This is a genomic window from Pseudomonas sp. R1-7, from assembly GCF_051132105.1.
Classification (GTDB): Bacteria; Pseudomonadota; Gammaproteobacteria; order Pseudomonadales; family Pseudomonadaceae; genus Aquipseudomonas.
Map to the genome: position 1 here is coordinate 401,010 of NZ_CP071661.1, position 56,039 is coordinate 457,048.

General features: G+C 60.9%; 53 protein-coding genes, 1 tRNA gene and 1 pseudogene (2 of these 55 cut by a window edge). 29 read left to right on the top strand and 26 right to left on the bottom strand.

From position 1 onward, the window contains the following. The 10 genes and pseudogenes from J3P79_RS01830 to panM all read right to left on the bottom strand — a co-directional run. Positions 1–1,216, bottom strand: partial view of an ATP-binding protein gene (locus J3P79_RS01830; protein ID WP_434607692.1) — the 5' portion only. 1,019 nt of this gene lie to the left of the window's left edge; only the first 1,216 of its 2,235 coding nucleotides appear in the window; it begins with the start codon at positions 1,214–1,216; its stop codon lies off the left edge, out of view. Then, the gene (locus tag J3P79_RS01835) at positions 1,213–1,821 is read right to left on the bottom strand and encodes a biliverdin-producing heme oxygenase (RefSeq protein ID WP_434607695.1); all 609 of its coding nucleotides are present in this window, start codon (positions 1,819–1,821) and stop codon (positions 1,213–1,215) included. Before J3P79_RS01835 ends, J3P79_RS01830 begins: the two co-directional genes overlap by 4 nt. A 51-nt stretch (positions 1,822–1,872) precedes the next feature. Further along, positions 1,873–2,833: pseudogene (locus J3P79_RS01840) on the bottom strand (PDDEXK nuclease domain-containing protein). Positions 2,834–3,034: 201 nt separating this feature from the next. After that, a complete protein-coding gene (locus J3P79_RS01845; protein WP_434607697.1) occupies positions 3,035–3,442 on the bottom strand; it encodes a hypothetical protein in 408 nt (135 codons plus the stop codon). 61 nt (positions 3,443–3,503) lie between these two features. Next, a complete protein-coding gene (locus J3P79_RS01850) occupies positions 3,504–3,833 on the bottom strand; it encodes a DHCW motif cupin fold protein (protein WP_434607699.1) in 330 nt (109 codons plus the stop codon). A 115-nt stretch (positions 3,834–3,948) separates the two neighbouring features. Next, positions 3,949–4,024, bottom strand: a tRNA-Phe gene (locus tag J3P79_RS01855). 102 nt (positions 4,025–4,126) lie between these two features. After that, a complete protein-coding gene (locus J3P79_RS01860; RefSeq protein ID WP_434607701.1) occupies positions 4,127–4,399 on the bottom strand; it encodes an oxidative damage protection protein in 273 nt (90 codons plus the stop codon). Continuing rightward, positions 4,396–5,463: an A/G-specific adenine glycosylase gene (gene mutY, locus J3P79_RS01865; protein WP_434607703.1), complete on the bottom strand. Its 1,068-nt coding sequence runs from the start codon at positions 5,461–5,463 to the stop codon at positions 4,396–4,398. Before mutY ends, J3P79_RS01860 begins: the two co-directional genes overlap by 4 nt. Further along, positions 5,460–7,685 (bottom strand): AsmA family protein, encoded by a 2,226-nt coding sequence (locus J3P79_RS01870; RefSeq protein ID WP_434607706.1) that lies wholly within the window; start codon positions 7,683–7,685, stop codon positions 5,460–5,462. The genes mutY and J3P79_RS01870 overlap by 4 nt, the downstream gene beginning before the upstream one ends. Positions 7,686–7,777: 92 nt before the next feature. Next, positions 7,778–8,176, bottom strand: a complete 399-nt coding sequence (gene panM / locus J3P79_RS01875) for an aspartate 1-decarboxylase autocleavage activator PanM (protein ID WP_434607707.1) — start codon at positions 8,174–8,176, stop codon at positions 7,778–7,780. Between the two features lie 260 nt (positions 8,177–8,436). Here panM and J3P79_RS01880 point away from each other — a divergent pair, with 260 nt between their 5' ends. The 7 genes from J3P79_RS01880 to J3P79_RS01910 all read left to right on the top strand — a co-directional run bounded on the left by J3P79_RS01880 (position 8,437) and on the right by J3P79_RS01910 (position 14,174). Then, positions 8,437–10,098 (top strand): OFA family MFS transporter, encoded by a 1,662-nt coding sequence (locus tag J3P79_RS01880; protein ID WP_434607709.1) that lies wholly within the window; start codon positions 8,437–8,439, stop codon positions 10,096–10,098. 220 nt (positions 10,099–10,318) lie between these two features. Beyond that, positions 10,319–10,912, top strand: coding sequence for an imidazoleglycerol-phosphate dehydratase HisB (gene hisB / locus J3P79_RS01885; protein WP_003186751.1), 594 nt, complete (start codon positions 10,319–10,321; stop codon positions 10,910–10,912). Next, complete coding sequence (gene hisH / locus J3P79_RS01890; protein ID WP_018606318.1) at positions 10,912–11,550, top strand: imidazole glycerol phosphate synthase subunit HisH; 639 nt, start codon at positions 10,912–10,914, stop codon at positions 11,548–11,550. The genes hisB and hisH overlap by 1 nt, the downstream gene beginning before the upstream one ends. After that, entirely contained in the window at positions 11,550–11,804 is a 255-nt protein-coding gene (locus tag J3P79_RS01895) for a DUF2164 domain-containing protein (RefSeq protein ID WP_003186749.1), read from the top strand. The genes hisH and J3P79_RS01895 overlap by 1 nt, the downstream gene beginning before the upstream one ends. Before the next feature lie 42 nt (positions 11,805–11,846). Next, positions 11,847–12,584 carry a 1-(5-phosphoribosyl)-5-[(5-phosphoribosylamino)methylideneamino]imidazole-4-carboxamide isomerase gene (hisA, locus tag J3P79_RS01900; protein ID WP_434607711.1) on the top strand — a complete coding sequence of 246 codons (738 nt, stop codon included), beginning with the start codon at positions 11,847–11,849 and terminating at the stop codon, positions 12,582–12,584. 9 nt (positions 12,585–12,593) lie between these two features. Next, a complete protein-coding gene (gene hisF, locus J3P79_RS01905; protein WP_003196830.1) occupies positions 12,594–13,364 on the top strand; it encodes an imidazole glycerol phosphate synthase subunit HisF in 771 nt (256 codons plus the stop codon). 63 nt (positions 13,365–13,427) lie between these two features. Then, positions 13,428–14,174, top strand: a complete 747-nt coding sequence (locus J3P79_RS01910; protein WP_434607714.1) for a substrate-binding periplasmic protein — start codon at positions 13,428–13,430, stop codon at positions 14,172–14,174. Between the two features lie 36 nt (positions 14,175–14,210). Here the strand turns inward: J3P79_RS01910 and J3P79_RS01915 are convergent, their stop codons facing one another. The 4 genes from J3P79_RS01915 to gpmI all read right to left on the bottom strand — a co-directional run bounded on the left by J3P79_RS01915 (position 14,211) and on the right by gpmI (position 19,378). Then, positions 14,211–14,990 (bottom strand): divergent polysaccharide deacetylase family protein, encoded by a 780-nt coding sequence (locus tag J3P79_RS01915; protein ID WP_434607716.1) that lies wholly within the window; start codon positions 14,988–14,990, stop codon positions 14,211–14,213. A 1-nt stretch (position 14,991) separates the two neighbouring features. After that, complete coding sequence (locus tag J3P79_RS01920) at positions 14,992–16,308, bottom strand: S41 family peptidase (RefSeq protein WP_434607718.1); 1,317 nt, start codon at positions 16,306–16,308, stop codon at positions 14,992–14,994. 32 nt (positions 16,309–16,340) lie between these two features. Beyond that, positions 16,341–17,633, bottom strand: coding sequence for a murein hydrolase activator EnvC family protein (locus tag J3P79_RS01925; protein WP_434607720.1), 1,293 nt, complete (start codon positions 17,631–17,633; stop codon positions 16,341–16,343). A gap of 215 nt (positions 17,634–17,848) precedes the next feature. After that, complete coding sequence (gpmI, locus tag J3P79_RS01930; protein WP_434607722.1) at positions 17,849–19,378, bottom strand: 2,3-bisphosphoglycerate-independent phosphoglycerate mutase; 1,530 nt, start codon at positions 19,376–19,378, stop codon at positions 17,849–17,851. Between the two features lie 152 nt (positions 19,379–19,530). Between gpmI and J3P79_RS01935 the strand changes: the two genes are divergently transcribed. From J3P79_RS01935 to secB, 3 genes are read left to right on the top strand one after another with little or no spacing between them, the layout of a single operon-like run. After that, positions 19,531–19,944, top strand: a complete 414-nt coding sequence (locus J3P79_RS01935) for a rhodanese-like domain-containing protein (RefSeq protein ID WP_039592706.1) — start codon at positions 19,531–19,533, stop codon at positions 19,942–19,944. A 1-nt stretch (position 19,945) separates the two neighbouring features. After that, the gene (gene grxC / locus J3P79_RS01940) at positions 19,946–20,200 is read left to right on the top strand and encodes a glutaredoxin 3 (RefSeq protein WP_030141472.1); all 255 of its coding nucleotides are present in this window, start codon (positions 19,946–19,948) and stop codon (positions 20,198–20,200) included. A gap of 35 nt (positions 20,201–20,235) precedes the next feature. Next, positions 20,236–20,718 (top strand): protein-export chaperone SecB, encoded by a 483-nt coding sequence (secB, locus tag J3P79_RS01945; RefSeq protein ID WP_030141471.1) that lies wholly within the window; start codon positions 20,236–20,238, stop codon positions 20,716–20,718. Positions 20,719–20,860: 142 nt separating this feature from the next. Here secB and trmL read toward each other — a convergent pair whose 3' ends face one another. Continuing rightward, positions 20,861–21,316 carry a tRNA (uridine(34)/cytosine(34)/5-carboxymethylaminomethyluridine(34)-2'-O)-methyltransferase TrmL gene (trmL, locus tag J3P79_RS01950; protein WP_045154877.1) on the bottom strand — a complete coding sequence of 152 codons (456 nt, stop codon included), beginning with the start codon at positions 21,314–21,316 and terminating at the stop codon, positions 20,861–20,863. Here trmL and J3P79_RS01955 point away from each other — a divergent pair. Continuing rightward, positions 21,315–21,755: a hypothetical protein gene (locus J3P79_RS01955; RefSeq protein ID WP_434607724.1), complete on the top strand. Its 441-nt coding sequence runs from the start codon at positions 21,315–21,317 to the stop codon at positions 21,753–21,755. The two genes, trmL and J3P79_RS01955, sit on opposite strands and share 2 nt — an antisense overlap. Positions 21,756–22,161: 406 nt before the next feature. On the opposite strand, the gene ntrC is transcribed toward J3P79_RS01955, so the two are convergent. The 6 genes from ntrC to glnA form a co-directional block, all read right to left on the bottom strand. Then, the gene (ntrC, locus tag J3P79_RS01960; protein ID WP_039592711.1) at positions 22,162–23,598 is read right to left on the bottom strand and encodes a nitrogen regulation protein NR(I); all 1,437 of its coding nucleotides are present in this window, start codon (positions 23,596–23,598) and stop codon (positions 22,162–22,164) included. After that, entirely contained in the window at positions 23,595–24,680 is a 1,086-nt protein-coding gene (glnL, locus tag J3P79_RS01965) for a nitrogen regulation protein NR(II) (RefSeq protein ID WP_434607726.1), read from the bottom strand. Before glnL ends, ntrC begins: the two co-directional genes overlap by 4 nt. 253 nt (positions 24,681–24,933) lie before the next feature. Then, positions 24,934–25,560 carry a DUF4124 domain-containing protein gene (locus tag J3P79_RS01970; RefSeq protein ID WP_434607728.1) on the bottom strand — a complete coding sequence of 209 codons (627 nt, stop codon included), beginning with the start codon at positions 25,558–25,560 and terminating at the stop codon, positions 24,934–24,936. Continuing rightward, complete coding sequence (locus J3P79_RS01975) at positions 25,557–26,069, bottom strand: DUF4124 domain-containing protein (RefSeq protein WP_434607730.1); 513 nt, start codon at positions 26,067–26,069, stop codon at positions 25,557–25,559. Before J3P79_RS01975 ends, J3P79_RS01970 begins: the two co-directional genes overlap by 4 nt. 65 nt (positions 26,070–26,134) lie before the next feature. After that, positions 26,135–26,692, bottom strand: a complete 558-nt coding sequence (locus J3P79_RS01980; protein ID WP_434607731.1) for a chorismate mutase — start codon at positions 26,690–26,692, stop codon at positions 26,135–26,137. A 121-nt stretch (positions 26,693–26,813) separates the two neighbouring features. Then, positions 26,814–28,220: a type I glutamate--ammonia ligase gene (gene glnA, locus J3P79_RS01985; protein WP_030141463.1), complete on the bottom strand. Its 1,407-nt coding sequence runs from the start codon at positions 28,218–28,220 to the stop codon at positions 26,814–26,816. 328 nt (positions 28,221–28,548) lie between these two features. Here glnA and thiI point away from each other — a divergent pair, with 328 nt between their 5' ends. Both thiI and typA read left to right on the top strand, forming a co-directional pair. After that, on the top strand, positions 28,549–30,003 hold the full coding sequence (gene thiI / locus J3P79_RS01990) for a tRNA uracil 4-sulfurtransferase ThiI (protein ID WP_434607733.1): 1,455 nt from the start codon (positions 28,549–28,551) through the stop codon (positions 30,001–30,003). A 134-nt stretch (positions 30,004–30,137) separates the two neighbouring features. Then, a complete protein-coding gene (gene typA / locus J3P79_RS01995) occupies positions 30,138–31,958 on the top strand; it encodes a translational GTPase TypA (RefSeq protein ID WP_039592718.1) in 1,821 nt (606 codons plus the stop codon). Positions 31,959–32,170: 212 nt separating this feature from the next. On the opposite strand, the gene J3P79_RS02000 is transcribed toward typA, so the two are convergent. Beyond that, entirely contained in the window at positions 32,171–32,608 is a 438-nt protein-coding gene (locus J3P79_RS02000) for a YkgJ family cysteine cluster protein (protein WP_024778075.1), read from the bottom strand. A gap of 254 nt (positions 32,609–32,862) precedes the next feature. Between J3P79_RS02000 and J3P79_RS02005 the strand changes: the two genes are divergently transcribed. The 5 genes from J3P79_RS02005 to J3P79_RS02025 all read left to right on the top strand — a co-directional run bounded on the left by J3P79_RS02005 (position 32,863) and on the right by J3P79_RS02025 (position 42,388). After that, entirely contained in the window at positions 32,863–35,313 is a 2,451-nt protein-coding gene (locus tag J3P79_RS02005) for a glycogen/starch/alpha-glucan phosphorylase (RefSeq protein WP_434607735.1), read from the top strand. A gap of 231 nt (positions 35,314–35,544) precedes the next feature. After that, on the top strand, positions 35,545–39,162 hold the full coding sequence (locus tag J3P79_RS02010; RefSeq protein WP_434607737.1) for a DUF2339 domain-containing protein: 3,618 nt from the start codon (positions 35,545–35,547) through the stop codon (positions 39,160–39,162). Beyond that, positions 39,159–40,529, top strand: coding sequence for a DUF3999 domain-containing protein (locus J3P79_RS02015; RefSeq protein WP_434607739.1), 1,371 nt, complete (start codon positions 39,159–39,161; stop codon positions 40,527–40,529). The genes J3P79_RS02010 and J3P79_RS02015 overlap by 4 nt, the downstream gene beginning before the upstream one ends. A 248-nt stretch (positions 40,530–40,777) precedes the next feature. Then, a complete protein-coding gene (locus tag J3P79_RS02020) occupies positions 40,778–41,788 on the top strand; it encodes a class 1 fructose-bisphosphatase (protein WP_030141457.1) in 1,011 nt (336 codons plus the stop codon). A 3-nt stretch (positions 41,789–41,791) separates the two neighbouring features. Continuing rightward, positions 41,792–42,388, top strand: coding sequence for a DUF924 family protein (locus J3P79_RS02025; RefSeq protein ID WP_434607741.1), 597 nt, complete (start codon positions 41,792–41,794; stop codon positions 42,386–42,388). Between the two features lie 8 nt (positions 42,389–42,396). Here the strand turns inward: J3P79_RS02025 and J3P79_RS02030 are convergent, their stop codons facing one another. From J3P79_RS02030 to J3P79_RS02040, 3 genes are all read right to left on the bottom strand, one after another. Further along, positions 42,397–42,729, bottom strand: coding sequence for a type II toxin-antitoxin system RelE/ParE family toxin (locus J3P79_RS02030; protein ID WP_434607743.1), 333 nt, complete (start codon positions 42,727–42,729; stop codon positions 42,397–42,399). Further along, positions 42,726–42,998, bottom strand: a complete 273-nt coding sequence (locus J3P79_RS02035) for a type II toxin-antitoxin system Phd/YefM family antitoxin (protein ID WP_434607744.1) — start codon at positions 42,996–42,998, stop codon at positions 42,726–42,728. Before J3P79_RS02035 ends, J3P79_RS02030 begins: the two co-directional genes overlap by 4 nt. 160 nt (positions 42,999–43,158) lie before the next feature. Beyond that, positions 43,159–45,051: a methyl-accepting chemotaxis protein gene (locus J3P79_RS02040; RefSeq protein ID WP_434607746.1), complete on the bottom strand. Its 1,893-nt coding sequence runs from the start codon at positions 45,049–45,051 to the stop codon at positions 43,159–43,161. Between J3P79_RS02040 and J3P79_RS02045 the strand changes: the two genes are divergently transcribed. The 3 genes from J3P79_RS02045 to J3P79_RS02055 all read left to right on the top strand — a co-directional run bounded on the left by J3P79_RS02045 (position 45,038) and on the right by J3P79_RS02055 (position 46,203). Next, positions 45,038–45,220, top strand: coding sequence for a hypothetical protein (locus tag J3P79_RS02045; protein WP_434611640.1), 183 nt, complete (start codon positions 45,038–45,040; stop codon positions 45,218–45,220). The genes J3P79_RS02040 and J3P79_RS02045 overlap by 14 nt on opposite strands. Before the next feature lie 115 nt (positions 45,221–45,335). Beyond that, positions 45,336–45,590: a hypothetical protein gene (locus J3P79_RS02050; protein WP_003186715.1), complete on the top strand. Its 255-nt coding sequence runs from the start codon at positions 45,336–45,338 to the stop codon at positions 45,588–45,590. A gap of 43 nt (positions 45,591–45,633) precedes the next feature. Beyond that, positions 45,634–46,203, top strand: coding sequence for a lipocalin family protein (locus J3P79_RS02055; protein WP_434607747.1), 570 nt, complete (start codon positions 45,634–45,636; stop codon positions 46,201–46,203). Positions 46,204–46,340: 137 nt separating this feature from the next. Here J3P79_RS02055 and J3P79_RS02060 read toward each other — a convergent pair whose 3' ends face one another. After that, positions 46,341–47,705, bottom strand: a complete 1,365-nt coding sequence (locus J3P79_RS02060) for a formimidoylglutamate deiminase (RefSeq protein WP_434607749.1) — start codon at positions 47,703–47,705, stop codon at positions 46,341–46,343. 144 nt (positions 47,706–47,849) lie between these two features. On the opposite strand from J3P79_RS02060, the gene hutC reads away from it, so the two are divergent. From hutC to hutH, 8 genes are all read left to right on the top strand, one after another. Beyond that, positions 47,850–48,560, top strand: coding sequence for a histidine utilization repressor (gene hutC, locus J3P79_RS02065; protein WP_339481153.1), 711 nt, complete (start codon positions 47,850–47,852; stop codon positions 48,558–48,560). Further along, the gene (locus tag J3P79_RS02070) at positions 48,557–49,126 is read left to right on the top strand and encodes a HutD/Ves family protein (RefSeq protein ID WP_434607751.1); all 570 of its coding nucleotides are present in this window, start codon (positions 48,557–48,559) and stop codon (positions 49,124–49,126) included. The genes hutC and J3P79_RS02070 overlap by 4 nt, the downstream gene beginning before the upstream one ends. A 380-nt stretch (positions 49,127–49,506) precedes the next feature. Then, a complete protein-coding gene (gene hutU, locus J3P79_RS02075) occupies positions 49,507–51,195 on the top strand; it encodes a urocanate hydratase (RefSeq protein WP_434607753.1) in 1,689 nt (562 codons plus the stop codon). Positions 51,196–51,331: 136 nt separating this feature from the next. Beyond that, the gene (locus J3P79_RS02080; RefSeq protein WP_434607754.1) at positions 51,332–52,798 is read left to right on the top strand and encodes a purine-cytosine permease family protein; all 1,467 of its coding nucleotides are present in this window, start codon (positions 51,332–51,334) and stop codon (positions 52,796–52,798) included. A 70-nt stretch (positions 52,799–52,868) separates the two neighbouring features. Next, positions 52,869–53,837: an ABC transporter substrate-binding protein gene (locus J3P79_RS02085; protein WP_434607755.1), complete on the top strand. Its 969-nt coding sequence runs from the start codon at positions 52,869–52,871 to the stop codon at positions 53,835–53,837. Positions 53,838–53,908: 71 nt separating this feature from the next. Beyond that, positions 53,909–54,760 carry an ABC transporter permease gene (locus tag J3P79_RS02090; RefSeq protein ID WP_181290757.1) on the top strand — a complete coding sequence of 284 codons (852 nt, stop codon included), beginning with the start codon at positions 53,909–53,911 and terminating at the stop codon, positions 54,758–54,760. Beyond that, positions 54,757–55,587, top strand: coding sequence for a quaternary amine ABC transporter ATP-binding protein (locus tag J3P79_RS02095; RefSeq protein ID WP_434607756.1), 831 nt, complete (start codon positions 54,757–54,759; stop codon positions 55,585–55,587). The genes J3P79_RS02090 and J3P79_RS02095 overlap by 4 nt, the downstream gene beginning before the upstream one ends. Positions 55,588–55,770: 183 nt before the next feature. After that, positions 55,771–56,039: the 5' end (the start) of a histidine ammonia-lyase gene (gene hutH, locus J3P79_RS02100; RefSeq protein ID WP_434607759.1), read on the top strand. It continues 1,255 nt past the right edge of the window; only the first 269 of its 1,524 coding nucleotides appear in the window; it begins with the start codon at positions 55,771–55,773; its stop codon lies off the right edge, out of view.

A 56,039-nucleotide genomic window follows, 5' to 3' on the forward strand; every position in this document is an offset into this window, starting at 1 on the left:
CGCCCAGGTTATGGTGGGAGAAGACCGGTTGGCCGGTTTCCATTATCCATTTGTGCAGTTCTCGGATCTGCTCCGGTTCAGGGCATTGCCCATGGCGATGCAGCTTGTTGTCCTCGATGATCGCAACGCCATTGGCCCCGGTGAGGTCCATCAGGCACTGGGGCGCGTGGGATAGGCCGTCGAAAACGTTTTCGCTGGATTCGGCCATGACGCAGGCAAGCGCCTGCAGGCCTTCGAGCTTGGCGTCCCGTTGTCCCGCCAGCTCAATGGCTTCCATCGCGCTGATCTGCAGCGACAGGATCTGGCCGATGGTCTGGCAGGCCATGCGCATTTCGTGTGGCACATGCAGCGGCTGGCGATTGCCGCAGCTGATCAGTCCCCATAATTGCTCGCCCTTCATTAGCGAGATGCTCATGGATGACAGCACGCCCATGTTCTTCATGTATTGGCGGTGAATCGGCGAGACGCTGCGCAGCGTGGAGAAGCTCAGGTCCAGCGGCGCCTGCGTGTCGGGGCGCAGCTCGGGTACCAGTGGGACCGGGGTGTAATCGGCGTTGGGGATGATGCGCAACCAATTGGTGCGGTACAGCTCGCGGGCCTGTTCCGGGATGTCCGACGCTGGGAAAAACAAACCCTTGTAGAGCTCCATCGAAGGTGCGCTGGCCTCGGCGATGACTTGTCCGTGGCCACCTTCCTCGAAACGATAGATCAACACACGGTCGTAGCCGGTCATGGCCTGGATTTCGCGCACGCTGATTTCGTACAGGGCCTGAAGGGACTTGGCGCTTTGCAGGCGCTGCAACATGCGGCCCAGGTTGGCCTCGCCGTTGACTCCCTCGGGGCGGAAGTCGGTCAGGTGCAGTTCCAGTTCGACAATCAAGGCGCCCTGATGGCGGTGGATCAGGGCGTCGAAGCGCTGCTGGTTCACTGCGATGTCGAGGGGAACGTTGTCTCTTTCGGCGTCGGTGCGGAAAGCCTCCAAGAGGTTCGCTGCCTGTTCCTGCCCGAACAGGGCATCCAGGGGCAGGCCAAGGAGTCCTTGGGGATCCTGCCCGATCAATTCTTGCGCATTCGCGCTGACCTGGCGGATCAAGAAATCGGGCTCGGACAGCATCAACAGTACGCCGTGAGGCTGGATGGCCCCGGGGAAGCGAATCGGTTCGTCTGCGCAATTGGCCAGCAGTTGTTCGAAGGCTTCTTGGTCTTCCGGTTTCATAACAGGACCTCCTGACTGTCCAGCCAGCGTTCAAAACAGATAAATGTCGCCTTGGAGGCGCGTGTGGCTTCGAGCTTCTGGTCGTCACCAAGGTTCCGATCGCCTAGATACTGAAGAAAATCCTTCCAGCGCCGGCCGGTGAGTTCTCCATAGACGTCGAGGAAGGCGGCGCCGCTGGATGCATCGAGGCCCAACTGTTCGGCCACCCTGCGTCGCAGGATCTGTCCACCCAGTGTTGCCCCTTCGAGCACATAGGAAACACCGAGGGCGGCGGCCGGTGAATCAATCTGCGGCAAACGCTGGCAGGCGGGCAGCGCGTCAATCGCCGTTTCGTCCAGGCCCAGCGCCATGAGATCCATGCGTAGTACCGGCAGCTTGATGCGCAAGGACTGGTCCAGTCCGGTCGGTGCGAGCGCGAGAACTTGGAGCCGACGTTCCAGTGGCTGATAAAAACCGTGGTAGGCCGCTATCAAGCGCCGGTACAGGTCAAGATCCAGTTGATCGGAGAAAAACGGCAGGCGTTTCTCCAGGGCAACGTGCAGTTCAGCGGTTTCAGTCCGCAATGCCTGGATCAAGGAGGATGGAGGGGCGGACGGTGCAGACATGCAGAATGAAGCTCTTCAAGTGGAGCGTTGCAGAAAAAAAGCGCATCAATCTTACACAGGTTTATTGGGCGGGCGATCGTCAATTGCTGGCTTTATTGTTCCGGTAGCACGGTCGGGTTGTCGCTCCTCAAGTCGCGCCCGTTCGCAATCCAGCGCCCTGCGCAGTTCTTCTTCGGAGGGCAGCACCCGTTGGTACTGGCTGGCGAATAGCTGTTCATTGCCCTGTAGCACCGAGTAACGCACAACCGACTCGTCCTTTTGGGCACAAAGGATGATGCCAACGGTGGGTTTGTCGTCCGGGCCGCGCTTGAGGTCATCATAGAGGCGCACGTACATATCCATCTGCCCGATATCCTGAGGGCTCAGTTCGCCACGCTTGAGGTCGACGATGACAAAGCACTTGAGCACGTAGTTGTAGAAGACCAGGTCGAGATAGAAGTCCTTGCTCTCGGTACTGATGCGCTGTTGACGCGCAATGAAGGCGAAGCCTTTGCCGAGTTCCAACAGAAAGCCCTGTAGCTGATCGATCAAGGCCTGTTCCAGATCGCTCTCCTGCAGCATGCCGGCATTGGGCAATCCGAGGAACTCCAGGACCACGGGTCGACCAGTTTTGAGCGGCGGTTTCGTTCATGTACCACTGGCGGGTACCGTCGCGCTCTATCCGCAGGAGCGTCCGGTAATGAGTCCAACTCAATTCGGTACGCACTGCGTTCCAAATTGGAAACTTTTGATAAAAGTCCCGCATGTGGCGCAGGTTACGTTCATCAAACCCTTTCCCAAACCGCGCCGTCAGCACCTTCGCCAAAGACGGCAACAGTCTTGCCCCGTAGACCGCTCGTTCGGCTCCTCCTTGTTCAAATTCGATGATGTGCCGGCCGATCTGCCAGCAGGTTTGCACCTGAAGCGTATCGACCGCGCGCAGGACTTTCTGGCGAGCCTGGCGGATCAGCTCGCCAAGTTCGTCGATCAGGGGAGCGAGCTGTGGATCATCCAGGGGAGGTGTCGGTGTCATTGGAGTGTCCAGCCGTTGAGAGGGGGCGGACGAGAAGGATGCTCTAAAAGGAGTTGGGTGGATGCCGGACGCAGCTGATTGTGCGGGAGGAAAAATAGCGGGTTCACGCAGGACGGGTATGACGCCGTCCCATGTAGTTGGAACCTGGCCTGTAGGAGGTATCCTCGCCGGGCGTAATCTACCTCGGGCCCTGTCGTGAAATCAGACTTGGCCTTCGGCCAGTGCCTGGGAGGCGGCCACATAATCGGCTTGGAACTGCTTGCTTTCCACCCAGTCCAGTGCGGTCTGCTCATCGACGCCAGTGGTCAGGCGACGGTACTCGATCAAGGCGGTAATGATGAAGTCGGTGGCTTCTTCCTCACCTTCCTGTTCTAGCACCAACTCCAGCAATGGATGCGCCAGGAAGGCCGTGCACATGGCCCGCTGGCTGATTTTTTCGGCAGCGCTCATGAGTTGGAACAACTCCGACAAGTCTACGGTTTCCAAGTCGATGCGCTCGTCATTCGGGTCCAGGAAATCATTTGGCGCAGCAGCACGTTGAATGCGGTTCTTCTTGGCTTTCGCCTTGGCGCGCTGGTTGCGTTTCTGCTGTTTGTTCGCCGATGACATGGTCGGATTCCTGATGAATAAGGCGATCTATCCTACAGCTTCAACGCGAACGCTTCGAATCTCAATCGACTATGAAAAGCGTGGCCCCCGATGAAGTGAAAGAGCGATGGGGCTCGGCCTGGTCCGCCACCTGGTAGCTCATGCCTGGCTTGAGCAAAAATTGCCGGCCATCCTCGAGTTCAGTGTTGAGCTCGCCCTTGAGGCAAAAGAGGATGTGGCCCTTGGTGCACCAATGGTCGGCCAGATAACCCGCCGTGTACTCCACCATCCGTACCCGGATGTTCCCGAACTGTTGTGTACGCCAATAGGCGGTGCCAGTAACGCCTTTGTGTTCGGTAGGCTCGACGGTTGACCAATCGGTTGTGCCGAAGGGGATGCCGGTGATGTCCATGTCGACTCGCTTGCTGGAGGGGAGCGGACGAATGTAGCTGAGTCGACAAGGCGGCGGAGGAAAATCCAGGCAATAAAAAACCCCGATCAATTTCTTGATCGGGGTTTTCGGTATTTGGTGCCCAGAGACGGAATCGAACCGCCGACACGGGGATTTTCAATCCCCTGCTCTACCGACTGAGCTATCTGGGCAACGGGGCGCATTAAACGGGTTTTTCAGGGGGGCGTCAAGCACGTTATCAAAAAATATTTAATTATTACCGTCGCTTACGATTCGCCCCCGCCCCCAACAGTTTATTCGGACGGTGGTACGTAGCCTTCGGCCTTGGCGTAATCTTCGCCGGAAAAGAACTTTTCCATCTCGCCTTGGAGGTATTTACGATCCTCGGCGTTCATCATGTTCAGGCGTTTTTCGTTGATCAGCAGGGTCTGGTGTTTCTGCCAGTCGCCCCAGGCCTTGGCCGAGACGTTGTCGTAGATGTCCTGGCCCTTTGCGCCCGGGAACGGAGCTCGCTCCAGGCCTTCGAGTTCTTCTTTGTACTTGCGGCACATGATGGTGCGGGTCATTGCAACTCTCCTGCGTTCATTACGGCGGCCGCGCGTTCGAGCAAGGTTTTGACCGGGGCGGCAAGGCCCAGGCGCGGCGGGGTGGCGAGGTTATACCAGAGCCAGTCGGCCTCGGCCACGTGATGGCCGGTTTCCCGGACCCGGACCAGCCAGGGTTCGATCGCCAACTGGAAGTGGCTGAAGGTGTGCACCAGGCCAGGCATTGCCTGCTGGCTGCCCAGTTCCAGCGAGTGTTGCAGGGCCAAATGTTGCAGGTCGTCGAGGTCGTCGAGTTCCGGCAGGCTCCACAGCCCGCCCCACAGCCCGGTGGAAGGGCGACGGTAAAGCAGGATCGCGCCCTCGCGGTTGGCCAGCATTGGCATCAACGTGCGCTTTTTCGGCACTTCCTTGCGCGGCTTGGGAATCGGGTAGCGGGTTTCCAGGCCCAGCATGTGCGCCTCGCAGCCTTGCTTCAGCGGACAGAGCAGACAACTGGGTTTGCTGCGGGTGCAGAGCGTGGCGCCCAGGTCCATCATCGCCTGGGTGTAGGCGTTGACGCGATCTCGTGGCGTGAAGCGCTCAGCGGCGGCCCATAGTTGTTTTGCAACCTTGGGTTCGCCTGGGTAGCCCTCCTGGGCGGTGAAACGCGCCAGTACTCGCTTGACGTTGCCATCAAGGATCGGCGCCCGCAGGCCCATGCTGATGCTGGCGATTGCGCCAGCGGTCGACAGGCCAATCCCAGGCAGTTCGGTGAGTTTTTCCACGTCCCGGGGAAACTCGCCGCCGTACTGCTCGACGACGATTTTCGCGGTTTTTTGCAGATTGCGCGCACGGGTGTAGTAGCCCAAACCCGTCCACAGGTGCAGCACTTCATCCTCCGGCGCGGCGGCCAGGGCTTGGACGGTGGGGAGCGAGGCCATGAACCGGTCGAAGTAATTGAGCACGGTGCTGACCTGGGTCTGCTGCAGCATGATTTCCGAGACCCACACCCGATACGGCGTGATGCCTTGTTGCCAAGGCAAATCATGGCGCCCGTGGCGGTCGAACCAGTCCAGTACGGCGGTGGAAAACTGCTCGGATGTCATCGCTTGAACAACCCCTTGAGCGCATCTTTGAGCTCGGGGCTGACCTTGTCACCCAGCTTCTCGTCGATCTTGTCGCCGAGACGGTCGCCGGCCAGTTTCGCCGCGACCTTGCCGAGGCCATCGTTGTCCAGGCGGCAGGCTTTAGCGCCTAATTCCAGTGGACCGCGGCAGCGCAATGGCCACTCGACGTCGACGTAGCGTTCGTTGACCTGGCAGGCGGGGTCGGGCATGTCGCTCTTGTCGCCCTCGACGATGACGCCGATGCGGTAGTCCATGCCCAGCACGCGAAGGTCGATATCGCCGTTGCCGTTGACGGTCATGCCGGGAATGCGCACCTTCAGGTCCGGGTTGTGGGCAACGCCATTGTTGAAGGTGAGGTTTCCGTTGAGCTGCTGGAAAGGCGTGTCCTTGCCGCGTGGCTCGCCAGTGAGTGTCTTGCGGTTCAGCGTGGCGATGCCTTTGCACAACTGCTGTTCAAGGTTGGCATTGAGCAGTACGCCGTCATTGATGACGAACCCGGCGGTGCCGTTGAGGCTATCGATCAGGGCTTTCTGGCTGTTGCCGTTGGCGGTGATCGCGCTGTTGAGCGTGACCAGGCCTTTGACGGGTGGATTCTTGCCCTGGCTTTCGATGATTTTCTCTGCCGGGACCCGGTTGATGCGGGTCTGCAGGCTCAACTGCGGCGTAGGCTGGCGCACGTCCAGGGTGCCCTTGGTTTCGAAGTTCCCGCTGTACAGGTCGCCCCGCAGGTTCTCCAGGGTCAGCAGGCCGCCCAGGCCGGTGGCCTTGAGCGCGGCGTTCTGGATCGGCAGTTTTTCGAGGATCAGTTGCCCGAAGGTCAGGTCCGCATCGAGGTCCAGCTTGCTCAGGCGCTCCACCGGAAATAGCCGGTCATTGCTCCAGGCGCCCTGGGTTGGAGCGCTCGGTAGCGGTGTGCTGCCGGCACCGGCCATGGCACTGGCTTCGGTGTTGCTGACTTCGGCCTCGCGGGCCGCCTTGGAACTGTCGGCTTCGGCGGACTTTGGCGGAAGGTAGCGGTCGACATTGAACGTGTCGGCCTTGAGCTGCACGCGCAGCGCTTGTTTGGCAAAGTCTTGCACGGCGATACGACCGCTGAAGTGGCTGTCATCGACCTTCAGGTTGATGTCGTTGAATTCGACGCTGCTCGGCGTGCCGGCAATGCGGCTGGCCAGTTCTACCTTGCTCAGGCTGCCTTCACCCATGGCCGGCAATTGCTGGCCGACACTGTCGACAAATTTCGCCAGGTCGAATTGGGCGATCGAAATGCCGCCGTTCAATTGCGGTGTCTTGTCGAGGTCGTTGACCTTCAACTCGCCCAACGCACGCAGCTGGTTCAAGGAAAGCTTGATCCCGGTCCATTCGGCGACGTTCGCTGCCTTGTCCAGGAAGAGTTGCCCTTGGGCCGCGAAACTCACGGTCTTGCCTTGCAAAGGGTCGCCGGTGGCTTCGCCGGAGAGCTTCAAGTCTTCGAACCGATAGCGCTGCAAAGCGCGTTCGAAGCGCAGTTCGCCAGTGACCTCTGTGCGCACGCGGACGGCCGGCTGGTTGCTGGACAGGAACGCCGTGAGAGTGACCGGAATGTTGGTCGCGTCATGGATCGGGCCGGTGCTCAACTGGATGCTTTCGGCGCTGAACTGCCTGCCGGTCTGCTCGTCGGTGTATTCCACCCGGGCGTTGTTCACGGTCAGGCTGTCGATGTCCAGCCGGGTTGGCTGGGCCGGCTTCTCTGCGGGTGCGTTGGCAGGCGGGGTGGTCTGTTCGACGGGCGCCGGTGCTTCCCGGGTGGACGCTGAGGCGGGCGCCTTGCCGATGTCTTCCCAGTTGCCGTGGCCGTTCTTGTCACGGTTGAGGCGCAGGTTCAAACCTTCGACCCGGACATCGCTCATCTGCACTTCGCGGCGCAGCAGTGGCATCACCCGGACGGACAGCCCGAGCATCTGCAGGTCGGCGAAAGGTTGGGTAGGGTTGGCCAGGGTGGCGACACTGGCTTCGTGCAATTCCAGACCCAGCCATGGGAACAGGCTCCAGCCGATGTCCCCATTGAGTGTCAGCTCAATGTGGGCTTTGTCGCGGGCTATCTGGCGGATCTCTTCTTTATAGTCGTTGGGATCGAAGAGGTGGGTCAGGGCAAAGCCCAGGGCCACAATGATCAGCAACAGCCCGAGAAGTACCAGACCCAGGATTTTGCCGAACGCTTTCATGGGCGAATCCTTGTAGGTTGAGTTCAAAATTTAGCCGGGAGTATAACGCTGTGGATGGGGCGATGCGTTGGGTGCCGCAAATCCATGGGCTTCTAATCCTTGACGAGCGCCAGCCCTAGCTTGAACGCCAACGCCTGGGCTTCCAGGCAAGCGGCCGGGGCGGACAGCTGCAGCTCGACGCCATGTTCCCCGGCCATCCTCCGGGCTTCGCTCACCAGTCGTTCCGCCACGCCCCGGCGACGAGTGACGTTTCGTACGCATAGGTGGGACAAGCGCCAGCCGTTCTGGTGCCGTTGCAGCCGTGCTGCGCCGAGCAGGCGATCATTGAAGCGCGCCGCGATCAACGAGCCTTCTTCGAGACATTTCCCAATGAGTTGCGTGGCATCGCTGAACGGCTCGAACAGCCAAGCCGGGGCGTCCCGGTAGATTTTCTGCAGATCCTGATCGTCCTGACGAATGGCTTCATTCAGTTGCTCGACAACGATGGGCATGGAAATTCCTGAAAAATAAACGAATTGCCCCCTACAGAAAGTGAGCAGAGGCGCGATAAGACGAATGACAGAAAAAAGGTGATAGCACTTTGGTTTTTCTGTCATGAGCAAATGGTAACCTTTGTCAGTTCGCCCGTCCTTCTGCGGCGTGATGTCGCACTAAAATGGAGCTTCACCACAGAATACAGCCATGCCTGCGTGCAAGAAGGCTGAGGGTGAGGCGTGGCTGGCGAACCATTCCAATAACTGGGGGATACACAATGAGCACGAGCATTACGGCGGACGGCATTGCCGACCAGCCTGCGTTCCTCTCCAAGGAACGCATTATTGCCAAGCCAGGCTTCAACCGCTGGCTGGTTCCACCGGCCGCGCTGGCCATTCACCTCTGCATCGGCATGGCCTATGGCTTCTCGGTGTTCTGGTTGCCACTGTCCAAGGCCTTGGGTATCACCAAGCCTGTGGCCTGTGCGCCGGATATGAGCTTCATCTCGCAAGTCTTTTCGTCCCAATGTGACTGGCCGATCTCGATGCTCGGCTGGATCTACACGCTGTTCTTCATCTTCCTGGGTTGCTCGGCAGCCATCTGGGGTGGCTGGCTGGAACACGCCGGGCCACGCAAGGCCGGCGTTGTATCGGCCTTGTGCTGGTGCGGTGGCCTGCTGATTTCCGCGCTGGGTATTTATACCCACCAGATCTGGTTGATGTGGGTCGGCTCTGGGGTGATCGGTGGTATCGGCCTGGGCCTGGGCTACATCTCGCCAGTCTCGACGTTGATCAAATGGTTCCCGGACAAGCGCGGCATGGCGACCGGCATGGCGATCATGGGCTTCGGTGGCGGTGCGATGGTTGGTGCTCCACTGGCTGCAGCGCTGATGAGCCATTTCGCTACGCCAACCAGCGTGGGCGTCTGGCAGAGCTTCCTGGTGATGGCCGCGATCTACTTCGTGTTCATGATCGGTGGCGCCTTGTCCTACCGCGTCCCGCCAACCGGCTGGAAGCCTGAGGGCTGGACCCCGGCACCGAAAAAAGCCGCGAACGCGATGATCACCCATCGCCACGTTCACGTGAACGTGGCCTGGAAAACCCCGCAGTTCCGCCTGGTATGGCTGGTGCTGTGCCTGAACGTGTCCGCCGGTATCGGCATCATCGGCATGGCATCGCCACTGTTGCAGGAAGTGTTCGGCGGCAAGTTGCTCGGCAATGACTTGTCTTTCGGTCAGTTGGATGCTGCGCAACTGGGTCAGATCGCGGCCATTGCGGCCGGTTTCACGGGTCTGCTGAGCCTGTTCAACATCGGTGGGCGCTTCTTCTGGGCATCCTGCTCGGATTACCTGGGTCGCAAGAACACCTATTTCGTATTCTTCGCCCTGGGCTTTGCCTTGTACGCGCTGATCCCGAACCTCGGTCACCTGGGCAGCGTCGCGCTGTTCGTGGCGGCGTTCTGCATCATCCTGTCGATGTACGGCGGCGGTTTCGCTACCGTGCCGGCCTACCTGGCGGACCTGTTCGGTACGCAAATGGTTGGCGCAATCCACGGCCGTCTCCTGACTGCCTGGGCTGCGGCAGGCGTGCTGGGTCCGGTACTGGTGAACTACCTGCGTGAATATCAACTGAGCATCGGCGTTGAACGTGCCGCGGCCTATGACATCACCTTGTACATCCTCGCCGGCCTGCTGGTGCTGGGCTTCCTCTGCAACCTGATGGTCCGTCCGGTCGCCGACAAGTACTTCATGACCGACGCCGAACTGGCCGCCGAACAGGCGCTGGGCCATGACAAAGGTGCCGACAGCACCACCTCGCTCGAATGGAAAGCCGCGCCGGGCACCAAGCCCCTGGCGATCGCCGCCTGGCTGGTGGTGGGCATTCCGTTGGCGTGGGGTGTGTGGGTAACCCTGCAGAAGACGGCGGTGTTGTTCCGCTAAGAGCGTTGCCCTGGCCATCAGGTCGGGGCATATCTCATGTGGGAGCGAGCCTGCTCGCTCCCACAGTCGTTTTGGGTGATGACACAGGCTTGTATGCACATGTCTATCCCCGACCACACGGGCTTCAGCCCGTCAGTGATGTCACCTCTTTTGTTTCTGTTTGCCGCTCGCGCCCCTATAATGGCTGCCTTTTTCGCCCAATGATTTTGCGGAGCTGGTGATGGCCGAACGTAAGGCATCTGTCGAGCGCGACACTCTGGAAACCCAGATCAAAGCCTCGATCAACCTGGATGGCACCGGAAAGGCCCGGTTTGATATCGGCGTGCCTTTTCTTGAGCACATGCTGGACCAGATCGCCCGTCACGGGCTGATCGACCTGGACATCGTCAGCAAGGGCGACCTGCATATCGACGACCACCACACGGTGGAAGACGTCGGTATCACCTTGGGACAAGCCTTCACCAAAGCCATCGGCGACAAGAAGGGTATCCGTCGCTACGGCCATGCCTACGTGCCGCTCGATGAAGCGCTGTCGCGCGTGGTCATCGACTTCTCCGGCCGCCCAGGCCTGCAGATGCATGTGCCTTACACCCGCGCCACCGTCGGCGGATTCGACGTTGACCTGTTCCAGGAATTTTTCCAGGGCTTCGTCAACCACGCCAACGTGACCCTGCACATCGACAACCTGCGCGGGCACAACACCCACCACCAGATCGAAACCGTGTTCAAGGCTTTCGGCCGCGCGCTGCGCATGGCCGTCGAGCTCGATGACCGCATGGCCGGCCAGATGCCTTCCACCAAGGGCGTGCTGTAATGCAGACGGTCGCGGTTATCGACTACGGCATGGGCAACCTGCACTCGGTGGCCAAGGCCCTCGAGCACGTGGGCGCCGGCAAGGTGCTGATCACCAGCGATGCCGACGTGATTCGCGAAGCCGACCGGGTGGTATTCCCCGGCGTAGGGGCGATTCGCGACTGCATGGCCGAGATTCGTCGCCTGGGCTTCGACAAGCTGGTGCACGAAGTCAGCCAGGACCGGCCGTTCCTCGGCATCTGCGTGGGCATGCAGGCATTGCTCGAGCGCAGCGAGGAGAACGACGGAGTCGATTGCATTTCCATGTTCCCCGGCCAGGTGAAATTCTTTGGCAAGGGTCTGCATGAGGACGGCGAGCACTTGAAGGTGCCGCACATGGGCTGGAACGAAGTGAAGCAGACGGTCGATCATCCGCTGTGGCATAACATTCCCGACCTGGCGCGCTTCTACTTCGTGCACAGCTACTACATCGCCGCCGGCAATGCGCGGCAGGTGGTGGGCAGCGGTCACTATGGCGTCGATTTTGCCGCGGCCCTGGCCGACGGTTCGCGCTTCGCCGTACAGTTTCACCCGGAGAAGAGCCATACCCATGGCCTGCAACTGTTGCAGAACTTCGCGGCGTGGGACGGTCGCTGGTAATGGCCCGCAAGAAACCGCCGATCCTCACCCTCACGCCCGAGCAGGAGAGTGAAGCGAACCGCAAGATCCAGCGGTTCATGGAGGAACGTTTCGAGCTGGACCTGGGCTCGTTCGAAGCGGCGGAAATTCTTGACCTGTTTACCCGCGAAATTGCTCCGCATTATTACAACAGGGCGATTTTCGATGTGCAGACGCACCTTAAAGAAAGGTTCGAAAGCATTGAAAGCGACTTGTGGGCGCTCGAGAAGAATTGATTTTCGAGCCAAGCTGATTATTCGTATTTGAAGGTTTGCCAGATGCTGATTATCCCCGCTATCGATCTCAAGGACGGCGCTTGCGTACGTCTGCGCCAGGGCCGCATGGAAGACTCCACGGTGTTTTCCGATGACCCGGTGAGCATGGCCGCCAAGTGGGTGGAGGGCGGCTGCCGTCGCCTGCATCTGGTCGACCTGAACGGCGCCTTCGAAGGGCAGCCGGTCAATGGCGAAGTGGTCACCGCCATCGCCAAGCGCTACCCGAACCTGCCGATCCAGATCGGCGGCGGCATTCGCTCGCTGGAAACCATCGAGCACTACGTCAAGGCCGGCGTGAGCTATGTGATCATCGGCACCAAGGCCGTGAAAGAGCCCGAGTTCGTCGCCGAAGCGTGCCGCGCTTTCCCGGGCAAGGTCATCGTTGGCCTCGACGCCAAGGACGGTTTTGTCGCCACCGACGGCTGGGCTGAAGTCAGCACCGTGCAGGTGATCGACCTGGCCAAGCGTTTCGAAGCCGACGGCGTGTCCGCCATCGTCTACACCGACATTGCCAAGGACGGCATGATGCAGGGCTGCAACGTGCCGTTCACCGCTGCCCTGGCTGCCGCCACCAAGATCCCGGTGATCGCCTCCGGCGGCATCCATAACCTGGGCGACATCAAGTCGCTGCTCGACGCCAAGGCGCCGGGCATCATCGGCGCAATCACAGGCCGTGCGATCTATGAAGGCACCCTCGATGTCGCTGAAGCGCAAGCTTTCTGCGATTCGTACAAAGGCTGAGGAATCACCATGGCGCTGGCCAAACGCATCATCCCTTGCCTGGACGTGGATAACGGCCGGGTGGTCAAGGGCGTCAAGTTCGAGAACATCCGTGACGCCGGCGACCCGGTGGAAATCGCTCGTCGCTACGACGAGCAGGGTGCCGACGAGATCACCTTCCTCGACATCACGGCCAGTGTCGATGGCCGCGACACCACGCTGCATACCGTCGAGCGCATGGCCAGCCAGGTGTTCATCCCGCTGACCGTGGGCGGTGGCGTGCGCACCGTGCAGGACATCCGCAACCTGCTCAACGCCGGGGCGGACAAGGTTTCGATCAACACCGCGGCGGTGTTCAACCCGGAATTCGTCGGCGAGGCGGCCCAGCACTTCGGCTCGCAGTGCATCGTCGTGGCCATCGATGCGAAGAAGGTCTCCGGCCCGGGCGAAACCCCGCGCTGGGAAATCTTCACCCACGGTGGGCGCAAACCCACGGGTCTGGATGCCGTCGAATGGGCGAAGAAGATGGAAGGCCTGGGTGCCGGTGAAATCCTGCTGACCAGCATGGACCAGGACGGTATGAAAAACGGCTTCGATCTCGGTGTCACCCGCGCCATCAGCGACGCCCTGGGCATCCCGGTGATTGCCTCCGGTGGCGTCGGCAACCTGCAGCATCTGGCCGACGGAATCCTCGAAGGCCATGCCAGTGCGGTGCTGGCGGCGAGCATCTTCCACTTCGGTGAATACACCGTGCCGGAAGCCAAGGCCTACATGGCGCATCGCGGTATTTGCATTCGCTGATCGCTGGACACCATGGCGGGCCCAAGGCACTCTTGGGCACACCATGGATTGCGGTAGTCCGACATGCTCAAACGCCTCGTTCTTGCCTTTGCCGGTGCCACGTTGCTGCTCGCAGGCACTGTTCGCGCCGCTGATACATCGCTTGTGTTGCTAACGGAAAACTTCCCCCCGTACAACATGGCCAAGAACGGCAAGAACTTCGCCCAGGACGAAAACATCCATGGCATTGCCGTGGACATCGTCCGCGAAATATTCAAGCGCGCCGATATTTCCTACAGCCTGACATTGCGTTTCCCTTGGGAGCGGATCTACAAACTCGCCCTGGAGAATCCGGGCTACGGCGTGTTCGTCACGGCGCGGCTGCCGGAGCGTGAAAAGCGCTTCAAATGGGTCGGCCCCATCGGTCCGGACGACTGGATCATGCTCGCCAAGACTGACAGCAAGATAACTCTCGACTCGCTGGAGCAGGCGCGCCAATACCGGATTGGTGCGTACAAGGGCGATGCGATTGCCGAGACGTTGGCCAGGCAGGGATTGACGCCGATGCTCGTGTTGCGCGATCAGGACAACGCCAGGAAGCTGGTCAACGGCCAGATCGATCTCTGGGCCACTGGCGACCCCGCCGGACGTTACCTGGCGCGTCAGGAAGGGGTGGACGATCTCAAGACCGTGCTGCGCTTCCACAGTGCCGAGCTGTACCTGGCCTTGAACAAGGACGTGCCGGACGACGTGGTCGCCCGGCTTCAAGCGGCGCTGGATGCACTGCGCAAGGAAGGTGCGGTGGACGCGATCATGGCGCGGTATCTGTAGGAATTTCACCGGACGATGGCGGCGACGCGGTCGCCGCTACCGATAAACTCCATCCTTCCCATGTCCGATCATCGCCCGATTGCTGCGCAGGCTGATCATCGACTTGATGTCGATCCATTCGATGCCCTGGGCCTTGAGCTTGGGTAGTTCGCGTTCGAGCACGGCCAGGGTCTGCGGGTAAGGATGGCCGATCATCACGGCTGAGCCTTGCCGGCGAGCCAGGTCGATGGCGGTCTGGAGTTGCTGGGCGATGGCGGTTTCGGTGCGTTCGTCGTCCAGGAATACATCCCGCGAGACACTGGCGAGGCCGATCTTCTGCGCCTCGGCGGCGGCAACCGTCTTGGCGCTGGTGCGGCTGTCGACAAAAAACTTGTGCCGCTGTTGCAGGTTCGCCATCAACCACGCCATGGCCTGGGGTTGGGCGGTCATGCGGCTGCCCATGTGGTTGTTGATCCCGCTGGTGTAGGGCACGGCGGCAAACGCGGCGTCCAGGCGTTTGCCCAATTCTTCGATGGGCAATTCCGGATGCCAGGCGAACGGCCCGGTGGCTGGGTCCATGGGCATGTGGAGCATGACCAGTTTTCCGGCGCGATGTGCTTCGCGAGCGAATTCGGCGGCATGGGGCGTGTCGGGCATGATCGCGGCGGTGACGGGGCCAGGAAGGGCCAGCACCCGGCGATCCCGAGGCAGGTTTTGCCCCAGGTCGTCGATGATCAGGCTCAGGTACGCTTTGTGTGGCGAGGAGGCGGTGGCGGAGGCCGCGTTAACGGCCCCCGCCAACAGGCACAGCAGGATGAAAATTGAACGCAGGCCCATCTCAGCGGCCGGAGGTGATGTTCAATCCCTTGAGCAGGCTCAAGGCCTGGGCCAACTGATAGTCGTCATCCTGCGGCATTGGCTTGGCCTTGGCGCCGGAACCGGTCGGTTTGTCGGCGCCGCCGTTGCCATTGCCCAGGTGACCTTGCAGGTCGGCTTCCTTGAAGTATTCGCTGTCCGCCTCGCTGGTGATCTTGGCCTTGCGCACTTCGATGTCCGGAACGATGCCCTGGGCCTGGATGGAGCGGCCGTTAGGCGTGAAGTACAACGCAGTGGTGATTTTCAGGGCGCGCTCATTGTTCAGCGGCAACACGGTCTGCACCGAGCCTTTGCCGAAACTGGTGGTGCCCATGACCACGCCACGCTTCTGGTCTTGCAGGGCGCCGGCGACGATTTCCGAAGCCGAGGCGCTGCCGCCGTTGATCAGCACGACCAATGGCACGGCTTCGCTCAGGTCGTTGCCGGTGGCCGAGAAGCGCAGTTCGGAATTGGCGATGCGGCCCTTGGTGTAGACGATAAGGCCCTTGGTGATGAAGTGGTCCACCACTTCGACGGCCGATTGCAACACGCCGCCGGGGTTGTTGCGCAGGTCCAGCACCATGCCGTTGAGTTTCTTGCCGTTGTCCTTGCGCAGCTTGGCGAGGGCCTTGGCGACTTCTTCGCCTGTCTTGACCTGGAACTGGGTGATGCGGATGTAGCCGTAGCCCGATTCCAGCAACTGGCTTTTCACGCTCTTGACCTGGATGACCGCCCGTGTGAGGGTCACGTCGAACGGCGTGCCGCCGTCGCGCACCAGGGTCAGGGTGATTTTCTCGCCGATCTTGCCGCGCATCTTGTCCACGGCTTCGGTCATGCTCTGGCCGCGGGTTGGCTGGCCATTGATCTTGACGATGAAATCACCGGCCTGGATGCCGGCTTTGGAAGCGGGGGTGTCATCGATCGGCGAGACCACCTTGACGAAACCGTCCTCGCTGCCAACCTCGATGCCCAGGCCGCCGAACTCGCCGCTGGTACTTTCCTGCAGCTCGGCAAAATCTTCAGGGCCCAGGTAGGCGGAGTGTGGGTCAAGGTTGCTGAGCATGCCCTTGATGGCATTCTCCAGCAGCATCTTGTCATCCACCGGTTCCACGTACGCGGCTTTGATCCGGTCCATGACTTCGGCAAAGGTGCGCAGTTCATCCAGCGGCAGCGGGGCCTTGGTGGTGGCTGCCGTTGCGGCCGTCGACGCAGGCGCGGGTTGCGCGGCGAAAGCCTGGGGCGCACCGATCACGAGGGCGATCGTCAGGGCCAGCGAGGTGAGGCGGGACAAATGCAGCATGTCGAACGAACTCCTGAGTTGGATGGGCGCGCTTATCCTTGCGCACGACACCATTGGGCTGGGTCACTGGGGCGACCCTGCTGGCGAATAGCGAAATACAGCGCTGGCGTATCCTGCCCGCCACTGTTGCCGACCGTGGAGATGGACTCGCCGGCCTTGACCACGTCACCCGCTGACTTGAGCAGCGTCTGGTTGTGGCCGTACAGGCTCAGGTATCCGTTGCCGTGATCGAGGATCACCAGCAGGCCGGCGCCGCGCAGCCAATCGGCAAATACCACGCGCCCGCCGTGTACGGCGTGCACTTGGCTACCGGCGGAGGCGCTGATCATGACGCCGTCCCACTTGGTGCGGGTGTCGTCGCCGCGGGTTTCACCGAAGCGCGCAAGTAATCGACCATTGACCGGCCATGGAAGTTTGCCCCGGGCCGAACCAAAAGCACCGCCGAAGGTTTCGCCGTCACTGGAAACCAGTGCGCCGGGGCTCGATTTTGCCGGTTTGCGCGGCGCGTCCCCGGCGTCCGCGTCGGCCTGGGCCTCACGCAAACGCTTTTTTTCGGCTTCCTGCTGGGCGATCAGCGCTTTCTGGCGCGCTTCTTCCGCCTCCCGAGCCTGGCGAGCCAGGGTTTCCTCGATCGTCTTCAGGACTTTGGCCAATTCGGCCTGGTCTTGCTCGCGGGCCTTGAGTTTGCTGTCGCGAGCCTTCACGTCGTCATTAAGCTTGGCCAGGGCCACCTGGCGCTCTTTGCGGACCTTCTCGAGTTCTTCGCGCTGGGTGTCGAGGCTGCTTTTCTGCACCAGCAACTGGGCTTGTTGCAACTCGATGTCTTTTTCGACATTGGCCAGTTGGCGCAGGGTCTCGTTGAAACTCTTGAGCTGTTCCAGGCGCGCCTGGCTCAGGTAATCGTAATAAGTGAGGGTGCGGGCGAATTTCTCGGGGTTCTGCTGGTTGAGCAGCAGCTTGAGATATTCCTGTCGGCCGTTCTGGTAGGCGGCCCGGGCCTGGATGGCGATCAGCTTTTGCTGTTCAGTGCGCGCGCTCTGGAGTTTTTTTTTCTCTCCATCGAGCCGCTGCAGCTCTGATTCGCTTTTCTTCAGCTCTTTCTGCAGGGCCTCGACCTGCTTCTCCAGCTTGCCCATCTCGGTCTCGGTGCCGCGCAGGTCTTTCTGCACGCTGGATTTCTCTTCCTGCAACTTGCCCAGCAGTTTCTTCAGCTCGGCGATGTCCTGACGCGTGGCTTCCAACTGTTGTTGGGTTTGCGCGCGCTCGTCGGCGAAGGCCGGTTGAAGCAGGCAGGTCAGAGCAAGGGCTATCAGGACGCGGAGCATAGAGGCGGGCGGCACCAGGGTAAGGGACGGCCTAGTATGCCCGCCCCACGCTGCAAAAAAAACGCCCATTTGGGGCTGTGTGATAACTGGCCGGAAAAACACCTTAACCCTGTGGGAGCGAGCTTGCTCGCGATGAGGCCATGACATCCAATATAGATGTTGACTGTAAGACCGCTATCGCGAGCAAGCTCGCTCCCACATTGGTAAGTGTTGGGTCAGACCAGGATCGAGGTCCCGGTCATCTCCGTCGGCTTTTCCATGCCCAGCAACATCAGCATGGTCGGTGCAACGTCAGCCAGCACGCCGCCCTCGCGGACCTTGAAGTCGCGCTTGCCGACATAGATGAACGGCACCGGCTCGGTGGTGTGGGCGGTGTGAGCCTGGCCGGTGGATTCATCGGACATCTGCTCGACGTTGCCATGGTCAGCCGTGATCAGGGCTTCGCCGCCGACTTTATCCAGGGCGTCGACGATGCGACCCACGCAAGTGTCCAGGCATTCAACTGCCTTGACTGCCGCCTCGAACACACCGCTGTGGCCGACCATGTCGCCGTTGGCGTAGTTCACCACGATCACGTCGTAACGCTGGTTCTCAATGGCATCGACAATGCGGTCGGTCACTTCCGGCGCGCTCATTTCCGGCTGCAGGTCGTAGGTGGCGACTTTCGGCGATGGGATCAGGATGCGCTCTTCGCCCGGGAAGGGTTCTTCACGGCCGCCGGAGAAAAAGAACGTCACGTGGGCGTACTTCTCGGTCTCGGCGATGCGCAGCTGGGTCCTGCCGTTTTTCGCCAAGTAGTCGCCCAGCACGTTTTCCAGGCTGCCGGCGGCAAAGGCGGATGGCGCGGGAATGCTGGCCGCGTATTGGGTCAGCATCACGAAGCCGGCCAGTTTTGGCTGGCGGGCGCGCTCGAATTCCTTGAAATCATCTTCAACGAATACGCGGGTCAGCTCGCGGGCACGGTCGGCACGGAAGTTCATGAACACCACGGCGTCGCCGTCTTCGACTTTGACAGGCTCGCCGAGGGTGGTGGCCTTGACGAATTCGTCGCTTTCGCCACGCTCATAGGCGGCTTGCAGGCCTTCCTGGGCGGTGGCGGCGTTGAATTCGGCGTTGCCGTCGACGATCAGGTTGTAGGCCTGGGCGACGCGGTCCCAGCGATTGTCACGGTCCATCGCAAAGTAGCGGCCGATCAGGCTGGCGATCCGGCCCTTGCCCAGGGCCTTGAAGGTGTCGTCCAGTACTTTGATCGATGACTCGGCGCTCTTGGGCGGCGTGTCGCGACCATCGAGGAAGGCATGCAGGTAGATGTTCTCGGCGCCGCGCTTGGCGGCCAGTTCGGCCATCGCGACCAGGTGATCCTGGTGGCTGTGCACGCCGCCGTCCGACAGCAGGCCCATGAAATGCACGGCTTTGCCGGCGGCCACGGCTTTATCCACGGCGGCGCAGATGGTCGGGTTTTCGAAGAAGTCGCCGTCGCGGATCGACTTGGTCACGCGGGTGAAGTCCTGATACACCACTCGGCCCGCGCCGAGGTTCATGTGACCGACTTCGGAGTTGCCCATCTGCCCGTCCGGCAGGCCGACGTCCATGCCGCTGCCGGAGATCAAGCCGTTCGGCACGGTGGCCCACAGGCGATCGAGCACGGGCTTCCTGGCCGCGTATACGGCGTTGGATTCGTGGCTGTCACTGTGACCGAAGCCGTCCAGAATCATCAGGACCAAAGGTTTAGGCGTGGTAGTCATGGAATCCACTCGTGGCTGGTTAAAAGAAGACGATGGAAAAGGGACGGGCAGTTTAAAGGTAAGTTCCGGTGCCGTCACCGCCGGGCGGGGTTTGGCCGGCCTTGCGCGCTGTGTATACTGGCCGACATTTTAACGCCCTGGAACCTCCTTCGATGGTTGCTCACCTGATTGAATTTGCCACTAACCACTACATTCTCGTCGGTATCTTCGTCGTACTGCTGGCATTGCTGGTTGCCCATACCATGCAGGGCGGCGGACGCAGCCTGAGCACTGGCGAGCTGACCGCGCTGGTCAACAAGGACGCTGGTGTCGTGGTCGATATCCGTCCAAGCAAGGACTACGCCGCTGGTCACATTGTCGGCGCGCTGAATATCCCTCAGGACAAACTGATCGCACGCGTGGGCGAACTGGAAAAACACAAGGCCAAGACGCTGATCCTGGTCGACGCCCAAGGCCAGCAGGCCGGTACCCTTGCCCGCGAACTGATGAAGTCCGGCTTCACCGCCGCCAAACTGTCCGGTGGCGTTGCAAGCTGGAAAGCCGACAATCTGCCCCTGGTGAAGTGATATGCCCCACGTAGTTGTCTATTCCAGCGATTACTGCCCCTATTGCTCCCGAGCCAAGCACTTGCTCCAGAGCAAAGGCGTGGCTTTCGAAGAGATCAAGGTCGACGGCAAGCCGCAGCTGCGCGCCGAGATGACCCAGAAGGCCCGGCGTACCTCGGTGCCGCAGATCTGGATCGGCGACACCCACGTGGGCGGTTGCGATGACCTGTATGCCCTGGAGCGCGCCGGCAAGCTCGACGCGCTGCTCAAGGCCTAATTCCTATTAATAGACTGAAGTAAGAAGGATCTGCGATGACTGACCAACAGAACACTGCTGCCACTGAAGAAGAAGCCGCACCGCAATTCTCCTTGCAGCGCATCTATGTCCGCGACCTGTCCTTCGAGGCCCCGAAAAGCCCGGCGATCTTCCGCCAGCAGTGGGAGCCGAGCGTAGGCCTGGACCTGAACACCCGTCAGAAAGCCCTGGAAGACGACTTCCACGAAGTGGTGCTGACCTTGTCGGTGACCGTTAAGAACGGTGACGAAGTGGCGTTCATCGCCGAAGTGCAACAGGCCGGGATCTTCCTGATCAAGAACCTTGATGCCGCTTCGATGAGCCACACCCTGGGCGCGTTCTGCCCGAACATCCTGTTCCCTTATGCGCGCGAAACCCTGGACAGCCTGGTAACCCGTGGTTCGTTCCCTGCCTTGATGTTGGCTCCGGTGAACTTCGATGCCCTGTATGCCCAAGAGCTGCAGCGCATGCAGGAGGAAGGCGGCGCGACCGTTCAGTAAACGGCGCTCCAAGCCTGGATACAGAACCTGTGGGAGCGAGCTTGCTCGCGATGAACGATGGCGCGGTTTTGCAGTTGAACCGTCTCCACTTCATCGCGAGCAAGCTCGCTCCCACAGGTGTTTCTGGCTGACAGGAAGGGCTTCAGGCGAAGCCGTTCTGCCGCCAAGCCTCGTAAACCGCCACCGCCACGGTGTTGGACAGGTTCAGGCTGCGGCAGCCTTCGCGCATCGGCAGGCGCAGGCGCTGTTCGGCCGGCAGGGCGTCGAGCACTTCGGCCGGCAGGCCACGGCTTTCCGGGCCGAACAGGAATGCATCACCGGCGACGAAACTGGCATCGTGGAACGGTCGCGAGCCTTTGGTGGTGAAGGCGAACAGACGTGGATGCCCCAGGCTTTCCAGGCAACTGGCGAGGTCGGCGTGTCGCTGCAAGGTGGCATACTCGTGATAATCGAGGCCGGCGCGGCGCAGGCGCTTGTCGTCCATCTCGAAACCCAGCGGTTCGATCAAATGCAAATGGCAGCCACTGTTGGCGCACAGCCTGATGACGTTGCCGGTATTGGGCGGTATTTCCGGTTGAAAAAGGATGACGTGAAACATGCACGGCTCCGCAGATAAAGATGAGCGGCATTCTACGCCGCAAACCGACCGACGTTCGAAGCTATTGCCTCGGGTGATGGGCTCGCTGGCGATCTTCGGCATGATGGTCGGATTGATGATCGGCCGCCTGACCACGCCTGATCCGAGTGCGCTGCAACAGATCGAGGCGGGTGATGGCGTGCTTGTCGCCTGGTTCAACAATGAACCCAAGCTCCACGGGGAAACCATCGATGGCTCCGTAGCGCTGCTGTTCCAGGCCGAAGGCCGGCCGCAGAAGGGCCAGCTCAAGTTCAACGGCAAGGACGTGAACTGGCGGGTGCGGTTGAGCGACAAGGGGTTGTTGCTGACGGTGGTGGCGGCGCGTCCGTTGCGAGGGGAGTGGGCCGGCAGCGAGGTCGATGACCGCTGGCGGCTGGAGATCCGTCTCCAAGAGCAATAAAAGAGGGAATCCCCGGCCTGCCTGTACCAAGGTCCCCAAAACGGGGGGGCTCGCGCTCAGCGCAGGGCCCTGGGTGTAAAGAAGGGAAACCTTGACCTGCCTGTATCAAGGCCCCCAAAACAGTGGGCTCGATGAGCCCGGTATAAAAGAGGGGAATCCCCGGCCTGCCTGTACCAAGGTCCCCAAAACTGGGTAGTGATCTAGCTACTGCAGGGGGCGTGCCAGTTTTAAATGGTTTGTCACAAAAACAATGTTGTAGATGCGCAAAGCCCCGTATTCCGGGGCTTTGGTTTTCTATGGGCTGGTTTTGCAAGCTTGGTCCACTGGCTTTTGGCTTGTCGCAGTGGGCAATTGCAGCTCGCAGTGCATTGAAGCGGTGCATAAATCCATGGGGGGAGCGGGCTGATCAGCCCTCATCCCCGTCATCATCATCCCCACCATCAACCTTCATCCCCAATTCCTTGATCTTGCGGGTCAAGGTATTGCGGCCCCAGCCCAGCAGCACGGCGGCGTCGCGGCGGCGGCCGGCGGTGTGCTTGAGGGCGGTTTCGATCATGATCCGTTCGAAGCTCGGCACGGCGCTGTCCAGCAGACTCGATTGACCTCGGGCCAACGCCTGGTCGGCCCATTGGCGCAGAGCCTGTTCCCAGTTGGTCACCGGCGCCGAATCCTGTGGCAGGCTCAACAGTTCCGGTGGCAAGTCGCTGATATGCACTTCGCGACCCGAAGCCATTACGGTGATCCAGCGGCAGGTGTTCTCCAATTGCCGCACGTTGCCGGGCCATGGCAGGTTCTTGAGGTATTCCTCGGTTTCGCTCTTGAGCAGCTTGGGCTCCACCGCCAGTTCCTGGGCAGCACGGCCAAGGAAATGCCGGGCCAGAGTCGGGATGTCTTCGCGGCGGTCGGCCAGGCGCGGAATGTGGATGCGAATCACGTTCAGGCGGTGGAACAAGTCTTCCCGGAACTTGCCGGCGTGGACCAGGGTTTCAAGGTTCTGATGGGTCGCGGCGATAATCCGCACGTCGACCTTCACCGGCGTATGGCCGCCCACTCGATAGAATTCACCGTCCGCCAGTACCCGAAGCAAGCGGGTCTGGGTGTCAGCCGGCATGTCGCCGATTTCATCGAGGAACAGCGTGCCGCCATCAGCCTGCTCGAAGCGTCCGCGTCGCAGGTTGGCCGCGCCGGTAAACGCGCCTTTTTCATGGCCGAACAACTCGGATTCCATCAGATCCTTGGGGATCGCCGCCATGTTCAAGGCAATGAATGGCGACGCCGCCCGCGGACTGTGGCGGTGCAGGGCGTGGGCCACCAACTCTTTACCAGTACCCGACTCACCGTTGATCAACACGGTGATGTTGGAGTGGCTCAGGCGGCCGATGGCGCGAAACACTTCCTGCATCGCCGGCGCTTCGCCGATGATTTCCGGGGTGCGAGCCAGCGCCGGTACTTCTTCCAGGCCTTGTTGCTCCTGGGCGTGCTGGTTGGCGCGCTTGACCAGGGAAACGGCTTCATCGACGTCGAACGGCTTGGGCAGGTATTCGAACGCGCCGCCCTGATAGGACGCCACCGCGCTGTCCAGGTCGGAGTGGGCGGTCATGATGATCACCGGCAACCGCGGATGCTGTTCGCGGATCCTGGCCAGCAGGTCCAGGCCGCTGGCGCCGGGCATGCGAATGTCGGAGATGATGACGTCCGGCTGTTGACGGGCCAGGCGGCTCATCACCCCATCGGCGCTGTCGAAGCTCTGGGTGGTCATGCCTTCCTGTTGCAAGGCTTTTTCCAGGACCCAGCGGATAGAACGGTCGTCATCGACGATCCACACGGTTTCACTACGGCTCATGTCGATGTGGCTCCTTGTTCCAGTGGCAGGAAGATCGAGAAAGTGGTGTGGCCAGGGTGGCTCTCACATTCGATCAAGCCCTGATGCTGACTGATGATGTTCTGGGTGATGGACAGCCCCAGCCCGGTACCGTCCGGGCGGCCGCTGACCATTGGAAAAAAGATGGTTTCCTGCAGCTCCGCAGGGATGCCCGGGCCGTTGTCGATGATCTCGATCTTGGTCACCAGGCGATGGCGCACGTGGCCGATGGTGAACTGGCGCATGGCGCGGGTGCGCAGGCTGATGCGGCCCAGGCGCAGCTCGTTCTGGCTACTGATGGCCTGCATGGCGTTGCGCACGATGTTCAGCACGGCCTGGATCATCTGTTCGCGGTCGATCAAGACGTCGGGAATGCTTGGGTCATAGTCGCGCACCAAGGTGATGCAACCCTGGCTTTCGGCTTCGACCAGGCTGCTGACGCGTTCCAGAACCTCGTGGACGTTGCAAAGGGCCAGCGACGGCAGCTTGTTCGAGCCAAGCATGCGGTCCACCAGGTTTCGCAGGCGGTCGGCTTCTTCAATGATGACGTTGGTGTAGTCCTTGAGGCTTTCTTCCGGCAGCTCCCGCGCGAGCAATTGCGCCGCGCCACGAATGCCGCCCAATGGATTCTTGATCTCATGGGCCAGGCCCCGCACCAGCATCTTGCTGGTTTCCTGCTTGGACAACTGCGCCTCTTCCTTTGTGATGCGCAGCAGGCGATCACGGGGATGGACTTCCAACAGCAGGAGGGTGGCGTGGTTGTTCAGGATTGGCGTGACCGCGTAGTCGACGGTCAGGGTCTGGCCGGTCAGGGCGGTCAGCATCGCTTCACGCTTGGTGAACGGGTGGGCCTGTTCCACGGCCTGGCGCAGCGAGTTGAGCGCTTCGGCGGATTCGGTAAACAGCTCGCTGATGAACTGCCCATGGCTGCGCTGGCCGCTGACAGCAAGGAGCATCTCCGCCGCCGGGTTCATGTACTCGAGGCGCAATTCGGCGTCGAGCAGGATTGTCGCGGTGGTGAGGTTGTCGAGCAGCAAGCGGTGTAGTGCGTCGCTAATGGTCATCAGGACCTCTTTTAAAGCGTAGCAATCGGAGGCAAGCCCTCAAATTGCGCGCGCGATTAATGCGCTGATACCAGGAAAATGCAAAAACCAAACCAAGGCTCCGAAAAGAAGCGTTTAGAGCCTCAATCAGGCGTTATACGCCCGTTTGCGTGGCGTTCTGCCAGCTTTTTCGGGTAGTTTCGAACCAAAATGGGTTGAAATTTGAGTAGGGTGCGCAGCCGTGCACCAATATGGTGCTCAACTTCATAAGGTATTAGAAGAACGGCAGGATGCTGCTTTCTTCTTCCTCTGGTTTGTCGGCGAGCGGGCACTCGGGACGTTTCCCATAGTCGGCCTTTGCGCAGGGCTTGACGCGGCGCTTCTGCGCCAGGGACATGCGTTGCATGTGGAAGGATTGGTTGGCGGTGCGTTCGACGATCCGGTCGTGCTCATCGAGGATCTCCACGGCCAGGCGGTGGGTGCCTCGATCGACATTCTTCAGCGCGAATACCGGGCTGGGCCCCGGTGCGGCAGTGGGTTTGCCGTCCAGCAACAGGCGATAGCGATGGCCTTTCTGCAAGCCGGGTTCGCTGGTGGCGGTGACGATCAGCTCCCCGGCGGTGCTGCGTATCGTGGCGTCCGGTTCGGGAATCAGCAGCCGGAGCATCTCGTAACGAAACAGGGGCTCGGGTTTTGATTCCTCCGTTGGCGCTGTCGACGTCGCACCCGAGGTCGGGGCCTGCATCCTGTTGCCTGGTGAGAGTTGCAGCTTCTTGGCATTGCCGGGGCGGGGCTGATCGGTGAAGACGCGATTGCCCTGGGCGTCGATGTAGGTATAGACCTGCGCCAAGCCCGGCGATGCGCTCAATAGCAGGCCGGCGGCGAGCAGCCAGCGCTTCATGGAAGGTGCACCCGTTGCACGGTGAAGGTGACGGTTTCGCTCTGCTGTACCAAGCGTTCACCGTCGACGACCTGGACCGCCAGGCTGTGCTCGCCGCGGTCGATGTTCACCAATTGCAGCCGTGGCACATTGCTTGGCTGGCCGTAGGGCTGGCCGTCCAGCAGCAACCTGAACAGGTGAGGGCTTTGCAGGCGCGGTTGTGTCCGAACGCCGACGGTGAAAGCTCCATTGTTGGCGCGCAGGGCCTCTTCGGTGGGGAGGTCGGTCAATTCCAGGGTTTCGTAGGCATTGCGCGGCTCATTGTTGTCCGCAGGCGGCGGTGCGTCCGGGCTCGCCGGGGACTGGCGTTCAATGCTGTTGAGTGGCGGCAACTCCACTGTCTGCGCCGGCACGCCTTCGGGCGGCTGGTTGCTGTAGGCGGTGTTGCCCTCGGCGTCGGTGTACTTGTAGATCTGCGCGGCGGCGGGCAGTGCCAGCAGCAACAGGATGATTGAAAAACCGCGACCCATGGAAAATCGACCGAAAGCGAACACTGATGGATGCAGCATAGGCCAGGGCAGGCGGTTGGGGTAGCTCAGGATTTTGGTGCGGTACACAGTCCGCCGGTCGCCCGGATCAGGGCCAGCCGGTGTATTGGGTGCTGTTTGTTGTGGTGGGTGGCTTGGGCCAGCCATTGCGGGCACTGCGGGTCGGCGCGGTAGGGAGCGAAGTCGGCCAGTTGTTGCAGCAGGCGCTTTTGCAGGCGGTCGAGCTTGGGGCGGATCTCGCCTACCAGGTCCGGGCGCGGCAGATCCGGCGCCTTGCCGTCCAGGGCCCAGTCGGACAGGTTGATGTATTGCACCAGTTTGTTGGCTTCTATCTGGGCGGCGAAAAACGTTTCTACGGTTTCGCCGTCCAGCTTGTAGATCGGCGCTTGGGCCACGGCGGCGGCAATCACTTCGCGCTCGCGCGGACGGTCCTCTACGGGTTTGCCGCTGTCCCATTTGCTCAGTGCCACTTGATCGGCGATCAGCAGGCGTTCGCCGATGGCATTGAGCAACGGGGTCAGGGCGTCGGGGGCGGTGCCGGCCTCGGCTGTGGAGCACAACAGTGCGGCAGACAGGGCGAGGCAAATCTTCAAGCAGGAAGTCATCGGCAATCTCGTCTTGTAAGGGGGGCGACGATGCATCATGCACGTATCCTGCGCCCATGAAAAAGGCCTCCCGAAGGAGGCCTGTTTTCAGTTCACGCCGTGCGTGGCGGCGCTAACCGGATCAGCAGCTGTAGTACAGCTCATATTCCAGTGGGTGTACGAAGGTGCGAACCTTGATTTCTTCTTCGCTTTTCAGTGCGATGTAAGCGTCGATGAAGTCATCGCTGAATACGCCGCCCTTGGTCAGGAACGCACGGCCTTTGTCCAGCTCTTCCAGGGCTTCTTTCAGGCTGCCACAAACCTGTGGGATTTCCTTGGCCTCTTCAGGCGGCAGGTCATACAGGTTTTTGTCAGCGGCATCGCCAGGGTGGATCTTGTTCTGGATACCGTCCAGGCCGGCCATCATCAGTGCAGCGAAGGCCAGGTATGGGTTGGCAGCCGGATCCGGGAAACGCGCTTCGATACGGCGGGCTTTCGGGCTGTTCACGTAAGGAATACGGATCGAGGCGGAACGGTTGCGAGCCGAGTAGGCCAGCATCACCGGGGCTTCGAAGCCTGGTACCAGACGCTTGTAAGAGTTGGTCGACGGGTTGGTGAAGCCGTTCAGGGCCTTACCGTGCTTGATGATGCCGCCGATGAAGTACAGGGCGGTATCCGACAGGCCGGCATAACCTTCGCCTGCGAAGGTGTTCTTGCCGTCTTTGGAGATCGACATGTGCACGTGCATGCCCGAACCGTTGTCGCCGTACAGAGGCTTTGGCATGAAGGTCGCGGTGCGGCCGTAGGCGTCAGCCACGTTGTGTACGCAGTACTTCAGGGTCTGTACTTCGTCAGCCTTCTTCACCAGCGTGTTGAACTTCACGCCGATTTCGTTCTGGCCGGCAGTCGCCACTTCGTGGTGGTGAACTTCGACGGTCTGGCCCATTTCTTCCAGCGCGTTGCACATGGAGGTACGGATTTCGTGGTCGAAATCGAACGGTGGAACCGGGAAGTAACCGCCCTTGATACCTGGACGGTGGCCTTTGTTGCCGCCTTCCACGTCCTGGTCGGACATCCACGAACCCTGTTCGGAGAAGATCTTGAACATGGAACCGGAGATGTCGGACTTGAACTTGACCGAGTCGAAGATGAAGAACTCAGGCTCTGGACCGAAGAAAGCGGTGTCGCCGATACCGGTGGACTTCAGGTATTCCTCGGCACGGTGGGCGATGGCGCGCGGGTCGCGGTCATAGCCTTGCATGGTCGAAGGTTCGATGATGTCGCAGACCAGGATCAGGGTCGGCTCTTCGGTGAACGGGTCCAGGACGGCAGTGCTGTCGTCCGGCATCAGGATCATGTCGGAGGCTTCGATGCCTTTCCAGCCGGAGATGGAGGAACCGTCGAACATCTTGCCGATTTCGAAGAATTCGTCGTCCAGCGCATCACGGGCCGGCATGGTCACGTGATGTTGAGTGCCTTTGGTGTCAGTGAAGCGCAGATCAATCCACTTGACGTCATGATCTTTGATGAGTTGAACCGACTTCGACATATGTCCTCCGGGTGGCTTCGGGCGGGTAGTGGAGTGCCCTTAGATATGGGTGATGCCGGCGCGAATACTCTGCCAAGGCAACCTGCCTCACAAGGGAGCAAATTGCATGCCAGTGCCCCACCATGGGTTTTTTGCACCAAATCCACGCTTTTAAAGGCGTAAATCCAAGATTGTCAGACAATAACGCACTGCAATGTTGCGCAGTCAATCGATAATGACCTGTTTTGGTGCATGCAAAACCATCTTCACATTAACTGGTTAAACCTTGAGCAATTTCCGCTATAATCCGCGCCCCCCTTTTTCGGCTGGCCGTTCGCGCGCTGTTTTCATGAAACTAATCGTAAAAGTCTTCCCCGAGATCACCATCAAGAGCCGCCCGGTACGGATGCGTTTCATCCGCCAGTTGGCCAAGAACATCCGTGCCGTGCTCCGTGACCTGGACCCGGCCGTGGTGGTGAATGGCGTGTGGGACAATCTCGAACTGGAAACCCGCGTCAGCGAACCCAAGCTACTCAAGGAAATGACCGAGCGCCTGAGCTGCATGCCGGGTATCGCGCATTTCCTGCAGGTCGACGAATATCCGCTGGGGGACTTCGACGACATCCTCGCCAAATGCATGCTCCATTATGGTGATGCCCTGGCCGGGAAGATCTTTTCCGTACGTTGCAAGCGCGCCGGCAAGCACCCGTTCAGTTCGATGGACGTGGAAAAGTACGTCGGCAGCCAGTTGCGCCGGCAGTGCGGCGCCGCCGGTATTTCGCTGAAAGAACCGCAGATCGAAGTGCGCATCGAAATTCGCGACCAGCGGTTGTTCGTGATCCACAGCCAGCACGACAGCATCGGCGGGTACCCGCTGGGCTCCCTGGAGCAGACGCTGGTATTGATGTCCGGTGGTTTCGACTCCACCGTTGCCGCCTACCAGATCATGCGTCGCGGCCTGATGAGCCATTTCTGCTTTTTCAACCTTGGCGGTCGTGCCCACGAACTGGGCGTAATGGAAGTGGCGCACTTCATCTGGAAGAAGTACGGCAGCTCCCAACGCGTGTTATTTGTGAGCGTGCCGTTCGAGGAAGTCCTGGGCGAGATTCTCGGCAAAGTCGATAACAGTCATATGGGCGTCATTTTGAAGCGTATGATGTTGCGTGCCGCGACGAGCATCGCCGACCGCCTGCACATCGACGCGCTGGTGACCGGCGAGGCGATTTCCCAGGTGTCGAGCCAGACGCTGCCGAACCTGTCGGTGATCGACTGCGTGACCGAAAAGCTCGTGCTGCGTCCGCTGATCGCCAGCCACAAGCAGGACATCATCGACACGGCCAACGAGATTGGCACCGCCGATTTTGCCCGGCACATGCCGGAGTATTGCGGAGTCATCTCGGTCAACCCGAAGACGGCGGCCAAGCGCGGGCGCGTGGAGCACGAAGAGAAAGAATTCGACATGGCGGTACTCGAGCGCGCGATCGAGAACGCCAGGCTGGTACCGATCGATCGGGTCATCGACGAATTGGGCCAGGACATCCAGATTGAAGAAGTCGGCGAAGCGCTGGCCGGTCAGATCATCATCGACATCCGTCATCCGGACGATGCTGAAGACGATCCGCTGAGCGTTGCCGGCGTCGAGGTACAAACGATGCCGTTCTATGCAGTGAACGCGCGTTTCAAGGAACTGGACCCTACTCGCCAGTACCTGCTGTATTGCGACAAAGGCGTGATGAGTCGCCTGCATGCCCACCATTTGCTCAGTGAGGGGCATGCCAATGTGCGCGTTTATCGACCGAGCTAAGTGCCCGGGGCTGTTTGCCTGTGGCCTGCGTCACCGGCCCCCCGACGCCGCCGACACGCTGTAACTGTCGGACTCTACTGTAAATCGCTGCCACGACCTGTCAGCACACCGAATCCTCTGATCGAGATACACAAGTGATCGAAAATCTACGCAACATCGCCATCATTGCTCACGTTGACCATGGTAAGACCACCCTGGTAGACAAACTCTTGCGTCAATCCGGCACCCTGGAGCGCAACGAGCTCAACGACGAGCGCGTGATGGACTCCAACGACCAGGAAAAAGAGCGCGGTATTACCATCCTGGCGAAAAACACCGCCATCAACTGGAACGGCTACCACATCAACATCGTGGACACCCCGGGCCACGCCGACTTCGGTGGTGAAGTAGAGCGCGTGATGTCGATGGTCGACTCCGTGCTGCTGCTGGTCGACGCCCAGGACGGCCCTATGCCGCAAACCCGTTTCGTGACCAAAAAGGCCTTCGAAGCCGGCCTGCGTCCGATCGTGTGCATCAACAAGGTTGACCGTCCAGGCGCGCGTCCGGACTGGGTTCTGGACCAGATCTTCGATCTGTTCGACAACCTGGGCGCCACCGAAGAACAGCTGGACTTCAAAGTCGTCTACGCCTCGGCCCTGAACGGTATTGCCGGTCTGGACCACACCGAAATGGCTGAAGACATGACCCCGCTGTACCAGTCGATCGTCGACAACGTACCAGCGCCGAAAGTCGACCGTGACGGCCCGTTCCAGATGCAAATCTCGGCACTGGACTACAACAGCTTCCTGGGTGTTATCGGTGTTGGCCGTATCGCTCGTGGTCGCGTCAAGCCGAACACTCCGGTCGTGGCTATCGGTGCCGACGGCAAGCGTCGCAACGGTCGTATCCTGAAGCTGATGGGTCACCACGGCCTGCACCGTGTAGACGTTGAAGAAGCTGCAGCTGGCGACATCGTGTGCATCAGCGGCATGGACTCGCTGTTCATCTCCGACACCCTGTGCCACCCGGACACCGTCGAAGCGATGAAGCCGTTGACCGTCGACGAGCCAACCGTTTCCATGACCTTCCAGGTCAACGACTCGCCATTCTGCGGTAAAGAAGGCAAGTTCGTGACGTCCCGTAACATCAAGGAACGTCTGGACAAAGAGCTGCTGTACAACGTTGCACTGCGCGTTGAAGAAGGCGACTCGGCTGACAAGTTCAAGGTCTCCGGCCGTGGCGAACTGCACCTCTCGGTACTGATCGAAACCATGCGTCGCGAAGGCTTCGAAATGGCTGTAGGCCGTCCGGAAGTGATCATCCGCCTGGTTGACGGCGTGAAGCACGAACCGTTCGAAAACGTCACCATCGACCTGCCGGAAGAATCCCAGGGCAAGGTGATGGAAGAGATGGGCCTGCGTAAGGGCGACCTGACCAACATGGTGCCGGATGGCAAGGGCCGTGTACGTCTGGAATACAACATCCCTGCTCGTGGTCTGATCGGTTTCCGTAACCAGTTCCTGACCCTGACCAACGGCGCAGGCATCCTGACCTCGATCTTCGACCGTTACGACGTGATGAAGTCGGGCGACATGTCCGGCCGTCAGAACGGCGTTCTGGTTTCGGTCGAAACCGGCAAGGCACTGACCTACTCCCTGGAAACCCTCCAGGCGCGTGGCAAGCTGTTCGTCGAGCACGGCCAGGAAATCTACGGTGGCCAGATCGTTGGTCTGAACAGCCGTGACAACGACCTGGGCGTGAATCCTACCAAGGGCAAGAAGCTCGACAACATGCGTGCTTCGGGTAAAGACGAAACCATCGCCCTGGTTCCACCTGTTCGCTTCACCCTGGAACAGGCGCTGGAATTCATCCAGGACGACGAGCTGTGCGAAGTGACGCCTAAGTCGATCCGCCTGCGCAAGAAGATCCTGGACGAAAGCGAGCGTACCCGCGCCGCCAAGAAAGCCAAGGCCTGATTTAGCCCAGGTTGAATGAAAACGCCCCCGGTCGTGAGACCGGGGGCGTTTTTTTGTGCCTGGAGTTTTTGCAGCGTCTGTGGGGGCCTCTTCGCGAGCAAGCTCCCACAAGGGATTTTCAGTGGGCACCGATTTGTGCCCGACTAGATCTACTGTGGGAGCGAGCTTGCTCGCGATAGCGGTAAATCAATCACCGCTAAACCATCAGTTGATCAAAACCGATCCAACGTCCGCGGATTACGCTCGCGCTCCACTTCCTTGGGCTTGTAGGCGCAATAGCCCGGCCGCGGCCCGACCCGCGGATGGTTGCGGCAGGTGTCCGGGCGTTTCTCGTAAATGGTGCACAACCGGCTCTTGCGGTCCAGATACAGGCAGTCGTTGTTGCTCATGCGTTGCAACGTGAAGATTTCCGACTTCTGGTTGTAGCGCTCGACGATCCCTTCCTTTTGCAGGCGCTTGGCAATGTTCTTCGGCGGGTCGCCCAGTTCGAACTCATCGACGATGCCAATCCGGATCAGGTCCTTGATCTTGACCTCCACCGGCAGCGTGCAGCAGCTCGACACGCAGGAACCGCACATCGGGGCGGAGTACTTGGCCCAGGTATCGAGTCGGTCGATCTCCGCGGCGGCGATCAGGTTGGGCTTCATCATCGGTGTGTACCAGCATGCATCAGGGCGCGCGATCATACCGGGACTGGTGAAATTTTGAACGACCATCTGCCGGTTTTTTTTGCGTCCCGACAAAACCGTCCCGCAGCGGCACGGCCCCTGCATTCATTCGCCCATCGGCAATTCCTTGGCGACGATTCTCCGACGCTCGCGGAAAAACCACCGAACCAAGAGCCTGTACCGTCTGTCAGACCGACTAGGCTCAGACAATTCCATGCTCGTTCGAGGTCTCATCAATGACTCAAGAACCACTTGTTCGCGAAGCTGAGGTTGCGGCATTTCGCGACGCCGTGTTGACCAAACTCACTTATGCCGTCGGCAAGGACCCCGATCATGCGTTTGATCACGATTGGTTCGAAGCCATAGCCCTTGCCGCCCGCGACCACATGGTCGAACACTGGATGGACCACACGCGGCAGATCTACCGCAAGGGCCAGAAGCGCGTCTATTACCTCTCGCTGGAATTTCTGATTGGTCGTTTGCTCTACGACAGCCTGAGCAACCTCGGCCTGCTGGACACCGCTCGCGAAGCGTTGACGGAACTGGGCGTGGACCTTGAGCGCATCCGCCTGCTCGAGCCCGACGCGGCCCTGGGCAACGGCGGCCTTGGCCGTCTGGCGGCGTGCTTCATGGAGAGCATGTCCACACTGGGCATCGCCGGCCATGGCTACGGTATTCGTTACGAACACGGTTTGTTCCGCCAGGCGATTGTCGATGGCTGGCAGCAGGAGCAGACCGAGCACTGGCTCGATTTCGGCAACCCATGGGAGTTCGAGCGGCCGGAAGTGGTCTACCCGATCGGCTTTGGTGGTAGCGTCGAGACCGTCACCGACGACAGCGGCAAGACCCGCCAGGTCTGGTCCCCGGCCGAAACCGTGCGCGCCATTGCCTATGACACACCGGTGGTGGGTTGGCGCGGTGCCAGCGTTAACACCCTGCGCCTGTGGCGCGCCCGGGCCATGGAAGAGCTGCACCTGGAACGCTTCAATGCCGGCGACCACCTCGGTGCCGTGGCGGAAGTCGCCCGGGCCGAGAGTATCTCCCGCGTGCTGTACCCGGCCGACAGCACCGAGGCCGGCCAGGAACTGCGGCTGCGCCAGGAATATTTCTTCGTTGCCGCCTCGCTGCAAGACCTGCTGCGCCGTCATCGCAACATGCACACCTCAGTGTTGACGCTGGGCGATCACGCGGCGATCCAGCTCAACGACACGCACCCGTCCATCGCCGTGGCCGAGCTGATGCGCCAGCTGGTGGACGTCTACGACGTTGCGTGGGATGCGGCCTGGCAGATCACCCAGGACACGCTGTCCTACACCAACCACACGTTGCTGCCCGAAGCCCTGGAAACCTGGCCGGTGGGGCTGATGGAGCGCATGTTGCCCCGGCACATGCAGATCATCTACCTGATCAACGCCCAGCACATCGATTCGCTGCGGGCCAAGGGCGTGCATGATTTCGACGTGCTGCGCTCGGTGTCGTTGATCGAAGAGGACAACGGCCGCCGGGTACGCATGGGCAACCTGGCTTTCCTCGGTTCCCACAGCGTCAACGGCGTGTCCGGGCTGCATACCCAGTTGATGCGCAGCACGGTGTTTTCCGAGCTGCACAAGCTCTACCCCGAGCGGATCAACAACAAGACCAACGGCATCACCTTCCGCCGCTGGTTGTTCCAGGCCAACGCCGAATTGACCTCGATGATGGTCGACGCCCTTGGCCCGAGCGTGCTCGACAACCCCGAGGAACGCCTGATCGAGCTGGAGCCGTTCGCCGACAAGCCGGCGTTCCGCAAGCAGTTCGCCGAACAGCGGCTGCACAGCAAGAAAGCCTTGGCGTACCTGATTCACGAGCGCCTGGGCATCGCCGTCAATCCGGCGGCGATGTTCGACGTGCAGGTCAAGCGGATCCACGAGTACAAGCGTCAGTTGCTCAACCTGATGCACACCGTGGCGCTGTACCAGGCAATTCGCGCCGAGCCGGAAGTGGACTGGGTGCCGCGGGTGAAGATCTTCGCCGGCAAGGCTGCCGCCAGTTATCACCAGGCCAAACTGATCATCAAGCTGACCAACGACATCGCCCGGGTAGTGAACAACGACCCGACCGTGCGCGGCTTGCTCAAAGTGGTGTTCCTGCCCAACTACAACGTCAGCCTGGCCGAAAGCATCATCCCGGCGGCGGATTTGTCGGAGCAGATCTCCACGGCCGGTTTCGAAGCGTCGGGCACCAGCAACATGAAGTTCGGCCTCAATGGCGCGCTGACCATCGGCACCATGGACGGCGCCAACGTGGAAATGCACGAGCGCGTCGGCGGCGATCACATGTTCATCTTCGGTCTGACTGCCGAGCAGGTGGAAGCACGCAAGCGCAACGGTGAATTCAGCGCCGCGCCGGACATCGCTGCGTCCCATCGACTCAACGATGTGTTGCAGGCGATTCGTGGCGGGGTGTTCTCGCCGGACGATCCGATGCGTTACACCGGGCTGGTGGACTCGTTGGTGGATTACGACCGCTTCCTGGTCTGCGCCGATTTCGACGCCTACTGGAACGCCCAGGCCAAGGTCGAAGAAAAGTGGCACGACTCCAAGCAGTGGTGGCGCTCGGCGGTGCTCAATACCGCACGCATGGGCTGGTTCTCCTCGGACCGGACCATTCGCGAATACGCCACCGACATCTGGAAGGCCCTGGAGTAAACGTTGCAGGAAATGTGAGCGAAGCCCAACGGCGGTTGGGCTTCGTCGATATACTAAGCGCCAGATTCGCCGGGGTTGTGATGTCGTAGCCCAGTCATTGGCAGCACCAATATTCTAATGTGGGAGCGAGCAAGCCCGCTCCCACAAGAATTGTGCTGTTCCACTAGGCTGATCCAGGCACCACATCTTCCCGGTCATGCCCGTAACGGGCCGCTTAGGGATATCGACCATATGCAATGGATTTTGACACTGTTGGGCCTGGCACTCGGCTGGGTGGTGGATGAGTCGTTCGCCGATGCGCTGATAGGTGCGTTGGTCGGGCTCGGCATCGCCCAGTCGTTTCGCCTGGGGCGCCTGGGAAACCAGGCGGCCAGGCAACAGATCCTGTTGCAAGAGACCCAGCAGAGCGTGCTCACGTTGGAGGCGCGGCTGGCGGTTCTCGAGCGCGGCAAGGTCGCCGAACCGAGCGATCCGGCGCCGGCCCCCGAGGGTGTCGCGCCTCAAGTGGCGCAACCACGAACCCGCACCGAGCCGGAACTGGTCTGGGAGTTGCCGCCAGACCTCGAACCCGTTCCCGCCATGAGCACCCAGGCCAGCCAGCCGCTGCCTGACGATATCTGGACCCCTGCGCCAGCCGCTTCCACTCGGCGCGCCGATCGCGACTTCGCGCCGTTGCCCCTTGAACCGACGGCGCCTGCGCCCCCCCAAGGCCCGAATCTGTTCGACCGCGCCATCACGGGCGCGCGCAACTGGCTGTTCGGCGGCAACACCGTGCTGCGGGTCGGCGTGGTGCTGTTGTTCCTCGGCCTGGCGTTCCTGCTGCGCTACGCCACCGAAGGCATGGTGGTGCCGATCGAATTGCGTTATGCCGGCGTCGCGGCCAGCGCTTTGGGCCTGTTGGGCCTGGGCTGGTGGCTACGCCACCGCAACAGCAACTATGCGCTGATGCTGCAGGGGACGGGGATTGCCGTGCTGTACCTGACGGTGTTTGCCGCCATGCGCCTGCATCCGTTGCTCGATTCGAAGGCTGCGCTGGGCCTGCTGGTGGCGGTCACGGTGTTCTCGGCGATCCTGGCGGTTACCCAGAACGCCATGGGCCTGGCGGCGGCTGCCGCGCTGGGCGGGTTTGCCGCACCGATCCTGACCTCCACCGGCAGTGGCAACCATGTCGCGCTGTTCAGCTATTTCATCTTGCTTAATACCGGCATTCTCGCGATTGCCTGGTTCAAGGCCTGGCGCCTGCTCAACCTGATTGGCTTTGTCGGCACCTTTGGCATCGGTTTCGCCTGGGGGCTGCGTTCCTATGCGCCGCAATTGTTGTGGAGCACCGAACCGTTCCTCATCGTGTTTTTCCTGATGTACCTGGTGATCGGCTTGCTGTTTACCCGGCGCAAGCTGCTGGAAATGAGCGATGCGCCCGAAGATGACAGCCGGGACGCGATGTTGCGCTGGTCGGCACGCAAGGGCGACTACGTCGACGGCAGCATGCTGTTCGGCCCGCCCTTGGTAGGCTTCGGCTTGCAGTTCGCATTGGTGCAGCATCTGGAGTTCGCCGCGGCGTTCAGTGCCCTGGCCCTGGGCATGATCTACATGGGGCTGGCCCGCGTTTTGATGGGCGGTCGCGCTGTATTGTTGGCTGAAACCTGCCTCGCCTTGGGCGTGATTTTCGGCAGTCTGGCGATTCCGCTTGGCCTCGATGCCCGTTGGACTGCCGCAGCGTGGGCGGTGGAAGGCGCCGGCATCTTCTGGCTGGGCCTGCGCCAGCAGCGCCCCTTCGCGCGCATCTTTGCCCTGTTGCTGCAATTGGGATCGGCGCTGGCCTTCGTCAGCGAATTGCATCCAGGTGAAGGCAGCCTGCTGGAGGGGTCATGGCTGGGCGCGTTGATGCTCGGTTGTGCCTTGCTGTTCAGCTTCTACCAATTGCACAAGGCCGAGCCCGGGCATGTCGCGAGCTGGGAGCGTCAGGCTCAGCCTGTGCTGGCGGTACTGGGGCTGGGCTTCCTTTACTCGCTGGCGCCGCTGTTCTTCTTTACTCACGGCACCGCCATTGCCTGGGCCTTTGCTGGGCTGACGACGCTGTTTGTCGGCCTGCGCCTGCAATCAAGGGCCTTCCTGTTTACCGCGTTCGCCGTGCAACTGTTGGGCGGTGCGTTGTTCCTGATGCGCCTGCAAGGCGCGGAAGGGGATTCGACGGCCGTGTTCAATGCTGGCTGGAGCGGTTTGCTCAGTGCTTCGCTGATCGGCCTGGCACTGATCGGCGGCATGCTCCTGGCGGCTCGTGATGACATGGTGCGCAACGATGTCCGGTTGTTGCGCGGGTTGTCCGTGGTGTTGCTGGCGGGGCTGGTGCTGATCAATCTCGCGGTGCTGTTCGTTCTGCCTTGGCAAACGGCGAGCGGCGTTTGGGCGGCCAGCGGCCTGTTGATCATCTGGTTGAGCCTGTACCTGAAACAACGCGTGAGCTTTGTCTTCGGCTTGCTGCTGCAATTGCTTGGTGGTGCTGCCTTCCTCACTGCGGGGCCGTCGCTGCTGGGCCCGCTCAACGCCGAAGATCTCCGTCCGTTGGCCCATAGCGGCTTCTGGACGCCACTGGTACTGGGGCTGGCGGCGCTGGTGGGCGCATGGCGACTGCAACGGGCGCACTCGACGCAGGAGCTGGACGTCTTGAGCTTGCAGCGCCTCTCCGAGCTATTGCTGGTATGGGGCGCCGGTTGGTGGGCACTGGCGTGGGTCAGCGAAGTGCTGCGCTTTGCCCCGGCCAACCTGCAAGGCAGCTTGCTGTTGATTGTGGCGGCGACCAGCGTGGCGGTATGGAGCGTCTTGTCGCTGCGGTTGAAATGGCCGGCGTTGGGGCTGCTGTGCACCTTGCTGATTCCAGCGGCGGGCTGTGTGCTGTTGGCGACCGGGCACAGCCGTTATCATCCGGCGGCGGATTTCGGCTGGCTGGCCTGGTTGACGGTGTTCGCTGTGCATTTCGTGTCCTTGAAGCGGCTGGCGTCGACGCTGCCGGCCCAGGCGCGCAGTACAGCTCACGTGCTCGGTTGCTGGTTGCTGATGGCGGTATTGATGCTGGAGTTGCGTTACGGCCTTCTGCTGTTGTCCGAGCAGTACAACGCCTGGCGTTGGCTGGCCTGGGCGATTCTGCCGGGCCTTTACCTGGTGCTGGTGTCCACGCCGCGCACCTTGCCATGGCCGGTTTCTGCACAACCACGGGAATACCGCGTCTACGCGGCGGCGCCCATGGCGTTGTTGATGCTCGGCTGGTTCTGGCTGACCAACACCTTCAGCGACGGCAACTCGGAGCCACTGCCTTATGTGCCGCTGCTCAATCCCCTGGAGCTGGGCCTGCTGTTCGCCTTGTTCGGTATCTATGTGTGGGCCCGCAACGCCGTCGAGCAAACGACGACCCGTTGGAGTCGTATCGGTCATATTGCTCAGTTGATCGCCGGTGTTTCGCTGTTCGCGTTCTTCACTGCCCTGGTGATGCGCACGGCCCACCAGTGGATGGGTGTCCCGTACGAGCTGGATGCGTTGCTTGAGTCCATGTTCGTACAGGCCGGCTTGTCCATCGTCTGGACCTTGATTGCCTTGGGCCTGATGATCGGCGGGCACCTGCGCCATCGCCGAGAGGTGTGGCTGATCGGCGCGGCGTTGATCGCTGTCGTCGTGGCCAAGCTGTTCTTCGTTGAATTGAGTAACCGTGGCGGTCTGGCGCGGATCGTGTCGTTTATCGGCGTGGGGGTGTTGCTGCTGGTGGTGGGCTATTTTGCGCCGCTGCCACCCAAGCGCCCGGAGTCGGCCCCGGATGCCGAGCCGCCAATGCCTGTCAGTGAGGGAGTGTCGTCTTGAGTCGCAAATTGAGTCGAATCGGGCTGGGCGTGGTCGGGCTGTGGGCAGCCTTGTCGGCGACGGCGCAGGAGCAACCGCAGGATTTCGCCCATCAGGTGCCGTTGGCCTTGAGCGGCGAGGGGCCGTGGTATCGCTTGCCGTTGCCCTTGGATGTCCAGTTGCGGGCGCGGCAAACCGACCTCAGTGATGTGCGGGTCTTCAACGCCGCCGGGCAGGCCCAGGCCTACGCCTTGGTCCGTGAGTCGGCCCAGAGTCGAGAAAATCGCACCCTCACCGATGTGAAGTGGTTCCCGCTGTACAACGCGGCCGATGACAGTGAGCGCGCGCCCAGCGTGCGGGTGCAATCGAACGCCAACGGCACGCTGGTGGAAGTACAACCGTCCAGCCGACTCGAAGCGGGGGAAGAAGAACTGCGCGGCTGGCTGCTCGATGCCAGCGCAATCAAGGCCCCGCTGCAGCAACTGATCCTCGACTGGACCAGCGAACGCGACGGCTTCCAGCGTTTCAGCATCGAAGCCAGCGACGACTTGCAACACTGGCAGGCCTGGGGTGAGGGCCAGGTCGCACGGCTGACGTTTGCCGACGAGCGGGTCGAGCAGCACGAGGTGAGCTTGCCTGGCCAATCGGCGCGGTACTTGCGGTTGCTGTGGGATTCGCCGTCCTCGGCGCCGGTGCTGACCTCGGCCCAACTGCAAAGCGCCAGCCGCGAAAGCCTGCCGTTGCCGTTGGTCTGGTCGCAACCGCTCGCCGGCAGCACTACGAAGGCCGGCGAATACACCTGGCAGTTGCCGATGGGGGTGGACGTTGAACAGGTGCAGGTGGATCTCAGCGAGGCCAACAGCCTGGCGCCGGTGACCCTGGCCGGTCGCCGTGAAAGCAGCCATCCCTGGCAGCCAATGGGCGGCGGTTTGCTCTATCGCCTGACGCAGAACGGCCAGGACGTGCTGCAAAACCAACTGCAGCTGTCCGGCCAGACCGTTCAACAGTTGAAGCTGACGGTGGATGAGCGCGGCGGTGGCCTCGGCACCGAAGCCCCTGCACTGCGGTTTGCCGTGCGTGCGACCCAGGTGGTGTTCCTGGCTCGCGGCGAAGGGCCTTATACGCTGGCACTGGGCAGCGCGACGGTAAAGGCGGCCAGCCTGCCGTTGACCACGCTGATTCCAGACTACAAGCCGTCGCGCCTGGCGACGCTGGGCGCCGCGACGGTCAACGGGACGGCCACCTCGACGCCTGTGGTTGAAGCCACACCAGCGACTGCGGATACCAACTGGAAAAAGATCGGCTTGTGGGCGGTGCTGCTGCTCAGCGTGGTGTTCCTCGCGGCGATGGCCTTCAGTCTGCTGCGCAAGCCGCCGGTCAAGAGCTGAGGTGTGTTCATCGTCGGATCGCCGCTCGGAGCAAGCTCGCTCCCACAATAGGCCGCGTTCGTCAAAACAACTCGGTCAACTGTGGGAGCGAGCTTGCTCGCGATGGCGCCCTGTCATTCAACAGAAATACCCAAGCGAACCGACACCCCGTGAACTCAATCCTCCATATCCCGTCTCATAGGAGGAATTAAGTCCCGACTCGCGCTAAACTGCGCGGGTTTTCCGCCCCCTATTCTTCGGAGCCGTCCATGTCCCGCGTTACCTTGAGTCGCTATTTGATTGAGCAGACCCGCAGCAACAATACCCCTGCCGATCTGCGCTTTTTGATCGAAGTGGTGGCGCGTGCATGCAAGGAGATCAGCCACGCCGTGTCCAAGGGCGCGCTGGGCGGTGTCCTGGGCAGCATGGGCACCGAAAACGTGCAGGGCGAAGTGCAGAAGAAGCTCGACGTGCTCTCCAACGAAATCCTGCTGGAGGCCAACGAGTGGGGCGGTCACCTGGCCGGCATGGCGTCCGAGGAAATGGACAATGCCTACCAGATCCCGGGCAAATACCCGAAAGGCGCCTACCTGCTGGTATTCGACCCGCTGGACGGTTCGTCGAACATCGACATCAACGCGCCGGTCGGCACGATCTTCTCGGTATTGCGTTGCCCGAACGAGTACTTGAGCCAGAACGAAGCCCTGAATGAGAAGGCTTTCCTGCAACCAGGCACCGAGCAAGTCGCCGCCGGCTATGCCATCTACGGCCCTCAGACCATGTTGGTGCTGACCCTGGGCGACGGCGTCAAGGGCTTCACCCTGGACCGCGAAATGGGCAGCTTCGTACTCACCCACGAAGACATCACCATTCCTGAAACCACCCAGGAATTCGCCATCAACATGTCCAACCAGCGTCACTGGGAAGCTCCGGTACAGCGCTACGTCAGCGAATTGCTGGCTGGCGAAGAAGGCCCGTTGAAAAAGAATTACAACATGCGCTGGGTCGCCGCGATGGTTGCCGACGTACACCGCATCCTGACCCGTGGTGGCTTGTTCATGTACCCGCGCGACAGCCGCGAGCCGTCCAAGCCGGGCAAGCTGCGCCTGATGTACGAAGCCAACCCGATGTCGTTCCTGGTGGAGCAGGCGGGCGGCGCTTCCACCGACGGCCACCAGCGCATTCTCGACATCAAGCCTGAAGGCCTGCACCAGCGCGTTGCTGTGTTCCTCGGCTCGAAGGAAGAAGTGGCACGCGCCACGGCTTACCACAAGGAGTAAACCATGGCCGAGCCCTGGCAGCCGTTGCTCGATTGGTGGTTTGGCACAGCCGAAAAACCAGATGAGATTGCGGCTGTCAAGGGCAAGCTGTGGTTCGGCAAAGGCCACGATCGCCAGGCGCGAGAGCGCTTCGGCGATCTTGTCGAGCAAGCACTGGCCGGCGGATTGACCGATTGGGCGCAACGTCCGGAGGGTTGGCTGGCCCTGGTGCTGCTGCTGGATCAACTCCCGCGGATGATCTTTCGCAACACGCCCAAGGGCTTCTCCGGCGACCTGCGTGCCCAAGCGCTGGTGGCCCAGGGTTTGGCGGCGGGTTTCGACCAGCAACTACGACCGATCCAGCGCGTTTTCATCTACCTCGTCCTCGAACACTGCGAAAACCTGGCGGTGCAGAACGAAGCCGTGTCACGGTTCATCGAGCTGGTCCGGGAGCAACCCGAGGCGCAGCGGGCGGTGTTTGAAGACAACCTGGATTATGCCGAGCGGCATCAGAAGATCATCGCCCGGTTCGGACGCTTTCCCCATCGCAATGCGGTGTTGGGGCGAGAGTCCACGGCTGAGGAAGTGGAGTTTTTGAAGAGGCCTGGGTCGAGGTTTTAGTAAGTCGTTTAGGGGCTGCTTCGAAGCAATCGCTTCATCAGCAGAGCGGGCAAGCTCTTGCGGCTATCGGCGATGATATGGATATAGATCGTTTGGCCCCGCACCTCATAAATGATTCGGTTCATCCCTGACAATATCTGACGATACTGGCCGAGATTCAGCCTTTCGATTTCTTCTGGAATCGATCCTGCGTAAGGCAAGGTCTCCAAATGACGGATTGCCGTTTTTAGACTGGCGTAGGTGTTTTGCCAAGTTTGAAGAGAGAACCGTTCGATGAGGTATGTGCGGAGCTCTTTAAGATCTGTTTCAGCTGACTGAAGAACGACAATCTTTAAGCTCATTGGGCGTCGGCCTTGTCCAGTTCGCTGAAGATATCCTCGATTGCCCTGAATTTACCCTCTTCAATTTCCTGGTTGCCCATCGCCAGCAGCTTCAACAGGGCCATGGTGTCTTCTTGTTCTTCGAAACTTTTTACATCCATGACCACGAGCTTGGCTTCACCGTTTTGGGTGATGATCAACGGCTCTCTGCTCTCTGTGATGCTCTTGACGATTTCGGCGGTATGGCTCTTCAAATAGCTGATGGGTTTGATTTGTGATGAGAGTTTCATGGTGCGGGGCCTCGGAAGAACTGAACGGACTGAGTTTAGTCTTAATTCGGTCTTTCGTCAGGGTGTCGGTCTGATTTCCGCTGAGGGCTGATACCGCTTTCGTCAGATCGCCGCCCGGAGCCGGCTCCGGGCGGCGATCTGACGAAGGGCCCGCAAAGCGCTAGATCCGGAAGCTCCCCACCAGCTGCTTCAACCGCGCCGCTTGCTGTTCAAGGTCGGAACAGGCACGCAAGGTGGCTTGCAGGTTTTCCACGCCTTCCTGGTTCAGCGTATTGATCTCGTTGATGTCGACGTTGATCGACTCCACCACGGCGGTCTGTTCTTCGGTGGCGGTGGCAACGGACTGGTTCATGCCGTCGATTTCGCCGATGCGCTGGGTCACGCTGCCCAGGCGTTCGCCGGCCTGGTTGGCGATGCCGACGCTGCTTTCGCTCTGGCGCTGGCTGTCGGTCATGGTCAGTACTGCTTCCCGCGCACCGACTTGCAACTCTTCGATCATTTTCTGCACTTGCTGCGCTGAGTCCTGGGTGCGGTGGGCCAGGTTTCGCACTTCGTCGGCGACGACCGCGAAGCCGCGACCGGCTTCACCGGCCCGGGCCGCTTCGATGGCGGCGTTCAGGGCCAGCAGGTTGGTCTGCTGGGAGATGCTGGTGATCACTTCGAGAATCTGGCCGATGTTCACCGTGTTGCTGTTCAGGGTTTCGATGTTGCCGCACGAATCGCTGATCTTGGCCGACAGCTGTTGCATCGCCGTGATGGTTTTATCCACCACTTGCTGACCGTCTTCGGCCAGGTTGCGGGCCTCGCTGGAATGTTGCGAGGCGAGGGCGGCGTTCTGGGCGATTTCCTGGGCGGCGGCGCCGAGCTGGTTGATGGCCGCGGCCACGCTGCTGGTGCGCGACGCCTGCTGGTCCGAGTTGAACATCGACGAGTTGGATGCACTGACCACACGCAGGGCGACTTCATTGACCTGGCCGGTTGCTGAAGCCACCTCGCGGATCGAGGTGTGGATACGCTCGACGAAGCGGTTGAACGAGGTGCCCAGCGCGCCGAATTCATCATGGCCGTGGATGGTCAGGCGGCGGGTCAGGTCGCCTTCGCCTTCGGCGATATCGTGCATGGCGCGGCCCATGGTCAGCAGCGGTTGCATCAATACGCGGATGAGCATGCCCAGCAGGGCGATGATGAAGACCACGGCAATGACCATGGCGATCAACGCCGAGGTGCGGAATTCGCTGAGCATTGCCAGGGCGGTGTCTTTATCAAGCACCAGCGCCACGTACCAGTTGGCACCGGGGACGCCGTTGACCTGGGTGAAGGAGATGAACTGGGTCTTGCCGTCGAGCTCGACTTCTTTCACGCCCGGACTGATTTGAGGCGCGCCGTTGGGATAGGCCTCGGCGAGGGTCTTGAGCACGCGCTTGCTGTCGGGGTGAACGAGGATCTTGCCGTCGGCGCTGACGATAAAAGCATGGCCATGGCCGCCGAAATTCAGCGAGTTGATGATGGCGCTGACGCTCGACAGGTCGATGTCCGCCCCGGCTACGCCGATCATCTGGTTCTGGCGCTGTACCGGTGTCGCAACGGTAATGACCAACTTGCCGGACGAAGCCGCGATGTAGGGTTCGGTGACGATGGTTTGCTGGGCACTGTTGGCCGCCTTGTACCAGCCACGGGCGCGCGGGTCGTAGTCGGCGGCGCGATTGCCGGCTGGTATCGAAAACATCACGCCGTCGGTACCGCCGAAATAGCTGAGCTGGAAATTGCCGGTATAGGCGGGCAGGCCCACGGCGCGTTTCAGGCTGTCGGCACTGCTGCCGTCGATGGCGATTTGCTGGGCCAGCGATTGCAGCAACTGGATCCGGCCTTCAACCCACGTCTGGATATTGCGGCTGGTCAGGCTGCCGAGCTCCTGCATGGACGTCTCGGTGCTGGTGTTGAGACTTTGTCGCTGGCGGTAGTCGTTGAACAGGATGAAACAGGCGAATGCGACGGCCACCACAAGGGCGGCAGCCAACAAGATTTTGTGGCTGAATTTCATGTTTCTGGTCATTAAGAACGCTACCGCGAAGGGACGGGTCAAAAAGGGGAGTCAATTTGCCATAACGCAGGATTTTGCGCTGTTACTTTTTATCGGCGCAAAGGCCCGGCGCATCAGGCGTTGGGGCGCCCATCCCGACGAAAGGTTCGACGGCGTCACACTCCGGCTGATTCATCGGTGAAACACCTGCGCACAGCCAATAAATACTGGGGTCGTCAGGGAACCAGACAGGGGTTTTCTCTTCTAAGGATCAGGTTGGCACCCTGCCACCTCCCTTCCGTTCCAGGAGTTACACCATGTCGCTGCGATCTATCGCCCTGCTGTTTATGTGCGTCGTGTTGACCGCATGCAGCAAGGTCAACCAGGAAAACTATTCGAAGCTGTCGGCCGGGATGCCCAAGGCCGAAGTCGAGACGTTACTGGGGAAGCCGACTGACTGTTCGGGCGCGCTTGGCATGTCCAGTTGCACCTGGGGCGACCAGAAAAGCTTTATCAGCGTGCAGTACGCCGGTGACAAAGTGTTGATGTTTTCCGGCCAAGGCCTGAAGTAACCTGAAGTAAACCGGGGCCAAGCGCCCACGGGAGAAAAAAATAATGATGCGGTTAGTGTTTGTGCTTTTGGCCGGCCTGGTATTGGCTGGCTGTGCCACTTCTGGCGAAGATCCGTTGGCACCCAAGACCGTCAACAGTGTCAATCTCAAACGTTACCAAGGGACCTGGTACGAGCTGGCCCGCCTGCCGATGTATTTCCAGCGCAACTGCGCGCAATCCGAAGCCCATTACACGCTCAAGCCCGACGGCAACGTGGATGTGTTCAACCGCTGCCTGACTTCCGATTGGAAATGGGAAGAGGCCCGGGGCACGGCTTATCCGCAAGTGCCAGGCAAGACCGACAAGCTCTGGGTTGAATTCGATACTTGGTTTTCGAAAATCCTGCCGGGCGTGGCGAAGGGCGAATATTGGGTCTTGTATGTCAGCGATGACTACAAGACCGCCATCGTTGGCGATCCGAGCCGGCGCTACCTCTGGCTGCTGTCGCGCACGCCAACGGTCAAGGTCGATGTGCGAGAAGAGCTGCTGAGCAAGGCGCGCCAGCAGGGCTATGACACGACACGGTTGGTCTGGCGTGCGTCGGACCGGCAGATGGCCAAGACTTCGGACTGACAGTCACCCGAAAACCAATGTGGGAGCGAGCTTGCTCGCGATAGCGGACTTTCAATCAACATTCATGTTGAAGGTAAAGGCCTCATCGCGAGCAAGCTCGCTCCCACATTTGGTATCTATCACATTGATTTTTGGGGTCAGCCCAGCAGTTCGCGCAGCACTTGGGTAAACGCCCGGGCGCTTTCCTCTTCGCCGGCATGGCGGCCATCGCGCACAACCCACCGTCCGCCGACCATCACATCGCGCACCTGACGATCGCCGCCGGCAAACAGCCAACGATTGAGGATCCCGTCGCCCTGGGCCGTGGCCAGGTACGGGTCGTTGCCATCGAGCACCAGCCAGTCGGCGCGCTTGCCGACCTCGAACGCGCCGATGGGTTGGCCCAGAGCCTGGGCGCCCCCCTCCAATGCCGCGTCAAACAAGGTGCGGCCAACCATCGGCTGGTCCGCCCGATACAAGCGGTTGCGCCGTTGATCCCGCAGGCGTTGGCCATATTCCAGCCAGCGCAATTCTTCGACCACGCTCAATGACACATGGCTGTCGGAGCCAATACCGAGGCGTCCGCCTTGGGCGAGGAAGTCCACGGCTGGAAAAATCCCATCGCCCAGGTTCGCCTCTGTAGTCAGGCACAGACCGGCAATTGCCCGGCTCTTGGCCATCAGGCTGACTTCGTGTGGATTGGCGTGGGTGGCATGGACCAGGCACCAGCGCTGGTCGACTTCGGCGTTTTCGTACAGCCATTGCAGCGGACGGGCGCCGCTCCAGTTCAGGCAGTCGTCGACTTCCTTTTGCTGCTCGGCGATGTGGATGTGCACTGGGCAATCACGGTCACTGGCGGCCAGCACGTCGTGGATCTGCCCGGGTGTCACGGCGCGCAGCGAGTGGAAACACAAACCCAGCGCCTGGGACGGTCGCGCGGCCAGGATCGGCTGCAAGCGTGACTGGAGCTTCAGGTAGTTTTCGGTGCTGTTGATGAACCGGCGCTGCCCGTCATTGGGTGCCTGGCCACCAAAACCGGAATGGCTGTAGAGCACCGGCAGCAGCGTCAGGCCGATGCCGGCGGCGCTGGCGGCCTGGCTGATACGCAAGGCCAGTTCGGCCGGGTCGGCGTAAGGCGTGCCGTCGGTGTCGTGGTGTACATAATGGAATTCGGCAACCGAGGTGTAACCGGCCTTGAGCATTTCGATGTAAAGCTGTCGGGCGATGACACCGAGTTGGTCGGGGCTGATTTTTCCGACCAGGCGATACATCAGGTCGCGCCAGGTCCAGAAACTGTCGTTGGGATTGCCCGCCACTTCCGCCAGCCCGGCCATGGCCCGCTGGAACGCATGGGAATGCAGGTTAGGCATGCCCGGCAACAGCGGACCACCGAGCCGTTCGGCGCCGTCTGCGAGGGAATCGGCCTGGACATGGGTCAGGACGCCCTCGGCGTCGACTTCAAGACGTACATCATTGGCCCATCCATCAGGCAGCAGCGCACGCTCGGCAAAGAAGGCGGACATCGGTTGAACCTCGTTGCGTGTAATTTGTATATACATATACAGACGTTTGCCTGGCCGGTAAACTCCGGCAAGCTAGCAACCTTATTCGCAGAACAGGGAACCGCCGTGCCGACTCCGCCTGCCAAACCGCCTCTGGCCGCACACATGGGTGACAGTCCGGCGCCCTTGTACGCCCGCGTCAAACAGATGATCACCCAGCAGATCGACAGTGGAAACTGGCCGCCGCATTACCGCGTGCCGTCGGAAAGCGAGCTGGTCAGCCAGCTGGGTTTCAGTCGTATGACTATCAACCGTGCGCTGCGGGAAATGACCGCCGACGGCCTGTTGGTGCGCATGCAGGGTGTCGGCACGTTCGTGGCCGAGCCCAAGAGCCAGTCCGCGTTGTTCGAAGTACACAACATCGCCGACGAAATCGCCTCCCGTGGTCATCGGCATACCTGCAAGGTCATCACCCTGGAAGAAGAGGCGGCCGGCTCCGAGCGGGCCCTGGCCCTGGACATGCGCGAAGGCCAGAAAGTGTTCCACTCGTTGATCGTGCATTTCGAGAACGACATTCCCGTGCAAATCGAGGACCGTTTCGTCAATGCGCTGGTGGCGCCTGATTACCTCAAGCAGGACTTCACCGTGCAAACCCCCTACGCCTACCTGAACCAGGTTGCACCGCTGACCGAAGGCGAGCACGTGGTGGAGGCGATCCTGGCCGAGCCGAGCGAATGCAAGCTGTTGCAGATCGAAAAAGGCGAGCCTTGCCTGCTGATCCGCCGCCGCACCTGGTCCGGGCGTCAACCGGTGACCGCCGCACGCCTGATCCATCCGGGCTCCCGTCACAGTCTGGAAGGGCGTTTCCATAAATGAGCCAATTGAAGGTTTTACGCGCTGCGGATTACCCGCGCATGCCTTGGAAGAACGGTGGCGGCAGTACCGAGGAAATCACTCGTGATGCTGGTGCGGGCCTGGAAGGTTTTGGCTGGCGCCTGTCGATCGCCGATATTGGTGAGTCGGGTGGTTTTTCCACGTTCGCTGGCTACGAGCGGATCATCACGGTCTTGCAGGGGGACGGCATGACGCTGAATGTCGATGGCCATGCCACGCGACCTCTGCATCCGCTGGACCCTTTCGCGTTCAGCGGCGAGAGCCATGTGCATTGCACACTGCTGGGCGGGCCGATTCGTGACTTCAACCTGATCTACGCGCCGCAGCGCTACCAGGCGCGGCTGCAATGGTTGGGCGGCCAGCAGCGGTTTTTCAGCGAGGCGGGGACGGTGCTGGTGTTCAGTGCGGCCCCGACGCTTAGGGTCCAGATTGACGGGACTGTCGAGGCGCTGGGGCTTTATGACTGCCTGCAACTGCGCGGTAACACTGGGCTGCTGGAAATCACCTCCCACGGTCAATGCTGCGTGATCGAGCTGACGGCTCGCTAAATCCGGCGAAACGCTGTTGTGGCGAGGGAGCAGGCTTCCTCGCCACAACAGCTCACTTCATTGTTCCCTCCATGCGCACCAACTTGTTACCGAACGCCCCAGCGTGGCGCAACACCACGCTTTTATGTCCTTCCGTCTTCCCCCCAGAAACCCTCCTGAAAAATTTCATGCCGCTCGGCAGCCCTTCAATCACAGGGCTTTCAGCCCTATCCCCAATTTCTCTTGAACACTCCATCAACAAGTTGGCCGCTTGATTGCATATGCTTGTACATACAAGTAAAGACGTATGCGTATGAGTCACCGATATTCAACGCAACGTTCGTAGAAATCGCTGCCCACTGCCCGGGCTGGTCTGGATTGATCGCTGAGGAGTTTTTGCTGTGACCGACGCTACCCGCAAACCTGAAAAATACCGTGACGTTGAAATCCGCGCCCCTCGCGGCAACACGCTGACCGCCAAGAGCTGGCTGACTGAAGCGCCGCTGCGCATGCTGATGAACAACCTCGACCCGGAAGTGGCCGAGAACCCCAGGGAACTGGTGGTCTACGGTGGCATCGGCCGCGCGGCGCGCAACTGGGAGTGCTACGACAAGATCGTCGAAAGCCTGACCAACCTGAATGACGATGAAACCCTGCTGGTGCAATCCGGCAAGCCAGTAGGCGTGTTCAAGACCCACAGCAACGCCCCTCGCGTACTGATTGCCAACTCCAATCTGGTGCCGCATTGGGCCAGTTGGGAACACTTCAACGAACTCGATGCCAAGGGCCTGGCCATGTACGGCCAGATGACCGCCGGCAGCTGGATCTACATCGGCAGCCAGGGCATCGTGCAAGGCACTTATGAAACCTTCGTCGAGGCCGGTCGCCAGCATTACGACTCCAACCTCAAGGGCCGTTGGGTCCTGACCGCCGGCCTGGGCGGCATGGGCGGTGCGCAACCGCTGGCTGCGACGTTGGCCGGTGCGTGCTCGCTGAACATCGAGTGCCAGCAGGTGAGCATCGATTTCCGCCTGAAAACCCGCTACGTCGACGAGCAAGCCAAAGACCTCGACGACGCCTTGGCGCGCATCGAGAAATACACCGCTGAAGGCAAGGCCATTTCCATCGCGCTGTGTGGGAACGCGGCTGAAATCCTGCCGGAAATGGTCCGTCGTGGGGTGCGCCCAGACATGGTCACCGACCAGACCAGCGCCCACGACCCACTCAACGGCTACTTGCCGGCCGGCTGGACCTGGGACGAATACCGTGCCCGCGCCAAGACCGAACCCACCGCCGTGGTGAAGGCCGCCAAGCAATCGATGGCCATCCACGTCAAAGCCATGCTGGCCTTCCAGAAGATGGGCGTGCCGACCTTCGACTACGGCAACAACATCCGCCAGATGGCCCAGGAAGAGGGCGTCGAAAATGCCTTCGACTTCCCTGGTTTCGTCCCGGCCTATATCCGTCCGCTGTTCTGCCGTGGCATCGGCCCGTTCCGCTGGGCCGCGCTGTCGGGTGATCCGCAGGACATCTACAAGACCGACGCCAAGGTCAAGGAACTGATCCCCGACGACGCCCACCTGCACAACTGGTTGGACATGGCCCGCGAGCGCATCAGCTTCCAGGGCTTGCCGGCGCGTATCTGCTGGGTTGGCCTGGGCCAGCGCGCCAAGCTGGGCCTGGCGTTCAACGAGATGGTGCGCAGCGGTGAGTTGTCGGCGCCGATCGTCATCGGTCGCGACCACCTCGACTCTGGCTCCGTCGCCAGCCCCAACCGTGAAACCGAATCCATGCAGGACGGCTCCGACGCTGTTTCCGACTGGCCGCTGCTCAATGCCTTGCTCAACACCGCCAGCGGCGCGACCTGGGTTTCGCTGCACCACGGTGGCGGCGTCGGCATGGGCTTCTCCCAGCACTCGGGCATGGTCATCGTCTGCGACGGAACCGACGAAGCGGCCGAACGTATTGCTCGCGTCCTGCACAACGACCCGGGGACAGGTGTCATGCGTCATGCCGATGCCGGTTACCAGATCGCCATTGATTGCGCGAAGGAGCAAGGGCTGAACCTGCCGATGATCACTGGCAAGTAACCCCCGGTCTCTTGTGGGAGCGAGCTTGCTCGCGATAGCGATGAATCAGTACCGGTTCCGTCTACTGACACGCCCTCATCGCGAGCAAGCTCGCTCCACAGGGATGAATTGCAGAACAATCCACAGAGGTTGAACCATGGCTGTCACCAGCACACGCGAACACAGCAAGCCGTTGATCGAGAAACGTTCGATCGACTACATCCCGGAAGGGGAGCGACACGGCCGATTGTTGAGCCAGTTCACCCTCTGGATGGGGGCCAACCTGCAAATCACTGCAATCGTCACCGGTGCATTGGCGGTGGTGTTGGGCGGTGATGTGTTCTGGTCGTTGATCGGTTTGCTGATCGGCCAAGTGCTCGGCGGTGGCGTCATGGCCTTGCATGCCGCCCAAGGGCCCAAGCTGGGCCTGCCGCAGATGATCTCCAGCCGTGTGCAGTTCGGTGTGTATGGCGCGGCCATCCCGATCGTGCTGGTGTGCCTGATGTACCTGGGTTTCACTGCAACGGGAACCGTGCTTTCCGGCCAGGCGCTGGGCCAGTTGTTTAGCGTCAGTGACAGTGTCGGCATCCTCATTTTCGCCAGTGTCATCGTGCTGGTCACGGTGCTCGGCTATCGGGTGATTCACTTCATTGGCCGTGTCGCCAGCGTGATTGGTGTGATTGCCTTTGTTTACCTGTTCGCTCGCCTGATCAGCCAGACCGACGTTGGCGCACTCCTGCAGATCCGCCACTTCAGTTGGAGCAGTTTCCTGCTGGCGGTGTCGCTCGCGGCCTCCTGGCAGATCGCCTTCGGCCCCTATGTGGCGGACTATTCGCGTTACCTGCCGAGCAAGACGTCCTCGGTGAAAACCTTTTTTGCCGCAGGCGCCGGTTCAGTCATCGGCGCACAAGTGGCGATGATCCTCGGCGTATTTGCCGCCGCTTCGGCCAACGGCCAGTTCGCCGGTCATGAAGTGGCTTACATCGTTGGCCTGGGCGGGACCGGCGCCACCGCTGCGCTGCTGTACTTCAGCATCGCATTTGGCAAGGTCACCATCTCCACGCTGAACTCCTACGGCAGCTTCATGTGCATCGCGACCATCATCAGCGGGTTCCGCGGGCATGTGAACGTCACGCGCTTGCAGCGCCTGGTGTTCGTGCTGTTCATCGTTGGCGCCGCGACCTTGATCGCGCTGCTCGGCCAGCACTCGTTCCTTGGTGCGTTCAAGTCCTTCATCTTGTTCTTGCTGGCGTTCTTCACGCCGTGGAGCGCGATCAACCTGGTGGATTACTACTGCATCACGCGCGAGCGCTATGACGTGCCGGCACTGAACGACCCGAACGGCCGTTATGGTCGTTGGAACGCCTTGGGTATCAGCGTCTATGTCTTCGGTGTTCTGGTCCAATTGCCGTTCATTGCAACCAAGTTCTATACCGGGCCGCTGGTGAAAGCCATGGGCGGCGTGGATATCTCCTGGATCATCGGCCTGGTGGTCCCGGCGGCGCTGTACTACGTCCTCGCCAAGAAGTGGCACAGCGCAGTACCCGATCAATTGATCCTGCCGGTCGAGCAGGACGCGGTTGACGCACAACCGAGCAGGGCGGGCCGCATCCAAGCGGTCTGATGGGACGTTGACAGGGCTGGATGCCTCTTGACTGCCGTAAGCCAATCCAACTGATTAGGAGCGTCACATAATGAAGTCGAACAAGACCCTGCTGACCGCATTGCTTTCCATGGGCCTGCTGGCCAGCGCTGGCGCCACGCAAGCGGCCGGTTGGTGCGAGTCGGGCAAACCGGTGAAGTTCGCCGGCCTGAACTGGGAAAGCGGCATGTTGCTGACCGACGTGATGCAAGTGGTGCTGGACAAGGGTTACGGCTGCAAGACCGATAGCCTGCCGGGGAACTCCATCACCATGGAAAACGCGCTGAGCAGCAACGACATCCAGGTATTCGCCGAAGAGTGGGTCGGCCGCAGCGAAGTGTGGAACAAGGCCGAGAAGGCCGGCAAGGTGGTCGGTGTCGGTGCCCCGGTCGTCGGTGCCATCGAAGGCTGGTATGTGCCGCGCTACGTGGTTGAAGGCGATGCCAAGCGCAAGCTCGAAGCCAAGGCCCCGGGCCTGAAGAACATCGCCGACCTGGGCCAGTACGCCGCCGTGTTCAAGGATCCGGAAGAGCCGTCCAAGGGCCGCTTCTACAACTGCCCGGCCGGCTGGACCTGCGAGCTGGACAACAGCGAAATGCTGAAAAGCTACGGCCTGGAAAAAACCTACACCAACTTCCGTCCAGGCACCGGCCCGGCCCTGGATGCGGCGGTGCTGTCGAGCTACAAGCGTGGCGAGCCGATCCTGTTCTACTACTGGTCGCCAACGCCGCTGATGGGCCAGGTGGACCTGGTCAAACTCGAAGAAAAACCGGGCGTGGATAAAAGCGTGAGCATCAAGGTCGGCCTGTCCAAGACCTTCCACGACGAAGCCCCGGAACTGGTGGCGGTGCTGGAAAAGGTCAACCTGCCGATCGATATCCTGAACCAGAACCTCGGGCGCATGGCCAAAGAGCGGATCGAGTCGCCGAAACTGGCGAAGATCTTCCTGAAGGAACATCCTGAAGTCTGGCACGCCTGGGTCAGTGAAGACGCTGCCAAGAAAATCGACGCGGCTCTGTAGGTCGAATCTTTCCCGGCCAACCGTGGGGCTGGCCGGGACGTTCACCGCATCCACCTGATCGAGAGTCTCTTATGTTTCCCGAAAGCTTTACCTTCTCCATCGCCGACTGGGTCAACGGTTGGGTCGATTCCCTGGTGACCAACTATGGCGATGTGTTCCGGCACATCTCCGACACCCTGCTGTGGGCCATCGTCAACCTCGAAGGCTTGCTGCGCATGGCGCCCTGGTGGTTGATGCTGGCCATCGTCGGCGGCGTTGCCTGGCACGCCACGCGCAAGGTTGTCGCCACGGCGGTGATCGTCGGCCTGCTGTTCCTGGTGGGCGCGGTGGGCCTGTGGGACAAACTGATGCAGACCCTCGCCCTGATGCTGGTGGCGACGCTGATCTCGGTGATGATCGGCATTCCCCTGGGCATTCTCTCGGCGCGCAGCAATCGCCTGCGTTCGGTGCTGATGCCGCTGCTGGACATCATGCAGACCATGCCGAGCTTCGTGTACCTGATTCCGGTGTTGATGCTGTTCGGCCTGGGCAAGGTCCCGGCGATCTTCGCCACGGTGATCTACGCCGCGCCACCCTTGATTCGCCTGACCGACCTGGGCATCCGCCAGGTGGACGGCGAAGTGATGGAAGCCATCAACGCCTTCGGCGCCAACCGCTGGCAACAGCTGTTCGGCGTGCAACTGCCCCTGGCCCTGCCGAGCATCATGGCCGGGATCAACCAGACCACCATGATGGCCCTGTCGATGGTGGTCATCGCCTCGATGATCGGCGCCCGTGGCCTGGGCGAAGACGTGCTGGTGGGCATCCAGACACTCAACGTCGGGCGTGGCCTCGAAGCGGGCCTGGCCATCGTGATTCTCGCCGTGGTCATCGACCGCATTACCCAGGCCTATGGTCGTCCTCGGCATGAGGTGAGCAAATGAGCAACGCAGCCGTCAGCAAGATCGAAGTCAAGAACGTCTTCAAGATTTTCGGCAACCGCTCCAAGGACGCCCTGGAGCTGATTCGCCAGAACAAGACCAAGGACCAGGTGCTGGCCGAAACCGGCTGCGTGGTCGGCGTGAATGATCTGTCGCTGAGCATCGGCACCGGTGAGATCTTCGTGATCATGGGCCTGTCCGGCTCCGGCAAGTCCACCCTGGTGCGCCATTTCAATCGGTTGATCGACCCCACCAGCGGCGCGATCCTGGTGGACGGCGAAGACATCCTGCAACTGGATATGGACGCCCTGCGCGAGTTTCGCCGGCACAAGATCAGCATGGTGTTCCAGAGCTTCGGCCTGTTGCCCCACAAGAGCGTGCTGGACAACGTCGCCTACGGCTTGAAGGTGCGCGGCGAAAGCAAACAGGTGTGCGCCGAGCGCGCGCTGCACTGGATCAACACCGTGGGCCTCAAAGGCTACGAGAACAAATACCCGCACCAGCTCTCCGGCGGCATGCGCCAGCGTGTTGGCCTGGCCCGTGCCCTGGCGGCGGACACTGACATCATCCTGATGGACGAAGCCTTCAGCGCCCTCGATCCGCTGATCCGTGCGGAAATGCAGGATCAATTGCTGGAACTGCAAAAGACCCTGCACAAGACCATCGTCTTCATCACCCATGACCTCGACGAGGCCGTGCGCATCGGTAACCGCATCGCGATTCTCAAGGACGGCAAGCTGATCCAGGTCGGCACGCCGCGGGAGATCCTGCACTCGCCGGCAGATGAGTATGTCGATCGGTTTGTGCAGCGCAGGGCGGCGGTGGTGTAAAGGTCGGACATCCTTGTGGCGAGGGGACTCATCCCCGTTGGGGCGCGTAGCGCCCCCAAGACAGCTGAATGCAATTGGCCAGATGCACCGAGGCGACAGTTTTTGGGCCTGCTTCGCAGCCCAGCGGGGATAAATCCCCTCGCCACAAATGCCATTGGCAACTTTATGTGTATGAGGTTTGAGATGTCCCAGGCTGAAAAAATCATCATCACCGGCGCGCCGTTGCGCTGGCAGGACGTGGTCGCCGTCGCCCGCTGCGGCGCCGTGCTCGAGCTGTCGGCCGAGACCTGGGCGCGGATCGACAACGCCCAGGCCATCGTCCAGCGCATCGTCGAAAGCGGCGAGCGCGCCTATGGCGTCAACACTGGCCTGGGGGCCTTGTGCAATGTCTCGCTCAAGGACGAACAACTCAGCCAGCTGTCGCGCAACACCCTGCTCAGCCATGCCTGCGG

Excerpts from the sequence above, each read along its gene's own strand:
- J3P79_RS01835 (WP_434607695.1), bottom strand. The coding sequence starts at position 1,821 with ATGTCTGCACCGTCCGCCCCTCCATCCTCCTTGATCCAGGCATTGCGG.
- J3P79_RS01845 (WP_434607697.1), bottom strand. The coding sequence starts at position 3,442 with ATGTCATCGGCGAACAAACAGCAGAAACGCAACCAGCGCGCCAAGGCG.
- J3P79_RS01850 (WP_434607699.1), bottom strand. The coding sequence starts at position 3,833 with ATGGACATCACCGGCATCCCCTTCGGCACAACCGATTGGTCAACCGTC.
- J3P79_RS01860 (WP_434607701.1), bottom strand. The coding sequence starts at position 4,399 with ATGACCCGCACCATCATGTGCCGCAAGTACAAAGAAGAACTCGAAGGC.
- mutY (WP_434607703.1), bottom strand. The coding sequence starts at position 5,463 with ATGACATCCGAGCAGTTTTCCACCGCCGTACTGGACTGGTTCGACCGC.
- J3P79_RS01870 (WP_434607706.1), bottom strand. The coding sequence starts at position 7,685 with ATGAAAGCGTTCGGCAAAATCCTGGGTCTGGTACTTCTCGGGCTGTTG.
- panM (WP_434607707.1), bottom strand. The coding sequence starts at position 8,176 with ATGCCCATCGTTGTCGAGCAACTGAATGAAGCCATTCGTCAGGACGAT.
- J3P79_RS01880 (WP_434607709.1), top strand. The coding sequence starts at position 8,437 with ATGAGCACGAGCATTACGGCGGACGGCATTGCCGACCAGCCTGCGTTC.
- hisB (WP_003186751.1), top strand. The coding sequence starts at position 10,319 with ATGGCCGAACGTAAGGCATCTGTCGAGCGCGACACTCTGGAAACCCAG.
- hisH (WP_018606318.1), top strand. The coding sequence starts at position 10,912 with ATGCAGACGGTCGCGGTTATCGACTACGGCATGGGCAACCTGCACTCG.
- J3P79_RS01895 (WP_003186749.1), top strand. The coding sequence starts at position 11,550 with ATGGCCCGCAAGAAACCGCCGATCCTCACCCTCACGCCCGAGCAGGAG.
- hisA (WP_434607711.1), top strand. The coding sequence starts at position 11,847 with ATGCTGATTATCCCCGCTATCGATCTCAAGGACGGCGCTTGCGTACGT.
- hisF (WP_003196830.1), top strand. The coding sequence starts at position 12,594 with ATGGCGCTGGCCAAACGCATCATCCCTTGCCTGGACGTGGATAACGGC.
- J3P79_RS01910 (WP_434607714.1), top strand. The coding sequence starts at position 13,428 with ATGCTCAAACGCCTCGTTCTTGCCTTTGCCGGTGCCACGTTGCTGCTC.
- J3P79_RS01915 (WP_434607716.1), bottom strand. The coding sequence starts at position 14,990 with ATGGGCCTGCGTTCAATTTTCATCCTGCTGTGCCTGTTGGCGGGGGCC.
- J3P79_RS01920 (WP_434607718.1), bottom strand. The coding sequence starts at position 16,308 with ATGCTGCATTTGTCCCGCCTCACCTCGCTGGCCCTGACGATCGCCCTC.
- J3P79_RS01925 (WP_434607720.1), bottom strand. The coding sequence starts at position 17,633 with ATGCTCCGCGTCCTGATAGCCCTTGCTCTGACCTGCCTGCTTCAACCG.
- gpmI (WP_434607722.1), bottom strand. The coding sequence starts at position 19,378 with ATGACTACCACGCCTAAACCTTTGGTCCTGATGATTCTGGACGGCTTC.
- J3P79_RS01935 (WP_039592706.1), top strand. The coding sequence starts at position 19,531 with ATGGTTGCTCACCTGATTGAATTTGCCACTAACCACTACATTCTCGTC.
- grxC (WP_030141472.1), top strand. The coding sequence starts at position 19,946 with ATGCCCCACGTAGTTGTCTATTCCAGCGATTACTGCCCCTATTGCTCC.
- secB (WP_030141471.1), top strand. The coding sequence starts at position 20,236 with ATGACTGACCAACAGAACACTGCTGCCACTGAAGAAGAAGCCGCACCG.
- J3P79_RS01955 (WP_434607724.1), top strand. The coding sequence starts at position 21,315 with ATGCACGGCTCCGCAGATAAAGATGAGCGGCATTCTACGCCGCAAACC.
- trmL (WP_045154877.1), bottom strand. The coding sequence starts at position 21,316 with ATGTTTCACGTCATCCTTTTTCAACCGGAAATACCGCCCAATACCGGC.
- ntrC (WP_039592711.1), bottom strand. The coding sequence starts at position 23,598 with ATGAGCCGTAGTGAAACCGTGTGGATCGTCGATGACGACCGTTCTATC.
- glnL (WP_434607726.1), bottom strand. The coding sequence starts at position 24,680 with ATGACCATTAGCGACGCACTACACCGCTTGCTGCTCGACAACCTCACC.
- J3P79_RS01970 (WP_434607728.1), bottom strand. The coding sequence starts at position 25,560 with ATGAAGCGCTGGCTGCTCGCCGCCGGCCTGCTATTGAGCGCATCGCCG.
- J3P79_RS01975 (WP_434607730.1), bottom strand. The coding sequence starts at position 26,069 with ATGGGTCGCGGTTTTTCAATCATCCTGTTGCTGCTGGCACTGCCCGCC.
- J3P79_RS01980 (WP_434607731.1), bottom strand. The coding sequence starts at position 26,692 with ATGACTTCCTGCTTGAAGATTTGCCTCGCCCTGTCTGCCGCACTGTTG.
- glnA (WP_030141463.1), bottom strand. The coding sequence starts at position 28,220 with ATGTCGAAGTCGGTTCAACTCATCAAAGATCATGACGTCAAGTGGATT.
- thiI (WP_434607733.1), top strand. The coding sequence starts at position 28,549 with ATGAAACTAATCGTAAAAGTCTTCCCCGAGATCACCATCAAGAGCCGC.
- J3P79_RS02000 (WP_024778075.1), bottom strand. The coding sequence starts at position 32,608 with ATGATGAAGCCCAACCTGATCGCCGCCGCGGAGATCGACCGACTCGAT.
- J3P79_RS02005 (WP_434607735.1), top strand. The coding sequence starts at position 32,863 with ATGACTCAAGAACCACTTGTTCGCGAAGCTGAGGTTGCGGCATTTCGC.
- J3P79_RS02010 (WP_434607737.1), top strand. The coding sequence starts at position 35,545 with ATGCAATGGATTTTGACACTGTTGGGCCTGGCACTCGGCTGGGTGGTG.
- J3P79_RS02020 (WP_030141457.1), top strand. The coding sequence starts at position 40,778 with ATGTCCCGCGTTACCTTGAGTCGCTATTTGATTGAGCAGACCCGCAGC.
- J3P79_RS02025 (WP_434607741.1), top strand. The coding sequence starts at position 41,792 with ATGGCCGAGCCCTGGCAGCCGTTGCTCGATTGGTGGTTTGGCACAGCC.
- J3P79_RS02030 (WP_434607743.1), bottom strand. The coding sequence starts at position 42,729 with ATGAGCTTAAAGATTGTCGTTCTTCAGTCAGCTGAAACAGATCTTAAA.
- J3P79_RS02035 (WP_434607744.1), bottom strand. The coding sequence starts at position 42,998 with ATGAAACTCTCATCACAAATCAAACCCATCAGCTATTTGAAGAGCCAT.
- J3P79_RS02045 (WP_434611640.1), top strand. The coding sequence starts at position 45,038 with ATGTTTCTGGTCATTAAGAACGCTACCGCGAAGGGACGGGTCAAAAAG.
- J3P79_RS02040 (WP_434607746.1), bottom strand. The coding sequence starts at position 45,051 with ATGACCAGAAACATGAAATTCAGCCACAAAATCTTGTTGGCTGCCGCC.
- J3P79_RS02050 (WP_003186715.1), top strand. The coding sequence starts at position 45,336 with ATGTCGCTGCGATCTATCGCCCTGCTGTTTATGTGCGTCGTGTTGACC.
- J3P79_RS02055 (WP_434607747.1), top strand. The coding sequence starts at position 45,634 with ATGATGCGGTTAGTGTTTGTGCTTTTGGCCGGCCTGGTATTGGCTGGC.
- J3P79_RS02060 (WP_434607749.1), bottom strand. The coding sequence starts at position 47,705 with ATGTCCGCCTTCTTTGCCGAGCGTGCGCTGCTGCCTGATGGATGGGCC.
- hutC (WP_339481153.1), top strand. The coding sequence starts at position 47,850 with ATGGGTGACAGTCCGGCGCCCTTGTACGCCCGCGTCAAACAGATGATC.
- J3P79_RS02070 (WP_434607751.1), top strand. The coding sequence starts at position 48,557 with ATGAGCCAATTGAAGGTTTTACGCGCTGCGGATTACCCGCGCATGCCT.
- J3P79_RS02080 (WP_434607754.1), top strand. The coding sequence starts at position 51,332 with ATGGCTGTCACCAGCACACGCGAACACAGCAAGCCGTTGATCGAGAAA.
- J3P79_RS02085 (WP_434607755.1), top strand. The coding sequence starts at position 52,869 with ATGAAGTCGAACAAGACCCTGCTGACCGCATTGCTTTCCATGGGCCTG.
- J3P79_RS02090 (WP_181290757.1), top strand. The coding sequence starts at position 53,909 with ATGTTTCCCGAAAGCTTTACCTTCTCCATCGCCGACTGGGTCAACGGT.
- J3P79_RS02095 (WP_434607756.1), top strand. The coding sequence starts at position 54,757 with ATGAGCAACGCAGCCGTCAGCAAGATCGAAGTCAAGAACGTCTTCAAG.